Source organism: Acidobacteriota bacterium (genome assembly GCA_016196035.1).
Lineage (GTDB): Bacteria > Acidobacteriota > Blastocatellia > RBC074 > RBC074 > JACPYM01.
Map to the genome: position 1 here is coordinate 1 of JACPYM010000135.1, position 57,671 is coordinate 57,671.

The 57,671-nt window shown below is 56.8% G+C and carries 43 protein-coding genes (1 of these 43 running past the window's edge); 18 read left to right on the plus strand and 25 right to left on the minus strand.

The annotated features are described in order from the left end of the window. Nucleotides 1-233 precede the first annotated feature (233 nt). The 16 genes from HY011_36035 to HY011_36110 all read right to left on the minus strand — a co-directional run bounded on the left by HY011_36035 (nt 234) and on the right by HY011_36110 (nt 21,147). Nucleotides 234-1,670, minus strand: a complete 1,437-nt coding sequence (locus HY011_36035) for a pyrrolo-quinoline quinone (GenBank protein ID MBI3428363.1) — start codon at nt 1,668-1,670, stop codon at nt 234-236. A gap of 289 nt (nt 1,671-1,959) precedes the next feature. Then, nucleotides 1,960-5,418: a TonB-dependent receptor gene (locus tag HY011_36040; GenBank protein ID MBI3428364.1), complete on the minus strand. Its 3,459-nt coding sequence runs from the start codon at nt 5,416-5,418 to the stop codon at nt 1,960-1,962. Between the two features lie 470 nt (nt 5,419-5,888). Next, nucleotides 5,889-6,065, minus strand: a complete 177-nt coding sequence (locus tag HY011_36045) for a hypothetical protein (GenBank protein ID MBI3428365.1) — start codon at nt 6,063-6,065, stop codon at nt 5,889-5,891. A 170-nt stretch (nt 6,066-6,235) separates the two neighbouring features. Then, nucleotides 6,236-9,724, minus strand: a complete 3,489-nt coding sequence (locus HY011_36050; GenBank protein MBI3428366.1) for a TonB-dependent receptor — start codon at nt 9,722-9,724, stop codon at nt 6,236-6,238. A gap of 134 nt (nt 9,725-9,858) precedes the next feature. Next, nucleotides 9,859-10,527, minus strand: a complete 669-nt coding sequence (locus HY011_36055) for a GntR family transcriptional regulator (GenBank protein MBI3428367.1) — start codon at nt 10,525-10,527, stop codon at nt 9,859-9,861. A gap of 190 nt (nt 10,528-10,717) precedes the next feature. Then, nucleotides 10,718-11,551 (minus strand): DUF1838 family protein, encoded by an 834-nt coding sequence (locus HY011_36060; GenBank protein MBI3428368.1) that lies wholly within the window; start codon nt 11,549-11,551, stop codon nt 10,718-10,720. Nucleotides 11,552-11,801: 250 nt separating this feature from the next. Next, entirely contained in the window at nt 11,802-13,085 is a 1,284-nt protein-coding gene (locus tag HY011_36065; GenBank protein ID MBI3428369.1) for an MFS transporter, read from the minus strand. Nucleotides 13,086-13,339: 254 nt separating this feature from the next. Beyond that, nucleotides 13,340-13,510 carry a hypothetical protein gene (locus HY011_36070; protein MBI3428370.1) on the minus strand — a complete coding sequence of 57 codons (171 nt, stop codon included), beginning with the start codon at nt 13,508-13,510 and terminating at the stop codon, nt 13,340-13,342. Continuing rightward, nucleotides 13,507-14,046 (minus strand): nucleotidyltransferase family protein, encoded by a 540-nt coding sequence (locus HY011_36075; GenBank protein ID MBI3428371.1) that lies wholly within the window; start codon nt 14,044-14,046, stop codon nt 13,507-13,509. The genes HY011_36070 and HY011_36075 overlap by 4 nt, the downstream gene beginning before the upstream one ends. Further along, nucleotides 13,991-15,466, minus strand: a complete 1,476-nt coding sequence (locus tag HY011_36080) for an amidohydrolase family protein (GenBank protein MBI3428372.1) — start codon at nt 15,464-15,466, stop codon at nt 13,991-13,993. The genes HY011_36075 and HY011_36080 overlap by 56 nt, the downstream gene beginning before the upstream one ends. A 122-nt stretch (nt 15,467-15,588) precedes the next feature. Beyond that, nucleotides 15,589-16,374 (minus strand): GntR family transcriptional regulator, encoded by a 786-nt coding sequence (locus HY011_36085; GenBank protein ID MBI3428373.1) that lies wholly within the window; start codon nt 16,372-16,374, stop codon nt 15,589-15,591. Between the two features lie 92 nt (nt 16,375-16,466). Then, nucleotides 16,467-17,408 (minus strand): DUF4437 domain-containing protein, encoded by a 942-nt coding sequence (locus HY011_36090; protein ID MBI3428374.1) that lies wholly within the window; start codon nt 17,406-17,408, stop codon nt 16,467-16,469. Nucleotides 17,409-17,434: 26 nt separating this feature from the next. Further along, nucleotides 17,435-18,223 (minus strand): Uma2 family endonuclease, encoded by a 789-nt coding sequence (locus tag HY011_36095; protein MBI3428375.1) that lies wholly within the window; start codon nt 18,221-18,223, stop codon nt 17,435-17,437. A gap of 15 nt (nt 18,224-18,238) precedes the next feature. Beyond that, the gene (locus HY011_36100; GenBank protein ID MBI3428376.1) at nt 18,239-18,505 is read right to left on the minus strand and encodes a hypothetical protein; all 267 of its coding nucleotides are present in this window, start codon (nt 18,503-18,505) and stop codon (nt 18,239-18,241) included. Between the two features lie 150 nt (nt 18,506-18,655). Further along, a complete protein-coding gene (locus HY011_36105; GenBank protein MBI3428377.1) occupies nt 18,656-19,504 on the minus strand; it encodes an amidohydrolase in 849 nt (282 codons plus the stop codon). Nucleotides 19,505-19,512: 8 nt separating this feature from the next. Beyond that, nucleotides 19,513-21,147 carry an AMP-binding protein gene (locus HY011_36110; GenBank protein MBI3428378.1) on the minus strand — a complete coding sequence of 545 codons (1,635 nt, stop codon included), beginning with the start codon at nt 21,145-21,147 and terminating at the stop codon, nt 19,513-19,515. Nucleotides 21,148-21,904: 757 nt separating this feature from the next. Between HY011_36110 and HY011_36115 the strand changes: the two genes are divergently transcribed. From HY011_36115 to HY011_36125, 3 genes are all read left to right on the plus strand, one after another. Next, a complete protein-coding gene (locus HY011_36115) occupies nt 21,905-22,321 on the plus strand; it encodes a nuclear transport factor 2 family protein (GenBank protein MBI3428379.1) in 417 nt (138 codons plus the stop codon). Between the two features lie 202 nt (nt 22,322-22,523). Beyond that, a complete protein-coding gene (locus HY011_36120) occupies nt 22,524-23,684 on the plus strand; it encodes a hypothetical protein (protein MBI3428380.1) in 1,161 nt (386 codons plus the stop codon). A gap of 7 nt (nt 23,685-23,691) precedes the next feature. Then, a complete protein-coding gene (locus HY011_36125; protein MBI3428381.1) occupies nt 23,692-24,198 on the plus strand; it encodes a GNAT family N-acetyltransferase in 507 nt (168 codons plus the stop codon). Nucleotides 24,199-24,493: 295 nt separating this feature from the next. Here the strand turns inward: HY011_36125 and HY011_36130 are convergent, their stop codons facing one another. Together HY011_36130 and HY011_36135 are read right to left on the minus strand one after the other, a co-directional pair. Beyond that, nucleotides 24,494-25,270 (minus strand): hypothetical protein, encoded by a 777-nt coding sequence (locus tag HY011_36130; protein ID MBI3428382.1) that lies wholly within the window; start codon nt 25,268-25,270, stop codon nt 24,494-24,496. 51 nt (nt 25,271-25,321) lie between these two features. Beyond that, a complete protein-coding gene (locus HY011_36135; protein MBI3428383.1) occupies nt 25,322-26,188 on the minus strand; it encodes a hypothetical protein in 867 nt (288 codons plus the stop codon). Between the two features lie 536 nt (nt 26,189-26,724). Between HY011_36135 and HY011_36140 the strand changes: the two genes are divergently transcribed. From HY011_36140 to HY011_36175, 8 genes are all read left to right on the plus strand, one after another. Further along, entirely contained in the window at nt 26,725-29,937 is a 3,213-nt protein-coding gene (locus tag HY011_36140; GenBank protein ID MBI3428384.1) for a glycosyl hydrolase, read from the plus strand. A 337-nt stretch (nt 29,938-30,274) separates the two neighbouring features. Further along, entirely contained in the window at nt 30,275-30,868 is a 594-nt protein-coding gene (locus tag HY011_36145; protein ID MBI3428385.1) for an RNA polymerase sigma factor, read from the plus strand. After that, nucleotides 30,861-32,861 carry a zf-HC2 domain-containing protein gene (locus HY011_36150; protein ID MBI3428386.1) on the plus strand — a complete coding sequence of 667 codons (2,001 nt, stop codon included), beginning with the start codon at nt 30,861-30,863 and terminating at the stop codon, nt 32,859-32,861. The genes HY011_36145 and HY011_36150 overlap by 8 nt, the downstream gene beginning before the upstream one ends. 316 nt (nt 32,862-33,177) lie before the next feature. Next, nucleotides 33,178-36,408 (plus strand): TonB-dependent receptor, encoded by a 3,231-nt coding sequence (locus HY011_36155; protein ID MBI3428387.1) that lies wholly within the window; start codon nt 33,178-33,180, stop codon nt 36,406-36,408. A gap of 32 nt (nt 36,409-36,440) precedes the next feature. Beyond that, nucleotides 36,441-37,283 carry a phytanoyl-CoA dioxygenase family protein gene (locus HY011_36160; protein ID MBI3428388.1) on the plus strand — a complete coding sequence of 281 codons (843 nt, stop codon included), beginning with the start codon at nt 36,441-36,443 and terminating at the stop codon, nt 37,281-37,283. Next, nucleotides 37,284-37,469 (plus strand): hypothetical protein, encoded by a 186-nt coding sequence (locus HY011_36165; protein MBI3428389.1) that lies wholly within the window; start codon nt 37,284-37,286, stop codon nt 37,467-37,469. Between the two features lie 830 nt (nt 37,470-38,299). Next, nucleotides 38,300-40,033, plus strand: coding sequence for an arylsulfatase (locus tag HY011_36170; protein ID MBI3428390.1), 1,734 nt, complete (start codon nt 38,300-38,302; stop codon nt 40,031-40,033). A 497-nt stretch (nt 40,034-40,530) separates the two neighbouring features. Continuing rightward, nucleotides 40,531-41,823 carry a metallophosphoesterase gene (locus HY011_36175; GenBank protein MBI3428391.1) on the plus strand — a complete coding sequence of 431 codons (1,293 nt, stop codon included), beginning with the start codon at nt 40,531-40,533 and terminating at the stop codon, nt 41,821-41,823. Between the two features lie 107 nt (nt 41,824-41,930). Here the strand turns inward: HY011_36175 and HY011_36180 are convergent, their stop codons facing one another. From HY011_36180 to HY011_36210, 7 genes are all read right to left on the minus strand, one after another. Further along, nucleotides 41,931-43,514, minus strand: coding sequence for an ADP-ribosylglycohydrolase family protein (locus HY011_36180; protein MBI3428392.1), 1,584 nt, complete (start codon nt 43,512-43,514; stop codon nt 41,931-41,933). 98 nt (nt 43,515-43,612) lie between these two features. Beyond that, complete coding sequence (locus HY011_36185; protein MBI3428393.1) at nt 43,613-43,969, minus strand: MmcQ/YjbR family DNA-binding protein; 357 nt, start codon at nt 43,967-43,969, stop codon at nt 43,613-43,615. 12 nt (nt 43,970-43,981) lie between these two features. Next, nucleotides 43,982-44,341 (minus strand): nuclear transport factor 2 family protein, encoded by a 360-nt coding sequence (locus tag HY011_36190; GenBank protein ID MBI3428394.1) that lies wholly within the window; start codon nt 44,339-44,341, stop codon nt 43,982-43,984. Between the two features lie 36 nt (nt 44,342-44,377). Next, nucleotides 44,378-45,292 (minus strand): ribokinase, encoded by a 915-nt coding sequence (gene rbsK / locus HY011_36195; GenBank protein ID MBI3428395.1) that lies wholly within the window; start codon nt 45,290-45,292, stop codon nt 44,378-44,380. A gap of 13 nt (nt 45,293-45,305) precedes the next feature. Then, complete coding sequence (locus HY011_36200) at nt 45,306-46,310, minus strand: multidrug DMT transporter permease (GenBank protein MBI3428396.1); 1,005 nt, start codon at nt 46,308-46,310, stop codon at nt 45,306-45,308. Nucleotides 46,311-46,324: 14 nt separating this feature from the next. After that, entirely contained in the window at nt 46,325-47,146 is an 822-nt protein-coding gene (locus HY011_36205) for a glycoside hydrolase family 16 protein (protein ID MBI3428397.1), read from the minus strand. A 120-nt stretch (nt 47,147-47,266) separates the two neighbouring features. Then, entirely contained in the window at nt 47,267-50,872 is a 3,606-nt protein-coding gene (locus HY011_36210; GenBank protein MBI3428398.1) for a carboxypeptidase regulatory-like domain-containing protein, read from the minus strand. A 340-nt stretch (nt 50,873-51,212) separates the two neighbouring features. On the opposite strand from HY011_36210, the gene HY011_36215 reads away from it, so the two are divergent. The 7 genes from HY011_36215 to HY011_36245 all read left to right on the plus strand — a co-directional run. Continuing rightward, nucleotides 51,213-53,567, plus strand: a complete 2,355-nt coding sequence (locus HY011_36215) for a PD40 domain-containing protein (protein MBI3428399.1) — start codon at nt 51,213-51,215, stop codon at nt 53,565-53,567. A gap of 79 nt (nt 53,568-53,646) precedes the next feature. Next, nucleotides 53,647-53,961: a hypothetical protein gene (locus HY011_36220; protein ID MBI3428400.1), complete on the plus strand. Its 315-nt coding sequence runs from the start codon at nt 53,647-53,649 to the stop codon at nt 53,959-53,961. Then, nucleotides 53,949-55,253 (plus strand): MBL fold metallo-hydrolase, encoded by a 1,305-nt coding sequence (locus HY011_36225; GenBank protein ID MBI3428401.1) that lies wholly within the window; start codon nt 53,949-53,951, stop codon nt 55,251-55,253. Before HY011_36220 ends, HY011_36225 begins: the two co-directional genes overlap by 13 nt. Before the next feature lie 231 nt (nt 55,254-55,484). Next, the gene (locus tag HY011_36230) at nt 55,485-55,703 is read left to right on the plus strand and encodes a hypothetical protein (GenBank protein MBI3428402.1); all 219 of its coding nucleotides are present in this window, start codon (nt 55,485-55,487) and stop codon (nt 55,701-55,703) included. Nucleotides 55,704-55,845: 142 nt separating this feature from the next. Then, the gene (locus HY011_36235; GenBank protein MBI3428403.1) at nt 55,846-56,664 is read left to right on the plus strand and encodes an EcoRV family type II restriction endonuclease; all 819 of its coding nucleotides are present in this window, start codon (nt 55,846-55,848) and stop codon (nt 56,662-56,664) included. After that, entirely contained in the window at nt 56,661-57,605 is a 945-nt protein-coding gene (locus tag HY011_36240) for a Dam family site-specific DNA-(adenine-N6)-methyltransferase (protein MBI3428404.1), read from the plus strand. The genes HY011_36235 and HY011_36240 overlap by 4 nt, the downstream gene beginning before the upstream one ends. 31 nt (nt 57,606-57,636) lie before the next feature. After that, nucleotides 57,637-57,671 carry the start of an ABC transporter permease gene (locus tag HY011_36245; GenBank protein MBI3428405.1) on the plus strand. The gene runs 2,422 nt beyond the window's last position, so 35 of the gene's 2,457 nt are visible here — the first part of the coding sequence; it begins with the start codon at nt 57,637-57,639; the stop codon falls past the right edge of the window.

The window sequence follows — 57,671 nt, forward strand, 5'->3', positions numbered from 1 at the left end:
CGCAGCAGTTCCGCGTCGCGTCAGCGACGCTTGAATTCAGGCGTCGCTGACGCGACGCGGAACCGTTGCCAAGCTTTCCCGGCGTTGAAACGCCGGGCTAAAATCGGGTCGCCGCTACGCGGCTGCAAAACCACAGCCTTACATTTTTACCACTACCGTTTCCAGGCTAACTTGTCCACAATGTCTCTGAGCCAAATAACACTGTCAATCTTCATGCGGCTTCATCCGGCTTTTCAGTTCTTCTGGGCCGATTGCACCGCGCCGCCGTTGATGCCGAAGCAATACTGATAGCCATCGAACGTGTTGAGATAAACCTTGCCATTCGCCAACGACAGCCCGCCCCAGTGGCTCCACGAAGCGATTTGCTCGCCGCTGTTCCAAAGCTCCTTGCCGGTTTGCGCGTCGAGCGCGTAAAGCACCGCGTGCGTCGAGCCTTTGATGCGGTTGGCCGCGCTGTTGTAAGCCAGCCCGATGTCGTAGGCCGCCTGATCGGTGTCTTCGCCGTTGCCGTAAGCGAAGACCACGCCATTGGCGAGGATCGGCGGTTCGGCGTGATTCATGTCGCGCGAGACCCAGGCCGGCGTGAGCGTGGGCTTGCCCGCTTTCTCTTCCACCTTGAACGCGACGATGGCGCCGTATTTGACCGGGCCGTATTCGAGCGGCGCGGTGAATTTGGAATGCTTCGGCCCCCAGAAGGGCGAGAGCGCCCAGCGCGTGCCTTTGGCGTCTTCCCACGTCGCCAGCGAACCCCAGACGCCCGCCGAGGCGAAGTTGACGTCTTCGTTGCAATAGAGCGCCGTGCGTTGCAGCGGCGTGCGGTGATCGTCGCCGCCGATGGATTCGGTGTCCATCAGGTACATGCGGCATTCCTTGCCCGCGTCCACCATCAACTCTTTGCCTTTGAATTTGAAGATCGCGGGCGTGACCTGCATATCCAGGTCGCGCTTCCACAACCATTCGGCGTTCGTGGGGCCGTAATAATCCACCAGCTTCGCTTGCTTGGTCACGGGGTCTTGTTGTACGCCGATGATGCCGTTGCCATAGATGCCGTGTTCAGGATTCCACGGCCCGTCGCCCGTGCCCGTGTAAAGCGTCCCGTTGCTGCTGATGGCCGGGCCGGTGCGGCCCCACATGCCACCGCCCGCCGGGCCCCAGGTGCCGACCTTATCCGTCGCCAGGTCGTAGATGTAAACCATGTTCGGATTGCCGCCGCAGCCCTGCGCCGTGTGTGTGTAAAGCACATTGTTGCGCAGGCTCAGCGCATACGGCTTGCCGTTGGGCGGCATGAATTTGGCGGGCGGCGCGATTTCTTTGCCGTCGGCCAGATTCAAGCGGCGCAAGGTGCCGTCCCAGGCAGCGGCATAGACTGTATATTTGCCTGGCGTGTCCGTAGGCCCGATGACCGGCGTCGCCGTGATGCCGCCGGGGCACAGCACGCCCCCGCCGCGTCCGCCGCCTGCGGGCGGAACCCAATCGGTGGCGAAGTGATGCTGCCAGAGAATGGCGCCGTTCTCGGCATCCAGCGCATAAAGGTTATCGGTGACGCCCGTCGCCAGCACGATTTGCTTCGGCCCTTTGTCGGTGGTGACGCGCCCGGCGATCAGCACCGGCAGCAGGTTGTGCATCTGGCGCGGCTCGTTATCGAGCTTGGTCTTCCAGAGCAGCTTCATGTTTTTGGCGGTGGCCGTCGAAAGAAGGGTTTCGTTGCGCTGCCAGCCGGTGCGTTCGAGGTCGTAACCGTCGGTCAACCAATCGGCGGGTTTGCCGCTTTGGGTCAGCGCGGGCGGCGTCCAATTTGTCAGGCAGGCAGGCCAAGGTCATCAGCACGCCCGCAATCTTCAAAAATGTTCGGTATCTCATGTGAAACTTCTCCGAAGGAAGTGTTGGACAGGTGCTCAACCTGCCCTGCCAGTGACGGGCCGGACAGGTAGAGCGCCTGTCCGGCCCATCGTAGTTTCGTTAGAAAATCAGCTTCAACCCCAGTTGGACGTTGCGCTGATCATTGGCCTGCGTAAGTGTGACGACGCCAAAAGTTCCCCCAGTCGCCGTCGTATTTGGCCCGCCGAACCACGGCGTGTTGGCGAAGTTGAACGCTTCGGCGCGGAATTGCAACGACGCCTTTTCTTTGAACGAGAAAGTCTTGAACAAAGAGATGTCGAAGGTCGGCGGACGATCCGTGCGAATGTTCGAGAACCGCGTGCTGTGCGAACGCAGCGTGAAGGCGGGTTGAATCTGGAAGACCGGCGTCTCGCTCGCGTCGGCGCAATTTTGCCGTGCGCCCGCTGCCGTCAACGTGCAGGTATTGAACCAGCGCGCCCAGGTTTGCTTGCCATCCGCCAGCTTCGGATCACCGATCAGGAACACACCGCCCGGCGTGCCGACGGGCAGGCCCGATTGGAACGTGCCGATGAGATTGAACTTCCAACCGCCCGCAATGCCGCGCACCATTGCGCTGCTGTTCTTGAACAACGGCAGGTCATAACCGCCGCTGATCGTCGCGCGATGCGGCGCGTGATCCGCCGTGATGACCGACGCCAGTTGCCCAATCGGGTCTTGCGCATTCAGATAACCCACCGCTTCCATGTTCTTCGAGAAGGTATAGCTAAACAGGTAATGCAAGCCGTTGGTCAGCCGTTTCTCCAAACGCAACTGCGCGGAGTTGTACCACGCGCGGCCAATCGTCATGCGGTCTTGCGTCAGGCTGCCGAATTGCGGGAATGGGCGCAGCAATTGCGATTGGACAATCGTTGGGCCATTCAAGGCCGCGTTGCTCGGAATCAAGCCGGCCATGGGATTCGGCACTTGCAAATTCAAAACCGCCGCGCCTTTGGCCAAATCCGCCGCCGAGACTTCGTTGATGCTTTGCGACGTGATGAGGCTGCGCGTGCGGCTGCCGATGTAAGAAACGTCCAGCGACATCCGCCACGGCAGTTCACGTTGCACCCCGAATGAAAACTGATGGTTCAAGGGAATCACGGGAGCCTGATCATAGAACGTAAAGCTCTGTCCGATCAACGTGCGCAAGCCCAACGCGCTGCCGCTCGGGCGAATCAGGCCGTTGGGATAGGGGTTGCTCAACGTATTGGCGGGTTTCAAATTGCCGTCCGTCGAAGCGACGTAATCGGTGCTGACTGAAAAACCCAGGCGCGTGCCGGGATCGAACGCGGGCAGATAGCTCAAGCCATAGCCGCCGCGCAACACCGTTTTCTGATCGAGTTGATAGGCCACGCCGACGCGCGGGCCAAAGTTGTTGCGGTCACGTTGGTAAGGCAGACGATTGTCTGTGTTGACAAACAGCAATCCGCCTTTGAGCGACAGCCCCGGCGCTTGCAACGGACTCGCGCTCGTCTTGTCGAAGCCGGCATTGAGTTGGTTGTAACGTTCGCTGGTCGGCGATTCGTAATCCCACCGCACTCCCAAGTTGAGCGTCAGCTTCTTGCTGATGCGCCAGTCGTCCTGAAAGTACGCGCCGTAATACAAATGCTGGAAAGCATACGTCGCATTGATCGGCACGGAGGCGCTGGCCGCGTAGCCGAGCAATAACGAAGCGAACGAATTGCCCGAAGCCGAGTCCGCCGCCAGCGCGTTGCGCTGCGTAAAGCCCGGCGTGAAATTGAACGTGCCGAACGACGAAGTCGGTTGAATGTAGTTGTCACGCAACACGCGCATTTCGCCGCCGAATTTCAAGCTGTGATTGCCCGCCGTCTTATTCAACGCTTCGGAAAACGACGACGCATCGCTGAACGTATACGTGCTGCCGTTGCCGAAGCCCAGACCGCCCAGGCTGTCGTAACCGCCCGACAGCGTGATGCCGGGGAAGAACTGCCGCCCCAATTGGCTCTTGAGCGCCGCCGGGAAACCCAGTTGCGTGATGTCGAAGTTGTCGCCGTATTGGTCAATGGTGAATTCGTGGCGAATGAAGTTGATCTTGAAGTTGCTCACCAGCGTCGGCGTCAAGCTCGAAGTCAAATCTATGCCGCCGCCGAAATTCTTGCGCGAGTGCAGGAAGAACGGCGAAGCCTCTTTGCGATAGCCCGCCAGGCCGCGCGTTTCGTGCCGATTGTTGCGCAACCAGCGGCCCGACAATTTGTGCTTGTCGCTCAGGTTGTAATCGAGCCGCGAAGCAAATTGATCGTATTCATCGGTGCGCGCATTCGGGCTGTTGAAGAAATTCAAGAATCCCTGCGTATTGCCCGCTTGATTCGGCAAGGGGATATATTCCAACAGCTTTTTCGCCACGGGATCAATGCGATTGATTGGGATGGCGTTGTTGGCGAAGGCCGTGCGCGTGCAAGTATTCCCCACGCAAGCCGTCGTCAGCGGGTCGTAAATCGTGACGGGTTGTCCGTTACCTTGCAGCGTCTTTGAGAAATCGCCGTTACGCTGTTCGAGCGTCGGCACGCTGCGCACGACGGGCGAAGGCAGGCTCGATTTGATCTTCTCCCACGAGAACATAAAGAACGCCTTGTCCTGGCCGTTGTAAACCTTGGGAATCCGGATCGGGCCGTCAACGACCAAACCGGGCTGATTCCAGCGAAAGGCCGTGCGCGGGGCGCCCGCCGCGTTGTTCTGGAACGAATTGGCGTTGAGTACGTCGTTGCGGAAGAAGTGATAAAGCGCACCGTGAAACTTGTTCGTGCCGCCTTTCAAGCTCACGTTGATCGTCCCGCCGCCCGTGCGACCGAACTGCGCGTCATAGGTGTTCGATTGCACCTTGAATTCCTGCACCGCGTCGGGCGAAGGCACGAACGACAACGCGCCGATGCCGCCGTTTTCCGTGCCGGTGTTCGGCGCGCCGTCAATCAGGAATTCATTGGAACGTTGCCGTCCGCCATTGATCGAGATGGCGTCCATGCCGCCGTTGTCAAAGGGGCGAAACGAAATGCTGCCTTGTGACGAAGTAATTTGTACACCCGAAGCCAGCGCGGCCAGCAAAAACGGATTGCGTCCGAGCAGCGGCAGATCATGGACTTTCTGCTCGTCAATCACCTGCCCGCGGCTCGCCGTCGCCGTGTCGAGCAGCGGCGTTTCAGCCGACACGGTCACGGTTTCCGACACTGAACCGACTTCCATGTGAAAGTCGAGTTGGAGGCGAGACCCAACGCGCAACTCGATGCTGTCGTGCACCGCAGTTTTCATGCCCTTCGCGGTCACCGTGATTTGATATTTGCCGATGGGCAAAAACGGCAACGAATAAATGCCCGCCTCATTCGAGGTCGTCGTCGTCGTCGTGTTGGTTTCGGAGTTTAAGGCTTTGACGGTCGCGTTGGGCAGCGCGCCGCCATTTTGATCTGCCACCGTTCCGACAATGGTGGCGCGGTTTTCCTGCGCCGCCACCGGCGTCTTCAACGCCACTGTTATAAGCAACAAGGCTGCTGTAAGAGTTAGCAACCAACGGGAAGTTTTTTTGACTAACATCTTTACCTCCTGACGGAAATCTAGGTGTGAAAGTGAAGCCTCAAGCAAAGATTTTTCCCACGAAGTAACGCGCAGTCTCACGAAGAAAAATCCCTTTTCCTCTTCTTCGTGTCTTTCTTCGTGCGTCTTCGTGGAGAAGATTTTTTCTTGAAGTTGGAGAAAGGCGGAGGGGAGTGTCCGCCGCTTGCTTCATCCTAGTACTCCATCAAGCTGAAAATGAGGGATGTAGGGCGGGATTTAATCCCGCCCTACATCCCGGATGCGCTCTCAGCATCCATCACTTACAGCTTGATGGAGTACTAGCCGCAAGCCCGTTGCACAAGTCGTCATGCCAGCGCGTCTTTGCAATACTGCACACACTTCGCCAATTCCTCCATCACATCCGAACCATCCGGCGTCGAATATTCCAACTCGATGCAGGCCGGGAAGGTGTATTTCTCTTTCTTCATCATCTGCAAAATCGCTTTGAGCTACGTATCGCCCTGCCTCCACGGCACGTTCGGCCCCTGATTCACCTTGCGGTCTTTCAGGTGTAGGTGCGTGCTGCGCGCGTGATGTTTCTTGATAAACTCCGCCGGCGAGAAACCATTGCCGGCGGTGAAATGACCTATGTCAATATTGCAGCCGTTGAAGGGCGAATTCGCCATTGCCGTTTCCCAGCTTTACCGCTTCGCAAGGCAGCACTACTTTCAAGTTGGATTGGTGCGGTAGCGCACCTGTGACTACCAGAGAAATTGAGCGGGAAGTGAGAATGCAAGAGCCGCCGAAACGGCTCTTGCATTCTCTATGTTCAGCAGTCTGTTTCAACAGTGCCGCATTAGAAGTTGAGCTTCAGCCCCATCACGATGCGGCGCACGTTCGCCGCCCCAGTGTAAGAACCGAACAGCGCATTCACCTGCGCGCCCGTCGTCAGGTCATAGCGGCCCGTCGTGTCCACCGAGGTGAATTGCGTGTGGTTGAACGTGTTGTACGTCTCCAGGCGATATTGCAAGCGGAAGGTGCCTTCACGGCCAAACACGAAATTCTTGAACAGCGAAATGTCCCAATTGTTGGTGCCCGGCAAGCGAATCAGGTCTTTCGCGGCGTTGCCAATGCCCAGTTCCGCCTTGGTCGGCGGACGGAAGGCCGCTGTGTTGAAGAAGCGCGCAAAAGTACGCTCGCTCTTCGGCAACACCGGATCGGCGAGCAGCACGAGGCGACTGTCAACGCCGCCGCCGCTTGCGCCTGCCAGATCGGTGCCTTGCACGGTGCTGAAGCCGATGCCCGACGGCGCACCGCTGACAAACGACGTGATGCCCGACAATTCCCAGCCGTCGAAGACTTGCTTGGCAATCGCGTGCCCGCCCAATTGCTTGCTCAGGCCCGGCAGTTTGTAAACGTAGTTGATCGTCAGGTTGTGCGTGCGGTCAAAGCCCGCTCTGCCATAGTTGCGAATGTGCGGGTCAATGAACGGGTTGACGTTGTTGCCATTCCCATCCACCAAATCCATTGCCTTCGACCAGGTGTAGCTCAGGCCGAATGACAAGCTGGACGAGAAGCGGCGATTCGCCTGCACCTGCAAAGCGTGATAGTTCGAGTTCGAAGCGAACTCCAGGTAGTTGATGTCACCGTAGCCCTTGTACGGACGCAGGAAGTTATCGGGCAGCGGTGTCACGCCCCCCGAAACGGTTTGATCAATTGCCGATGCCTGGAAGCGGCCGCCATACGGCACGGCATTGATGCTGCGGCGTTGCATCAGGTGGCGCGCCAGCGAACCAACGTAAGCCACGTCGAGCACGGTATGAAAACCGATGTCGCGCTGGACGCCGAGACTGAAGTTGTAAACCGCTGGTGAATCGTAATCGCGTTGAATGCCAAAGACGCCCGCCGGAGCAACGCTCAGCGGCGTCGCCAGCAGGTCTTTGATCGTCGTGAAGTTGGCCGTCGCCGTGATTACGTTCGGCGGCAGTTCGACCAACTGCAACACCTGATCGTCATTGAAGCGGTCGTAAAAGATGCCGAAACCGCCGCGCACCGACGTCTTGCCGTCGCCAAAAACGTCATACGCGAACCCGACGCGCGGGCCGATGTTGATGCTTGGGGTATTGAGCACGCCCTCTTTGACCACATTCATCCCTTGGAACGCGGTGCCGGTGCCATCCGCAAACGTGCCGATCTTGACCGATGGCAGCGTCTGGCCGGTGAGCGGATTGCGCGCCACGCGGTTGGTGCCTGAACACGGATTGGCCGTAATGCAAAACGGCGTCATCAACGCGGGCTGCTTCGACGCGTCATACAGCTTCGGATCGAAGAAAGCCAGATTGTCGCCCGCACTGATCGTCGGCTGGATGCGATAGAAACGCACCCCGTAATCGAGGGTCAGCCGCTTGGTCGCTTTCCAGTTGTCCTGAATGAACCATTCGATGTTTTTATACCGCGCGTGTCCGTTCAGCTTCTTGTTCGCTTCGGTGTAGGAATTGACCACCCCCAGCAACGCGTTGGAGAAAGCGTAATTCGTATCCAGCGGGTTATTGGTGTTGCGGTCAAAGCTGAAGGTGCCGTTAAAGGCCGACGCGCGCGCGGCGTTGCGCGTGGTGTATTCCAGATAAAAGCCCGTCTTTAGATTGTGGCCACCCCAAATCTTTGAAAGGTTATCCGACCAGTTCCAGATGTTGTTCGTGCCAAAGAAGGGGAAGCGTTGCTCAATATTAAATTGCGGCGCATTGGCGACGCCGCCGAACGTGGCGTTCGGGATCAGGCGCAACGGATTGCTCGCCGGGTAAAACTGCGGCAGCGTCAACCCGATCTTTTGCCGGTCGTTGCGGTCAATGCCCGCCTGATTAAGCGGCTCGACGGTCTGCAAGGCGCGATTGACGCCAAAAGTAGCCTCGTTGGTCAGCGTCGGATCAAACGTGTGAATCAGTGTGCTGACCAAACCTTCGCTCTTGATCTGATACTTGATCGGGAACTGCGGCCAGACGTTCGACGCCAGCACGAAGTTGAAATCGCCCTTGTACTGTTCGTTGTTATGAATGCCGCGCGCATAGAAAGTCGTCTTCGACGAAACGTTCCAGTCCATGCGCAGAATCTCTTCGCGGCGCGGCTGATTGACCGTGCTCTGGAAGACGTTGTTGTAGTTATTGGTCGGGTCTACGTAATTCGGCAACGGGAAGATGCTCAGCAACTTCTGCCCGTTCGCGTCAATGCGGTTGGTCGGAATGACGTTGTTTGGAAACGCCTGTCCGGTCAACGGGTCGCGGATCACAATCAACCGCCCACTGGTATCCAGCGTCTTCGAGAAATCACCCGCGCGCTCCAACGCGGAAGGATAGGTGAGCGTTCCCTGCCGCGTCGGATAGGTGCGCGGCAGATATTCCTGCGACCAGAAGAAGAACAGCTTGTTGCGGTCTTTGTTGAAATTCGTGCCGGGAATCAGCACCGGGCCGCCGATGTTGCCGCCCCAGTAATTGAACCGGTAACGCTGCTTTGGAATGAGGCGCGCGTTGTTGAAATATTCGTTGGCGTTGAATTGTTCGTGGCGTTTGAAATAGAAACCGCCGCCGTGAAAGTCGCGTGTGCCGTTTTTGATGACGACGTTGATTGTGCCGCCGCTGCTGCGGCCATATTCGGCCTGATAGTTGGTCAGCAGCACTTTGACTTCGCCGATGGCGTCGAGGCCGGGCGCGAGGTAAGGCCCTTGTTGCGAACCGGTGTCGAGGCTCGACACGCCATCGAGCGTCAGGTTCAGCGTGCCGGTGCGGCTGCCGTTGATGTTGACGCCGACCAGGTTGTTCCAGCCGGGCGCTTCACGGTTGGCCGTATCCACTACGCCGGGCAGCAAACGCACGAGGCCCATGTAATCGCGCCCTTTGAGGGCGATGCCTTGAATTTGCTGTTCGTCAATTAAACCGGAACGCTCGGCGCTTTCGGTTTTGACGAGCGCCGTTTCCGCCGTCACGGTGACGGTTTGGCTGACATCGCCGACTTCGAGAATGAGCTTGTGCACGTCCACGCGCTCGTTGGCGGTCAGCACAATATTTTTTTGCTCAAACTTCTTAAACCCATTGGCCGTCACGACCAGGCGGTAATTGCCTGGCAGCAACTGCGGGGCGATGAAATTGCCGTCGCTATCAGCGGTGATCGCCACCATCCGCGCGGTTTCCTGGTTAATGATTTCGATTTTGGCATTCGGCACGACCCCGCCATTGGCATCGGTCAGGGTGCCAGAGATTTGCCCGGTCAGGCCTTGGGCGTTCGCGCTCAGGCAACCGCAAACGAAAACAAGGCAGAGCAAAAGGAAATTGATCCTATTTCTACTCGGTGACATAGTTGCTCCTTACTTTGGTTGGAGTTACGGGTAATACACACACCTTGCCGCGTCTAGTAGACGCAACGAGATGTGTCTCACAAGGTTATTGAATTGAGAGCGGTTTATCCCAGCAATGGACTAGCTGGACTTTGCTAGTCTTTATCTTTTGGCAGCACCGCGTTGAAAACCTCGGTCCGCCAGTCGGAAATCGAATCGAGCATCAGCAAACGCAATTTCGTCCCGCTCAGCTTGGGCAGCAATTCAACAATCTTTTCGTGTTGGGCGACGCTCAGCAAGTACGACTCGCGCGGGCGGCGATCCTTCATCAAAAAGAAGGCGAAGAGTGGCACCACGATGCGTTCCAGACATTCGACCAGATACTCGTTGCCCGACACTTCCCAGAGTTTGCGATGAAACGCCAGATCGTATTGATAAAACTGATCGAGATCGTGCGCCTGCGCCCCCGCCTTCATCTTTGCGGTAATGCCGCGCAACTCTTCGATGTCTGCGGCTGTGATGTTCTCCTTGACCCACTCGATAGCCAGCGATTCCAGTTCGGCGCGCAGGCGGAAGATTTTCTCCACGTCGCGGCGCGCCAGCTTGGTGACCGTCGTGCCTTTGTAGGCGACTTTCTGCACATACCCCTGATACTCCAACTCAATCAGCGCCTCACGCACCAGCGGAATGCCCGCGCCAAGCTGCTGCGCAACCTTGCTCTCGACGATGGGCTCGCCGGGTTGAATCAGGCCGTGCATGATCGCCTCTTTGAACGAAGCAACGACTTGATCGCGTTTCGACACCGACTGAATCAGCTTTAACACCTTACGGCTCCTAGCGTGATTTCAAATGATTGTTGTGTGATCCCAGCAAACTTTCTTGAATGGTGCGCGGATAGTACACCTGGAATTCGCAGAAGACAAGATCATAAGATGATCTGTAAATCATCGTTACTGACTAGAGCATTCAGTACACGGCGGCGGAGCCTGTGTGTGAGCGACGGCCACTGGCGGTTCAGTCCTTTGCGCCGCTCACTTCCCCTTTTTGCAATTGCCGAATCTCTTCAATGTCTTTGGGTGGCTGCATCCACAGCGGCGCTTCCTTCTCCAAAAATTCGCGGATGGTGGCGGGCAGTTCCTGATAGCGGTTCACCCGATAGGCGAGCAGTTGGATCATGCTGCGGCCGGGGCCGTAAAACGCCGGTTGGTCGCCGTAGCGGTTCCAACTGAGTTGGTATTGCGGCGCACCGGTCTCTTTGGGTTGGCGCAGAAAATCGTAATTCTCGTAGGCTTCATATTTGCCGCGTGGCGTCTCGATGTTCAAAAAGAGCGGCGCGCTGAAGATGCTCAGTTCGCCAAAGCGGCGCACGGTGATCGGATTGCTGCCTTCGATCTTTTGGATGCGCGGGGCGACGCCTTGTTCGACGGCGGTCGTGACAGTTCCATCTTTGAGCCGGTAGGTGATCATCTGGTACGGATATTCGATGTGTTTGACGCGCTGGCCGTTCACTTCGCGCAAGACGGCGTTGGTCGTGAGGTCGCGGTAGATGAACACCTTGCGGCTGAGTTGCGTGGCGCTGTCCGGCTTGCGTTCGGACTTAAGCAGACGGTCGGTGTCAATGCCTTCGACTTTGGCGAGCAGCTTGCCAGTGGGATAGGCGTAGAGTTCGCCGTAACAGTACCAGTAAACCGGCTCGCCCGTGCCCACGCGCATTTCGATGAACTGATCGAAATGTTGCTGGGTGAAGCCCGCCTGTTGCGCGTTGACCGGGTTAAGGGTTGAACCAGTGAACGCTGCCAGACCGAGCCAGACAGCCATGAGTAAGGTCGCAAAAACTAATGTCTTCATCGTTTTATTCTCCAAATCAGAAACTCAAATTTCCTAGTCCCACCGGATTTTGTGGTTTGGTGTTTTCCAGCGCCAGCGGCGCGAAATGTTTATAGCGACCAGCCAAATCTAGGCTTAGCTCCGTTAGGAGCGACATCTGAGCGCCGGCAGATACCGCCCCGCTGGGGCTCGCGTGCTTTTTCGCACTCCAACTATAAACATTTCGCCCCGCCGGGGCTGTCACCACAAAATCCGATGTGATCAGCAAATTTCAGGACGCCACGGCGCGTTTGGGTACGAGTTTCACCAACAACAGTGCGGCTACAAACGCGATCACCGAAGCGCCAAACACGGCGGTGAAGCCCGCGCTGTAATCACCCGCCGCTTGGGCCAGTTTGCCGGTCAGGAAATTGCCCAGCGCGCCGCCGACCGTTTCGACGACGGTGATGACGCCGAGGATGCGGCCTAGTTCGCGCAGCCCGAAACATTCGGCCACCATCAATTGCACCAACACGAACGCGCCGCCGTAACCAAACCCAAAGGCCAGCGCAAAGGGATACGCCGAAGCCGCCGTCAGGCTCAGCAACAAAGTGCCGGCCAGACAAAGCACGCCGCAACAGATCAGGTTGATCCAGACTTTGGGGAAACGGTCGCTGAGCCAGCCGAAACCCAGCTTGCCCACGATGCTGGCCGCGCCCATCGTGGATTGAATGTTGGCTGTCGCGGTTAACGACAAGCCCACGCGCGGGCTTTGCAAAAAGAGATTCAATTGCTGCACGACGGCCAGAATTGAATAAAAGGCCGTCGCCGCACACAGCGAGAAAACATAAAACATCGGCGTGCGCAGCGCTTCGCCCAAGGTCAGACCGGGCAAGTTGGCGGGTACGTCTGTGGGCGCAACCGTTGCGCTGTCGTTCGTACCTGGCGCAGCGCCATCCGGCTCCAACCCAAGCTCACGCGGATGCACCTGCACGATCAGCCAAATGGCGGGGAGCAAAACAAACCAGATGAGCATGCTCACCGCCAGCATGGCGACGCGCCAGTTGTATTTTTCGATCAGCGGGCGTGCCAGTTGCGGAATCAGGATGCCGCCCAGGCTGGTGCCCATCACCACCAATCCCAGCGCGGAACCGCGTTGCCGTTTGAACCAATTCGAGATGAGCCAGGTGTTGGGGATGAGGGCGCTAAAGCTCAACCCCAGCCCGAGCAAAATGTGCGCCAGGTAAATCTGTGTGGGGTTGTGGGCGCGTGAGTAAATAAACAGACCGATGCCCATCGCCACACAGCCAAAGCTCATCAACCCCCGCAGATTGACGCGGCCCAGCAAGTTGCCCGACAGCGATGACAAACCGCCCGAAATCAGGAAGGTCAGCATCGTGGCCGTCCCGATCACCGAACGATCCGTAATGCCCAAATCGGTCAGCAGCGGTTTGAAAAAGACCGGCAAACCGCCGATCGCCAGGCCGTTGGTGACGAGCATCGCCAGCGTAGAGACAGCGACGATCAGCCAGCCATAGAAAAATTTGGCGCCCTCGCGCGTGGTGGTTTGCGCCATTGCGTCTGTCCTCATTGTCGGTTTAGTTGAATGCGAGAGGCCGCCAAAGGCAGGGCTTTTGCAAAGTCCTCAAAACATCCGCCAAAGACCTTTGACTGACTCCTGATGCCTGACTCCTGATTCCTGGCAAATTGAAAATCAGCCGGTATGCTCAGTTTGTCAGGAATCAGGAACCGGGCATCAGGAGTCAGTCAAACCGTTCGAGCGCTCGCGCTGGCGGCTTTGCAAAAGCCCTGCCGCCAAAGGTGTCTGCTTCAGGTTGGCCTTGACAACACCTGCTTGCCCGTTGCTGCCGCCGCGGCGCGCCGTTCCGCTTGCGCCAGTTTGGCGCGACGCAACGACAGGCAGAGTTGCCGCAGTTGCTCGACGCGGCGCAAGCGTGTATCTACAGCTTTTGGTGTCATCTCAACTTTGGGTTCAGTCATTGCGTTTGTCCTTCCAGCCGGACCAGCCGGGCGATGTCGTCCAGGTCTTGCCCGCTCCCGCGCAAACGTTTCAAGGCGATCAAGCCGGCGCGCGAGACTACCGTAATTTCTGTGTCAGCCCAAGCCAATGTCTCACGCTGTTGCCAGACTTGGCTTAACTGCTCCGTCACCAGCAGCAAATCAAGCACCAGCACGTCGCCGGTGTCCGGGTCCGGTTTGGAGACGCGCTGGATTTTGACCGCGCCTTGCGCAAAGGTCATCGGCTTGGCCGAAAAGATGTAGCCTTGCGTGCGCGCCAACTCCAACACGTCGCCCAACGCTTCAGGCGGAATCAGCAAATCTATGTCCAGCGTGGCGCGCGGTTGATCGTGAATCGCCACGGCCAAGCCGCCGCACACGGCATACGGGATGCCGCGCTCGTACAAAGCGCGCGCGAGGTTTTTTAGTTCGTCGTAAAGACTCAGCATACTTCGCTCCGCACTATTCGCCCGCGTGCAACGCCACCGGGCGTTTGATGAACTCGCCGATTTTATCATCGCTGACCTTGCCGCCGGCGAATTTCACGTGGCCGCGCACGATAGTGTGCGTCGGCCAGCCTTTGGTCATGAAGCCCTCAAACGGTGTGTGATCCTGCGCCGATTGACAAAGCTCCGCCGTGATCGGTTGTTCCTTCTCCATATCCACGATGGCGAAATCGGCGTCGCTGCCGATGGCGAGGGCGCCCTTGCGCGGATAGAGGCCGAAGTTGCGCGCCGGGTTGGCGCTGACCAGTTCGGCCACGCGCGCCAGACTGATGCCGCGTTTGTGGCAGCCTTCGCTGAGCAGCACCGGATACAGGATTGAAGCGCCGCCGAAACCGGGCAGGCTGCCCCATAAATCATCTTTGTGTTTGTGCTCTTCGCCGCAACAAGCGTGGTCGCTGACCACGGTGTCCACCGCGCCGTTCTGGATGCCTTCCCAAAGGAATTCGGAATGCTCGCGCGTGCGGATGGGCGGATTCACTTTGCCCCGAATGTTATTGAAGCCGCCGTGGCCACTGCGGTCGAGTTCTTCGTGATCGAGCGCGAGGTGGTGCAACGTGGTTTCCAGCTTGATGTCGTGCGCGGGATATTGCCGCCGCACGTCAAGGCCGGCTTGCAAGGCGTCGCGCGAAGACAGGTGCAGCAAATTGATCGGACAGCCGGTCGCATCGGCCAGGATGGCGGCTTCGTGCACGGAGAGGCGTTCTGTTAGCGGCGGGCGGCCTTCGCTGTAGGCTTTCAGCCCCGTCAAACCTTGCTGTTTGGCGCGTTCGATAAACACGCGGATGAGTTCGGGATTTTCGCAATGCAGCGAGAGCGAGATGCGCGCTTTGTCTTTGTGCTTGGCGGCCATCTGCGCGACGCGCGTCATCAGTTCGTAAAGATGGCCGAGGTCGTAATTTTCGGCCATCGTGTACGCGCTGCCTTTGGTCGAACTCGCCGCCAGATTCAGCGCCTTGTAAAACATATAAAACTTGAACGAACCGACCCCGGCCTGTTCGACCAGCCAGGCGACTTCGTCGAGTTGCGCCGCCGTCATCACCGCGATGTGGTAGCTGTAATCGGTGTGAAAGTGGCCGGTCGAAAGCGACAGCACTTCGGGCAAGAGGTCTTTGTACAGGCCGGTCTTGTTCAGGTAATGCTGCCCGGTGCGCCAATAACTGATGAGCGTCGAAACGCCGCCGACCAGCGCCGAACGCGATTCGCTTTCGGCGTCTTCGCTATGCGGGCGATAGATGCCGACGTGGAAGTGCGAATCCACCGCGCCGGGAAAAACATATTTGCCGCGCGCGTCAATGACTTCGCTCGCCGCGCTGGCGGCAATGTCGTCGGCGATGGCGGCAATTTTGCCGTTGCGCACGCCGATGTCACATCTGACTGTGCCGTGATAGGGGAAAACTGCGGTGCCGTTTTTGATGAGTAAGTCGTAGCGCATAGGATTCAGACTTCAGACCTCAGACCTCAGACCTCAGACCTCAGACCTCAAACTACTGACCTTCGGTTTGCTTGCTACGCAAAGAATCAAAAGTCTGAAGTCTGAAGTCTGAAGTCTGAAGTCTATTTCTTCCGTGGTTTTTTGCCGTCCTGCCCGTCGCGTGTCAGATAGACCGAGTAGCAGTACAAATCGCTGCGATACAGCACGTGCACATATTCAACCGGCTTGCCTTCGTTGGTGTACACGGTGCGTTCGATGCAGAGCAGCGCGGAGCCTACGCGGACGTCGAGTAGCCCGGCGACATAAGGTTCAGCCAGCGCCGCCGTGATTTGCTGTTTGGCGTCTTTGAGCCGGAGGCCGAATTTCTTTTCGAGCAATTGCATCAACGCGCCCGCACTCAGGTCTTCGCGCGTCAGCCGCGCGCCAACTTCGGCAGGCAAATAATTCACGATAAAGCTGTACGGTTTGCCTTCGAGCGAACGCAACCGCTTGATGCGGTAAATAGGTGCGCCCGGCTGCAACCCCAGCAACTCGGCTTCGTGCCTGTCGGCCTCGATGCGATTCATCTCGATGACTTTGACCGGCGTATCCCGGCCCATCGCGATGACCTCGTCGAGCGAACCGGTCAGGTGTGTTTGGCCCTCGAAGGTGCGGCGCCGGGTGCGGCGTTCGGCGACGAAGGTACCACGGCCCTGGCGGCGATCAATCAAACCTTCATCCGCCAGCGCGGTCAACGCCTGGCGCACCGTGATGCGGCTGACGCCATATTGCTGAATCAATTCGCTCTCGGTCGGCAGCCGGTCACCCGCGACAAACTTGCCCGAAGTGATCGTTTCGCGCAGCAAATTCTCTAACTGGTAGTAGAGCGGGATGCGCTTGCTGACAAAGGCGCTGCTGGGCTTGGTCATAGTGAGTAGTTGGCAGTTGGCAGTTGGCAGTTGGCAGTTGGCAGTTGGCAGTTGGCGGTGAACCAATGCTTGCCGCATCAGCCAACTGCCAACTATTTATGTTTGTGTTTACGCAGTCCGCCTAGCGCGTCTAGGTGCGCGTGGTCGAAGCCCTCACTGTCTTCTGGAAATTCAAAGTCGTTGAAATGAATATGATTGTGATCGGTGGCGATGATCCACTTGTGCAATTCAGGCTTTTGCCGTGTCAGACGCGCGGCAGCGCGGTCGGCGTTTTCTTCCGGCGTAGACCAGGGGTTCCAGTGGAAGTGGTTATGCAATTCGCCATCGGTGCGACCAAAGGCCAGCACGCCATGTTCGCTGGCAAACGCGCCGTGGTTGATATAGGCCGGGCGATAGAAATAGCCGCCCGTCGGCAGTTCGCCAAATTGCATCATCCACGACGTGCCGTAGATGTGATAGGCCTCTTCCGAACAATCGTGGTACGAGATGTTGTCCTGCCAGAAACCGGGCACCATCGAATAGAGGAACGTCATCGCGTGCGTCTTCTCGTCAAAGCGTAGCAGCTTGAGCAAACAACCCGACGCCGTTTGCGGGAAGAGCGTCGGCACCTGCCAGGGCATGTCTTCGTAAGATTGAATCTTGATGAATTGCTCGCGCTCAGCGCCCGCGATGTCCTCGTCCGATTCGACCAGATGCGGCTCGGTTTCGTTGTACATCAACAGGCAGAGCGCGCCTTTCGGGCTGGTGAGCGCGGGCAGCGAGACGCCTTTGGGTACGAAGAAATAATAGCCGGGGCCGCATAGTTGCTCGCCGACTTGCAGGCCGCCTTCCATCACCAGCAACTCGACGTCGGAGTAACACACGGTGGGCGGCTGGTGGTAACCGGCTTCGTATTGCACGGTCATCGAGCATGCGCCGGTGTCGCCGTCAATGCTCAGCATCTTGTAGTGCATGCCCAACGGAAAGCCGGGCAGGGTCATCTTTTTGAATCCGACCTCGCGGTCAACAAAGGGTTCGATATGCGGGCGGGCCATTGGGTGTCGTGCTCCTTCGCTTGAGTTCAGCGCCGTTTGCGGCGGGCGGCGGTTTTCATTGTGCGGGCTTGTTGTTTGACGAATTCGGCATACGCGGGCGCAGCCAAGCCTTGCTGCAATTCGGCCAGCACTTCTTTCATGCGGCCTGCCAGCAGGGCTTTGACTTTCAAACGCAGGCCCGGAAAGACGGCGCTTTCGATCACGCCGCGCCGGTCGGGTTTGATGCGGACGTAAACGCCCTCTTGCAAGCGGAACCAGATGAATTGCTCTTCGGACAACAGCCAGACGAGATACTCTTTCACGCCGTTGCGGCGATAGGTTTCCTGCTTGTCGTGCAGGTCGTAGGAAGCCGTGCTGAACGCGACCTCGACGACCAATTCCGGCGCGCCTTCCAGATAAACCGTCTTGCCGCGCGGCGTTTGCACCGGCGCGCTGAGCCACGACGTGCCGCCTTCGATCAAACGTAACGAAGCATCCGGCTGTGGTTCGTCATCAACACCCATGCGTGTGGTGGCATTATCGCCGCCATCTACGTTAGGCGTGACGAACTGATAAGCACCCAACCAGTTGCTGATTAGTCTAGTTGCGTAGCCGTGCGGCCAACCTAATGGTGAAGGCATATAAACAACCCCTCCGATCAATTCGGCTTTGATATGTGCGGGCGTGGCTTCGTAACGGCGCTCGAATTCGGCGCGCGTCAAACGGTCGCCCGCCATCAGCGGCGGACAATCAGCGCCGTCTGCCTGCGCCGTTTCGGCCAAGCGCCGTTTGATCAGTTGCCCTTTGCTTGTTTGCTGCACTGCCGCGACTGCCATGACTTTTGTACCTCGTTAAAACACGACTTTGGCTTTGCGTTTGAGACGTGGGTAAAGCTCTTCCGATTTGATCCTGCGCCGGATGTCGGCGTGCGTATTGAAACCGCGCGTCTGGATGCGCGCTTCGAATTCGGCGTACCAGATTTCGCGTTGCGGCGCGAGATCAACATTCATCGCTTGTGCGATCTTTTTGTAGCGGGCTTTCTGCTCTTTGAGTTCTTGTTTGATCCAGGCCTCGGCTTTATTGCTCCGAGCCGGTTTGACGAGTTTCGTTTTAGCCATACTCTCCTCTCAAAATGTACCGCAGGCTGTCAGCCTGCGGCGGTCTTCACAAAACAGCCTATTCGCAGTGACCGCAAGTTGCCAGCCAGCGGCGGTCTTCGCCATACGTCCCAGTTGAGACCATCAGCAGGCTGGCAGCCTGCTGTACGGTTAAAGCCAGTCTTCCAGGTTGTAGACGCGCGCGGCATTCTCGACCAGCAGCTTGCGTTTTGCAGCTTCACGTAATTCCAGCTTGTCGAGTTCCTGCATTGCGCGTTTGAAATCCACCACGGGCCAGTCGGTGCCGAACAGCACTTTGTCCTGCCCGCGCGAGTTGATGAATTTGATGAGCGCGGCATCCCAATACTTCGGCAGATGCGCGTCGGTGCCGATGTAAACGTTGGGATGCTTCCAGGCCAGCGAGATCATCTCTTCCGTCCAGGGGTGACCAATGTGGATACCGATGATTTTCAATTCCGGGAAATCAATCGCCACGCGATCCAGCGTGATCGGTTGCGCCACCGTGCGCAAAAACCATTGCGCCGAATGCCCGACCTGAATCTGAATCGGCACGCCCAACTCGGCGCACTTGGCGTAAAACGGATAATACATACGATCATCGGGCGGCGCGTCGAACCAGTGCGGATAGAGGTGCGCACCGACGAAACCGTATTCTTTGACCGCGACTTCCAGCTTGCGCACCCAGGTCATGATCCGCGATGGATTGACGCCGATGAGGCCTTTGAAGCGGTCAGGATGCTGCGCGCAAACGGCGGCGATTTTTTCAAACGGCTTTTCAAAAAAGATGCTCGAACCGACCGGCGCGCCGGTCGTGGCGACGAGCAAGCCTTTATCAATGCCTGCCTCGTCCATCATCCGCAATTCCTCTTCGACCGTGACGCCGCGTTTGGTCATGTCGAGGATGTGGATCAACTCCCAGAATTGATCGAGTTCGGGCGGATAGTGCGCGGTGATCTCCTGCGTCCAAAGGTTGACGACGATGTCTATTGCCCTAGTCATAACTGTTGCTAAATCTTCCGCGTGTGCCCCAACCAATATGGCTCGCGCAATTCCCGCCGCAAAACCTTGCCGGTCAAATTGCGGGGCAAGCGGGCCACGAAGTCTACCGACTTCGGCTTTTTGAAGCCAGCCAATTGCCCGGCGCAATGCGCAATCAATTCAGCCTCGGTTGGCGTTTGACCTGCGCGCACGACAACGACGGCTTTGACGGCTTCGCCCCACTCTGCGCTGGGCACGCCGATGACGGCGCATTCATACACCGCCGGATGCATGTGGAGCACGCGCTCGACTTCGGACGGATAAACATTCAGCGCGCCGCTGACGATCAGGTCGTTCTTGCGATCCACCAGGTAAATGTAGCCGTCTTCATCCACGCGTGCCAGATCGCCGGTAAAGACCCAGCCGTCACGAATCGTTTTCGCTGTCGCTTCGGGATTGTTCCAATAGCCGGTCATGTTCGCTTCGGTGCGCACGCCGATTTCGCCGACTTCACCCGGCGGTAAGACCTGACCGTCAACGCCAAAGACCTGCACATCCACACATACCTGCGGGCGTCCGCACGAGAGCAGGCGATGTGTCAGGGCCGGATTCTCCAACGCCTCGCGGTGTTCGCGCGGTTCGAGCACCGTACCCGAACAGCCCGTCTCGGTGGCGGCGAAAGTCTGGCGAAAGCTGCAATTCGGCAAACGTACCATCGCGTCGCGCAACACCGGTTCAGGCATCGGCGAGCCGCCATACAAAAGCACTTCCAGCGAAGACAGGTCGTAAGTGCCGATGTCTGCGCGCGCCAACAGCATCTGGATCGTCGTGGGAACCAGATTGGTAAAAGTGATGCGTTCGCGCTGGATGGTTTCGAGCGCAAGCCGGGCTTCAAAGTTGAGTAGCGCGATCTGCGAACCGACAAAGACGGCGCAATAGATGCCCGCAATACCCGCCGCTGAATACAACGGCGAAGGCAGCATCACGCGATGGGTGCGGCGGCTGCCAATGGCGTGGACGTGCACGAACATCCCGACCAGCAAGCTGCCGTGCGTATAGATCGCGCCTTTCGGAAAGCCGGTCGTGCCGCTGGTGTAAAGCAACAGCGCTGGCTCATCAAAACGTAACGGCGCTTCTAACTGTGGTTCGTCCTCAGCACCGCTGGCAACCAATGTCTCGTATGCTTCGATACCTGCGCCGGTCGCCCCATTCACGCCGATCAGCCAGCGCACTGAATCCACGCTGTCGGCAACGGTGCGCGCGGTTTCGGCTTCGGTTGCGCCGCAGAGGATGGCGCGCGCGCCGGCATTACTGACAATGTATTCGACTTCGGGCGCGGTCAGCCGGTAGTTGACTGTCACTGACACCGCACCAATTTTCGCCAAGCCGAACAAGGCTTCGACCCATTGGTGTGAGTTGCGGGCAAAGAGCGCCACGCGGTCACCGCGTTGCAAGCCCAGTTTGCGCAAAGCATTCGCCAACCGGCAGACGCGCGCATTCAATTCACGCCAGGATAAACGCACGTCCGCACCAAAACCGCTGAAGCTCAGACCTGTTTGATTGCCCAGCACTTCAGCGTTTTTGCGCAAGAGGTCACCCGCACCGCCGTAGCCGCCGAAAAGGATCGCCGCCGAATTTTGATATGGATGGGCTTGGTTCGACATCGCCAATTGCGTTTATGCCACGAAAGATGGCGGATTGGTATTGCAGCTAGTACTCCATCAAGCTGAAAATGAGGGATGTAGGGCGGGATTTAATCCCGCCCTACATCCCGGATGCGCTCTCAGCATCCATCACTTACAGCTTGATGGAGTACTAGAACAAAAGCAGACAACTTTTCATTGCCGCTTTTTGCTTAACGGTCGCCACTATACATTTGTCCTAAGCTTATGACAATACTGGCTTTCGCCAAACTCTGGCGGAATTGCTCGGCCCAATTCAGCACCAAATTCAAACGCACACCTGGGTGCTCAAGCAGCGAGTTCCCAACTTGGCAACTCCATCTCCAGAACTGTCCCATAAACTTCTTTGAAGAGTGTTTGTAGGGAGCATTGTAGTCCTGTCGGTATCCGGCTGACACCGCGTAAAAATTACTCACAAAATATTGTCACTAGCGATAATTTTCCTATTTACCTATGCATTTTCGTACAGGACATAGTCTATTAGACCGTAACAAAATCGTCAGGAGATTCACTCTAAGTGAACAAAGTGCCTATCTGAAACTGACAGGCCGAGGTTAACGCAAGACCATTTCGGCCTGTCACTCATACGTTGCAAGACAGCAGCGTTACCTGGCTCACCCCAGGCGGCGTTGTTAAAACAAAGGCAAAGACCCAAACAATGCAGAATGGACCTACGAGCCTTACAAGACCCCAAGCAAAGAAAGGATCTATCCCCATGGCTCCAAGAGCAGAAGCGAAAATGGCGGCGCCCGAAGTTGACACACAACTAATCGCACAGACCTTGAGCACGGGTCTGCGCGGATTCGAAGCGTTCAAACAGGGCTTGGCGAAAGGTGAGTGGCAGGAATTCCTCGACATGCTCACAGAGGATTTCGAGTTTTATTTTCCGGTCGGCCAATACAAAGGCCACCATCAGGGCAAAGCCAAAGCGCAGGAATTTTTTGGCTACGTGCGGGAGGTTTACAACCAGGGTTTGCACGTGGTGGAGTTGCTGCGCCTGACGGCCAATGAAAAGACCATCGTCTTTGAATTTCGTGACGAAGGGATGCTGCGGGGCGAGCTGTACCGCAATCGGGTCACCGTTTCGTGGGACATCCAGGACGGCAGAATTGCCAGTTACCGCGAATACTTTGGTAGCGACGGCAAATCGAATTAACGCGGTGCCGGTGACCTGGGCGCGCAGATTCCTAACCGTCGGAGCGCGCGCCTTCTGTTACCAACAGATGCATCCCGCTCAAGATCAGCGCGTGGTGCAACATCGCGTGCGCTGAGTTTTGTTAGATCGTCAGTGGACGAGCAAACCAGCGCATGCGATGCTGCATCGCGCGTTTTTCATTTTTCACCCAGGGAGAGGCTCTATGAGCAAATCTATTTCCCGCCGCAAGCTCTTGCGGCAAACCGCTTCCACAATGGCAGGCGCAGTCGCGGGCAGTGTTTTGGTGAATGACGTTCCGCCGGCTGCCGCGTCAACAGCACTTGCAGTTCAGCAAATCGAACCGGTCCGCTTCAACGGCAACAAATACGCCACCGTGCCGCTGCGCCAGCCCGAAATCCTGGCCGCCGCCATCCAATCGCGAGTACGCGCCGTGGATGGCGATAATCCTGCGCCGGGGTTAAAAGCCAATCTCGATTACATGCTCAAGCTGATTGACAAGGCGCAGTATTACGCCGGACGCAAAGACCTGCTCTGCTTTCACGAGTTCCCTCTCACTGGCTGGGACAAATGGTCGCGCAAACAGGCGCTGAACATCGCCCGCGAGATTCCCGGCCCCGAAACCGAAGCCATTGGTAAGAAGGCCAAGGAATATAACTGCTACATCACGTTCGGCACCTATCTCAAAGACAAGGATTGGCCCAGCCATTTAATCAGCGCCACCATCATCATCAATCCGCAAGGCCAGGTCATCGCCAAGCACTGGAAGCAGCGCAACATCCGTCTCGCGTTTTTGGGTTTCGAGTTATTCACCTCCTCGGTTTATGACGTGCTGGATCGTTACGTGGAGATGTACGGCTGGGACGCGGTGATTCCGATTGCGCGCACGGACATCGGTAACCTCGGCTGTTCGTCGTGTCAATGGGAGCCGGAATTGTTCCGCACAATGGCGGTCAAGGGCGTAGAGATTATCGTGCGCACGGCCAGCGGCGGCGGTTCGCAGGAAGATTTGAAATTTGCCTGCCGCACCAACGGCGTGTATGGCGTGCACATCAACAATGCGGTCTCGCCCGACAATCCGAATTTCTTTGAAGATGCGGGCGGCGGCAGTTCGGCCATCCTCGGCCCGCGCGGCGACATCGTGACGCAAGCCAATAACGAACACGAAGCTGCGGTGATTGGCGCGATTCCGATTGGCGCTTTTCGCGCGCGGCACAAATTGCCGGAGATCAACACCGAGTTGTATGCGCACGATATGGCGCAGTATCAATCCGAGTATCCGCCCAGCGTCTTTTCGCAGGCGCAGCCGGAAAATCTGGAAAGCACGGGCGAATTTCTCAAACAGAAAGTGAGATGGCCGCGCTGAGCAACCAATGAACCAGCAACTTCAAATCAAACCCGCCACCGCCGCCGATGTCCCGCTGATTTTGGCATTCATTCGCGGGCTGGCCGAATACGAAAAACTCGCCCACGAAGTTATCGCCACCGAAGCGTTGTTGCACGAGCAGCTTTTCAGCGAACGGCCTAACGCCGAAGTCGTCATCGCATATCTGGTTGGTGAACCCGTCGGCTTCGCGCTCTTCTTTCACAACTTTTCAACGTTCCTGGGGCGGCGCGGTTTGTATCTGGAAGACCTCTTTGTCAAACCTGAAGTGCGTGGGCAGGGCGTCGGGCGCGCGTTGCTGGGCTATCTGGCGCGGCTGGCAGTGGCGCGCGGCTGTGGCCGGTTCGAATGGGCTGTGCTCGATTGGAATGAACCTGCGATCAAGTTTTACAAAAGTCTCGGCACCCAGCCGCTGAACGAATGGACGGTGTACCGGCTGACTGGCGAAGCACTGAACCAATTAGCGGAGTCACCTAACCAGCAGTCAGTTCTTTAGAAGCTTGCGACCAATCGCCTTTCGTCCCACCCTATAGATGGGCGGCGACGGCCTGAACGGCAACCAACGGCGCGCGAGCGAGATCACCAATTTCTGCCGCGCGGCTGGCGCTCACATCCAAGCCATCGTCATAACGCAAACCTGCTCGCAATACAGTGTTCCGGCCAGCGTCCCGCGCGTCAGCGGGTACGGGAGAATGGCTCTTGTCAACGGAGCTAAACTCGCCGCTTGGCTGTTCGCGTTTGGCTTCGCACAAACCGCGCTGACGCGCGCGACGCTGGCCGGCTGCAACAGCCTATTTGCTCGCTGTGGCGGCGGGCGCGGGCAGAATGCTCAGTTCCGGCATGATGCTGTAAACCGAACGGGTCGAATGCAGGATGACGCCCTTCGTTCTGCCGGACGCAATCAGTTGGCGGTAGCTTTCGTCTTTGTTGAGCGCTTCCGTCACTTTCTCGTATTCGGCAAACGAGTCATACGAATCCACCGTGGAATAGGCGTAGCTGTCGCCGCCCAGCATCAGCCTTGAAACGCGACATCCTCGGAGTCCGGCTTTTTTGAGCAGCGGCAACAGGTCTTTCTGATAGCTTTCGAAATCCGCCCGGTAGCCCGCCGCCACGCTGACTTCGCGGCGCACCAACAGCTTCTCCGTGCCGGTGAGTGGCAGCGAGAGTTCGGGGATGGAGCGGATGACATAAGCGTTCCCGCCGGTAATCATCGTGCGCCGCTTGGCCTGATACGCCTTGTATTTCTCCGGGCCGAGGGCTTTGGCGACGCTGCTGCCTTCGTCAAATTGCGCGAGGCTGTCAACGGGTTGCACGACGCGCAATTCAAAGCTCTGGCCGATGGGGCCGGACGCTTGCAGCACGAGCGAACGTTTGACGCCCGCTTTCTTCAGCGCGGGCAGCGTTTCGTTTTTGTAGAACGCCAGAAACTGCTCCCACATTTCGGGTTTGACCTGTGTCACCGAAACGCGCGAAAGCTGCGGTTTGGGTGCGTCCTGCGCCAAGCAGAGCGCGGCGAGTGCCAGAGTCAGCAGCAAAGCGCTGACCATTCCGATACTTTGTCTTTTCATGATTCGATCTCCTCTTGGGTTAGAGCGCGAAGGGTTTTGGTTTGCGTTGCGTTACTGCAAATGCTCCTGCAAGACCAGCAGTTCAGAGCGGACGGTTTTGCTGATGGCGCCCATCTGTCCAGTGATGTCGGCGGCTTTGACGTTCGGATGAACTTTCTCCCACAGGCCACGCGACGGATTGCCTTCCAATTGCTCGAACTTGTCGAAGAACTGGACGGTGGTAAAGCCGTACTCACGCTCTGTCCCGCTGGGATAACGCGCGCCCCACACAGCCCAGCCGCGCATCGTCCCGGCATCCACGGCGGCCTGCCAGAGCGGCTTGTAGAACTTGCGTTCGTTGGCGACGTAATCCGCGTTCTTGCCCGGCTCAATCCGCTTGTAATCAACCCGGACGTAGCGGGCGGGCGCGGCTGAAGAGCGCGGGTCTTCAGCGCCCGGCCAGGCCGATTCCACCAGCGCGATGACTTCGGTGCGCACGATCTTGCGTGTGAGCGCGGCGCGCGCGCTGAATTCTTCGCGCTTCATGTTCGGATTCGCTTTGGTGAAAACTTCTGGCGGCGCGCTGTTTTCGAGGTCTTTGAAATTGTCGTAAAGCGTCACGGCCACGACGTCATATTCACGCGCCGTGCCGCCGGGGTAGCGCACGCCAAACAACTCCCAGCCGCGAATGAGCTTGGCCTTGATGCGTTCGCGATGCACCGGCATCCAGACTTCCTGCTCCATCTTGCGATACTCCGCCGCCTTGCCTGGCTCGATTTTCATGTATTCGACCAGCGCATAGCGCGGTTGGGCTGACGGCTGGGCTGACGGTTGAGTTTGTGCTTGCGTTGCCTGTCGTAGCGCTCCGGCGAGCAGCGCTACGACCAACAGACGCAGGGCGGTTGACAGACTGTTGCGAAAGAAACGTTGAAATTTCATGGTGATGCTCCTTGTTCGTTAAGGGCTGTCTGCACAGCCAGGTGGTGACGAGCGGTTACAACGGATACTGCCAAAACGGTCATGGATATTTGCCTTCACTTACACATGCGCAGTGGCCAGACGAAACCCGCCACGCCCGCCAAAAATAATTTCGTACAATGAAAATCCAGGATCGGTTCCTGGGAGCGCAGGCACCCCTGCCTGCTGTGAGAAAAGCCGCGTAGCGTTCCGCTTCTCTGAACAAGCCATCGGCGAAAACAGGAATAAGGAGGCTGCGCGGCCTCTTTTCAGCAGGCAGGGGTGCCTGCGCTCCCAGGAGGCCGCCCCGAATTTTTTACAGGAAGAAATTTTTCCTCCGCTAAGAAATTTTCTGCGCCACGGGTTTTTCGATCCGCCGGGAAGACGGCAGCTAGTGGCGGGCACGCGGTTGCCAATGCTTGCCTGTCGCCAGCGTGCCTGCTACCGTGCACGCGCATTGCAACAGCAGTCTCCATTCCAACTCACAACTCATCGGTTCACTTCAGGAGGAACGCGTCATGGCATCCCAACGCAGCGTCACCCGCATTGGCTTGAGCATTTTGCTGGCCGTGGTTTTTGTCTTGGCTTTTATGCTGATGGGGTTGCCCGTCGGCTTCACCCAGAACGGCGGCACGACGACAACCGCGCCGCTCGACAAACTGCACTTCCGTGAAATCGGCCCCGCGACGCCGTCGGGCCGCATTGATGATTTCGCCGTGCTCGAAAGCAATCCGGCGGTGTTTTATGTCGCGTCAGCGACGGGTGGTTTGTGGAAGACCGTCAATCAGGGCACGACGTTTGAGAACGTCTTTGTCAACGAAACGACCTCGTCCATCGGCGACGTAGCCATCGCACCCAACGACGCCAACCTCGTCTGGATCGGCAGCGGCGAGAATAACAACCGGCAAAGCTCTTCGTGGGGTGATGGCGTTTATAAATCCACCGACGGCGGCAAGACCTGGAAGAACATGGGGCTGCGCGAGAGCAAACATATCGCCCGCGTCATCGTTGACCCGGTGGATCACGATGTCGTGTATGTCGCGGCGCTTGGTTCGTTGTGGGGCGCGGGCGGCGAGCGCGGCGTTTACAAAACGACCGATGGCGGCCTGACATGGAATCGTGTACTGACAACGGATGAACACACCGGCGCGACCGAGTTGGTGATGGATCCGTCGAATAACAAGACGCTCTATGCCGCGACCTATCAGCGCCGCCGCGCGCCCTGGGGCATGAATGGCGGGGGCACGGGCAGCGCAATTTGGAAATCATCTGACGCCGGGCGCACGTGGACGAAACTGACTAAAGGCATCCCCGAAGGCCCGCTCGGCCGCATCGGGCTGGATGTTTATCGCAAAAACGCGAACATCGTTTACGCGCGCATCGAACACGCCAAAGAGAGCGGCACCTATCGCAGCGATGACGCGGGCGCTTCGTGGACGAAGATGAGCGCGACCAATCCGCGCCCGATGTATTTCAGCCAGATTCGCATTGACCCGAACAACGACCAGCGCATTTACGTGCTCGGCGTTTCGCTGCACGTTTCCGATGACGGCGGCAAGACATTCCGTGGCGATGGCGCGAACAAGATTCACGTAGACTTTCACGCCGCCTGGATCAATCCCGCCAACTCTGACCACGTGATGATCGGCGGCGATGGCGGCGTCGGCATTTCGTATGACAAGAGCAAGACGTATGTCTGGTTGCGCAACTTGCCCGTCAGCCAGTTCTATCACATCGCCTTTGACAACGCGGTGCCGTTCAATGTGTGCGGCGGTTTGCAGGACAACAACACTTGGTGCGGCCCGTCGGCAGTGCGCAGCGCCAGCGGCATCGGCCTCGATGAATGGTTCGTCATTCAAGGCGGCGACGGCTTTCAAGCGCAGATGGACCCGAACAACCCGCGCATCCTTTACGGCGAATCGCAGGACGGGCGCATGAGCCGCGTTGACCGCGTGACCAACGAACGCACCACCATTCGCCCCGAACCGCCTGATGGCGAGAAGCCCTATCGTTTTAATTGGGACACGCCGATGGTGATCTCGCCGCACAACGCCGCGACGCTCTTTGTGGCGGGCAATCGCTTGTTCAAATCAACCGACCGCGGCCATTCGTGGAAAGCCGTCAGCGAAGACCTGACCAACAACATTGACCGCGAAACTTTTGAACTGCTGGGCGTCAAAGCCAAAGAGATCGCCATCGCCAAGAACGACGGCGTTTCGTCGTATGGCAATCTGGTGACGTTTAACGAATCGCCGAAGAAAGCGGGCCTCTATTACACCGGCTCTGACGACGGCGTGCTGAGCGTGTCAAAAGACGATGGCGCGCATTGGGAAAACGTGACGAAAAAGATTTCGGGCTTGGCGGCGAATACTTATGTCTCACGCGTCGCGCCGTCGCGCTTTGACGAAGCGACGGTTTACGCCACCTTCGACGGCCATCGCGGCAACGATTTCAACGCCTATGTTTATGCGAGCAAGGATTACGGCCAATCGTGGCAGAGCATCGCGGGCGATCTGCCCAAAGGTGAAGTCGCGCGCACGATCACCGAAGACCACAAAAATCCCGACGTGCTTTACCTCGGCACCGAGCGCGGCCTCTATGCCAGCTTTGATCGCGGCAAACAGTGGACACGGCTCAAGGCCAATCTGCCGACCGTGCCGATTTATGAAATCACACTGCACCCGCGCGACAACGCAATGCTGCTCGCCACGCACGGACGCGGCGTCTGGATTCTCGATGACCTCGCGCCGCTGCAACAATTCGCCCAGGCGCGCCAGGCCGAGGCCTTCGTGTTTGCCGTCAGCAACGCGACGATCATGAATCCGGCCGGCGACCGCAGCCGCGAGTTTGAAGGCGATATGACTTTCCTCGGTGAAAACCCCGCGCGTGGCGCGACGATCAACTACCACTTGAAAGCAGCGGCCAAGGCTGTCGCCCTGACGATCAAAGATGTATCAGGCAAAGTCGTGCGCGAACTCACCGGCCCCGCGCTCAAAGACAAAAACGCCGCCGGCTTGAATTCCGTGCTCTGGGATTTGCGCGTAGAGCCATTGCCCGCGCCGCGTCCGCAACCCGGTCAAGGGCCAGGCGGTGGTGGCGGCGGTGGTGGTGGTGGTGGTGGTTTTGGCGGCGGCGGTTTGACCGGGCCGTTTGTGCTGCCCGGCCAATACAGCGTCACGCTGAAAGTGGATGGCAAAGAAAGCGGCCCGCAAAGCTTCAACGTGCAAGGCGACCCCGACATCACGATTGCCGCAGCGCATCGCCAAGCCGCCTTTGACGCCGCTATGGAATTGCACTCGATGCAAAAGCAATTCAACACTGCCGCCGAAAGCGTGACCGCGCTCAACGAACGGCTGCGCGCTATTCAGGCCGCCGTCAAAGACAACAAAGACGCGCCCGCCGCGCTCAAGACCAAAGTCGAAGAGTACGCCAAGAAATTCGCGCCGCTCGCCACGACCTTCGGTTTGAATCAAGGCGATCCGTTGGCGACCGGCGATTTTTCGGCCTTCGCACGGCAATTGCGCGCCCGCATCGGCCAGTTGAAAGGCGGCATCATGGCTGCGACCGCGCGCCCGACTGAAACGCAGACGCGCCAAATTCCCGAAGTCCGCGCCGCGCTGGAAAAAGCCCTCACCGACGCCAACGCGCTGATCGGCGAATTCAACGCGGTCAGCAAAGAGGCGGCGGACAGCGGCGTTTATCCGGCGGCGGTAAAGCCGATTCAACGCTAGGCAGGATGCTGTTGAGTATGTCCTTACCCAAACTTTTTGCGTTTTCTTCGCCCTGAAAGGGCAGTGGATATTAGCCGGTGGTTTCACCACCGGCTAATATCCACTGCCCTCCGGTGCCAAAAAGAGCGGCACTCAATCACCTCACCTTGGCGCACTTTGGCAGGCGGCTTCATTCCACTTGCGTTCACCTCGCCAGAAATAATTTTTTCATCACGCCGAAAAAAGCGCGCGCCAATTGTCTTAGGCTGTGAAGGCGCTTCTGTCTTTACTTTGTGCAAACTAAATCTTCGCAACAGTGCCACAGCAGGCAATAAACCTGACGCTTGACCGATTGCTGATGCCACCGGATTTACCAGTCAGTGAAATCACCTTACAGGCCGAACTGCGGACAGGTGAAGAACTGCGGCAAGCCGGACAGGAAACTGTGAGCCTCGAAAAGAAAGTCACCCGCTATTTTGAACAATGGCGCGACCCGGTCTATCGCTATCTGGTCGCGGTCTTCGGGCAGCCTGAATTGGCTGAGGAATTCGCGCAGGAAGCCTTTCTGCAACTCTACAACACATTGCACAGCGGACAATCCATCACGAATATCCGCGCCTGGGTTTTTCGCGTCGCCCACAATCTGGCCGTCAATCAGATCAAGCAGCGGCAGTTCATTGCGCCGCTCGCTGATGAGGCGTGGGAGGAGCTTTGCCGCACGCTGAAAGACGCCGCGCCCGGACCGGAACAGCGGCTGTTGCAACTGGAAAAGCTGCAACGCTTACACGCCGCGATTGCGCGGCTGACGCAGGCCGAGCGCGAATGCCTGCATCTGAGAAGCAAGGGGTTTCGCTACCGCGAGATGGCCGAGATTCTCGGCCTGAGTACGACCACCGTAGCCGAAACGCTTTATCGAGTAATTGAAAAACTGGCGAGAGACAGTAATGAATGACTTTGCTGGGACAACTTACGGACAGGACACTGAACCGCATCCGCTGCGCGAGCAGTTGCTGCTCTATGTGGACGGCGAATTGACCGAGAAGGAAGCGGGGCTGGTCAGAGCGCATCTGGAAGCCTGTTGGAAATGCCGCGCCCGCAGCGCCGCGCTGGAAGAGACCATCGCGGAGTTCAGCCGCTTCGATGAGGCAACGTTGACGCCGCACCTGCCTGCGCCACCGAATAACTGGCGCGGCTTCAATCCACACTTGCGCCGTTTAGCCGCGGAAAATGGCAGCCCTAAGTTGCTGTCACGCTTGCGCGGACTGTTGACGATGAACTTCACCGCGCTCCCGCTGGCTGCGCCTCTGACAGCGATAGTTGTGACAGCACTGCTCCTGCTGGCAGCAGGCGTCTGGTTGAGCCGCTCGCAAATTTGGCTTCCGCAAGTTTCCGCGCAGGAATTGTTGCAACGCGCCACGCAGTCAGAAACCGCTATGTTGGAGCGCGTCGCGGAGCCGGTGGTTTATCGCAAACTTCAGGTTCGACGTTCCGGCGCAAGTGAAGCAGTGGCAGCGCCGGTAATATGGGAAAGCTGGAAGGATGCGCAGCGCAATCAATTCCGGCAGCGTGTCGCCGATCAACAGGGGCTGCGGTTCATGCGCGACAATGAAACGCCACCGCCGCTCATCGCTGAGTTGACCACCGTCTTGCAGGCCAATCATTTCGATCGGCAACGCCCGCTGTCAGCAGCGGCCTTTGCCGAATGGCGCAAAACCATCAAGACCAAAGCCGAATCCGTTGTTGCGAGCCGAGATGAATTGAAGCTGACCACCATTGCGCGGGAGCCGCATGCCGAGAACGCGATCATCGAAGCCGCGTTGGTGGTTCACAAATCTGACTGGCATGCGGTTGCCTTGAAACTAAAAGTGCAGGGCGTGGGCGAAATCCGTGAATATGAATTGAGTGAGACGGCGTATGAAGTCTTGCCCTTGCAAGCGTTGAATGTGTTTGCCGAATTCGCGCCACTGCCTGTGCCTTCCGCCTTGCCGGCAACTGCGCCGACCGCTTTGCCAACACGCGCTGCCGCGATTGCTGTGCCGTCGCCTGCGATCCCCTTGCCTACGGAAGCTGAATTACCAAGCGAAGCCGCACTAAAAGATGCCGAAGTCGCGGCGTTGTATGCGCTGCATCAATTGCAGGCCGACCTCGGTGAACAGCTTGAAGTAGTGCGCGCGGCGGACAGGCAAATCATCGTGCGTGGTTTGGTTGAGCAGGCCGCGCGCAAAGAGCAACTGACGCAAGCGCTCAAGCACCTGCCGCTGGTCACGGCGCGAATTCAGACCGTTGAAGAAGCCGTCCGGCAGACACAGCAAAACAGCCCGCCTGCCGCAGCTACGATTTCAACCAATGAAATCAGTGTGAATGCCGGGTCGGCGGCGGCGAGCGTCAACCCTTTCCAGCAAAAAATGGCGGAGCATTTCGGCGGGCGCGCCGGATTGAGTGAAGCGGAGCGCCAGGAAATCAATCGCCAGGTCGCCCAGCTAGCCAACGCCATTGAAACGGACGCTTCGGCGGCAATGGCTGAAGCGTGGGCGCTGCGCCGTTTGGCGGAACGCTTCGGCCAGCCGACGGACGCCAATGCCAGCGCGGCCAGCCCGGCAGCGCGGCAACGCATTGACGAGATGATCGGGAACCACGCGGCGCGGCTGAAGCTGCGGACGCGCAATTTACGCGCCCGGCTGGAACCGCTGCTGGTCACGTTGGCGGGCGCAGCGCCTGCGGTCTCATTCAACCCCGCAGCCTCTAGCCAGGCGCAAATTGGCTGGCAGGCGCAAATTGGCACGATCTTCAAAACCGTCGAGCAGGTCAGCCGTCTGACCGATCAATTGCTGGACGGCAACGAGCAGTCGGCAGCCGCGACGCGCCAAGCAGCGCGTCAGTTGCTGACGGAACTAGCGCGGCTTGAGCAGGCGTTGCCGCTAGCAGAGCAACAACGCGCCAGATAAATTTTCAGATCTAAATCAGAACAACAAAGATGGGGACAGGATTCACAGGATTCACAGGATTGGCCGAAGGTCAATTCTGCCCGTCCTGCTGGCTGAATCCTGTGAATCCTGAAAATCCTGTGAATCCTGGCAAAAAACTTCTGCCCCAATGTTGGTTGCTCTGATTTAGCATTCAAGCAAATGTTTTGCGGTTTGGCGCCGGAGGCGCTACGGATATTAGCCGGTGGTTCCGTTCGGCTCCACTGTCCCTTCGGGACGCATTTCGGAAATTCTTTTTCTTGAAACCTATGGCATCACCCATGAACGGAGAAATCAGATGAACCACCAACAACTAATTCGTTTGGGCTGCCTCAGCATTTTGCTGCTGGCCGCCGCCATTACAGCTTCCGCGCAAACCGCGCAGGTCACGGGGCGCGTGAGCGATCCGACGGGCGCGGTCGTTCCCGGCGCGCAACTGACGGTCACGAACATCAATACCGGGGTGAACCGTGAATCGGTCTCCAATGGCGAAGGCTATTTCACGATTCCTTTATTGCCGCCGGGCGAGTATCGGATTGCGGTGAAAAAAGATGGCTTCAAACCGGTCATTCAATCCGGCATCACGTTGCAGGTCGAACAGGTGCTGCGGCTAGATTACACGCTCGAAACCGGCGCGGTCACGGAAACGGTGAGTATCACCACTGATGCGCCGCTGCTCGAACGCGAATCGGGCGCGAAAGGACAGGTCATTGACAACAAAGAGATCGTTGACCTGCCGCTCAACGGACGCAATTTTGCCGACCTCGCGTTGCTGACGCCGGGAGTCGTGGATCTGCCGGAAGGCCTCGCCAACAGTGGCAGCACTTCGATCAACGGCGGACGCGCGGACGGCGTGAATTATCAGGTGGACGGCATGAACAATCGCAACGTTCGCACAGGCAGCCCGGTTTCACAGCCTTCGGTGGACGCGGTGCAGGAATTCAAAGTGCAGACCAGCGCCTACGCCGCCGATTTCGGCACGGTCGGTTCCGGCCTCATCAACGTGGTGCTCAAAGGCGGCACCAATCAGTTGCGCGGCTCGCTTTATGATTTCGTGCGCAATGATATGTTCGATGCGCGCAACTTTTTCGACACCGACAAACACAAGCTGCGCCGTAACCAGTTCGGCGGCACCATCGGCGGCCCCGTCACCTTGCCCGCGCGGCTCTTTGGCCCGCTGGCGTATCGCGGTCAGGATCGCACCTTCTTTTTCTTTTCTTTTGAAGGCTTGGCCGAACGGCGCGGCGATACGCGCCTGGCCAGCGTGCCGACGCTCGCGCAGCGCGCCGGAGATTTCTCTTCCTTGTTGCAAGGCACCACGAAAATTTACCTGCGCGATCCGGCCCTCACGGGGACGTGTAGCGCCACCAGTCAAGCCGCCTGTTTTCCGGGCAATATCATTCCGGCGGCGCGCTTTCATCCGCTGGCGCTGAAGGTGCTGAATTTGGTGCCGCTGCCCAATCGCGCGGGCGCCAACAACTTCGTGAGTTCGCCGGTCATTCCAGCAGATGATCGGAACTACATCATCAAGCTGGATCAAAAGATCGGCCAGAACGGCAATCTGGCGCTCAATTATGTCAGCGGCAGCAGCCCCGGCGGCGATCCGTTCGGAGCGAGCAACCTGCCGGGCTTCGGTCTCAAAAGCAACAGACGCGATAAACTGGCGGGCATCCGTTTTACACAAGCCTTCAGTCCGACTTTCACCAATGAGTTGCGCTTCGCCTTTTCGCGCGCGAAAGATTACACCGACTGGCGGCGGCGCGATGACCCGGCGTTGCTAGACGCGGTCAATGCGCTGTCCCTCTCGAAAGACCCAATCTTCGCCGGGCTGCCGCGCTTCAACATCACGGGTTACGATGTCATTGGTCATCACCAATCGTACCCGGCCATCATCGCGGTCAACGGCTTTCAGTTTTTCGATTCACTCACACTCGTCAAAGACAAACATTCTCTGCGCACGGGTGCTGAGGTCATTCGGACGCAATACTTCCAATACTTCCCCAACAACGCGCGCGGCAACCTCGCCTTTCTGGGCCGCGTCACGGGCAGCACAGCGACACCAGTGCCCTTCGCCGATTTTCTGCTCGGCTTGCCCGACAATACGAGCCGCTTGCTTGATCCCCGCATGAATTATCTGTTCAACACGACCTACGGATTTTTCATCCAGGACGATTACAAGGTCGCGCCACGACTGACGCTCAATCTAGGCTTGCGTTATGACCTGCTCCTGCCTCAGACCGAGAAGTACAACATCCTGTCCAACTTCATTCCCGAGCAAAATCGCATCGTCCAGTCCGGGGACAAGGCTTTCCCCAAAGCGCTGATCAAGACGGACAAGACCAACTTTGCGCCGCGCTTCGGCTTTGCGTGGCAGCCGCTGAACAGCAGCAAATTGGTCGTGCGCGGCGGCTACGGAATTTTCTATACGAACTCGGCGCAAAACGGCATTCGCATTCTGCTGGCCAACAATTTTCCTTTCTCGAACAGTCAGAATTTCCAGCGCAGCACGACCAACCCGCTGGCCTTCACCCTCTCCGATCCGTTTCCGGCTTCGAGCAGTGGCGTGATTGCGACGACGATTCCCACCGGCATCGCGTTCGATACGCCGACCGCCTACATGCAAAATTACAACCTGGCTATCGAACGCGAAGTCTGGCAGCAGACGGCGGTGGAGTTGGCGTATGTCGGTTCGCGCGGCTTGCATCTGTCGCGCAAGTACGACATCAACCAGCAGATTCGCCGCAGTCCCACCGACATCGTGCGCCCGTTCCCGCAATACAGCGGCGCGATTCAGTATGTCAGCTACGGCGGGAGCTCGAATTACCACAGCCTGCAAGCGACGCTGCGCCGCAATTTTCGCAGCGGGGTGGGCTTTCGCGCCAATTTCGTCTGGTCGAAATCCATTGACGATACCTCGGGTTTGACCGGCACCGGCAGCGAAGGCGGCGCGCAGGACTCGCGCAATCTGGGGCTGGAACGTGGTCTGTCCAGCTTCAATCGCCCGCGCGCCTTCACGCTCGACTTCTCCTACCTGCTGCCCTTCGGTAAAGGCAAAAAACATTTCACCGAAGGCCTGGTCAACACGCTCATTGGCGGCTGGCAATTCAACGGCATCGTGCGCATGTACGACGGGCAGCCGTTCACGCCGGGCGTTGCGAGCTTCAACTTTGCCACCGGTGGAGCCAGCCGCCCGGATCAGCTTGGCAGCGGCAAGCTCGATAATCCGACGGTGGAGAAATGGTTCAAGGTCGAAGATTTCGTGCCCGTCCCGACTGGCTCATTCCGCTTTGGCACGGCGGGACGCAACGTTTTGTCCGGCCCGGCGCGCAAACAGGTTGACCTGTCGCTGATGAAAAACTTCGCCCTCAGCGAACGGCAGAAAGTGCAATTCCGCTTTGAGGTTTTCAATGCGCCGAACATTGCCAACTTCTTCCTGCCGGTCGCGAACGTTGACGTGGCGAACGCCGCCACCATCAGCCGTGCGCGCGCCGGACGCGAGATTCAGTTGGCGCTGAAATACATCTTCTGAGAAAACCCGTGTGAACTGTGGCAAAAATACTTATGGAAAACTCTGCGACTTTTGTCCCTGTTCCTACGCCTGACCCACAAGACATTCATTCGCAAGAACGCGATTTGCGTTTTCATCCGAGCACAACTGTGCATCCGCGAAAGCTCACGTCTGCGCAAATCACCAAATTCAATACGGATGGATTTCTGACTGGTATTACGATTTTTGGCGCGCAGGAAATTAACGAAATTCGCTTATCCTTTGATAATTTGCTGGCGCAATATTTTGCGGCAGGAAAAGACAGCTATGCGATTTCGACGGCGCATATGCGGCACGGCAAGGTTTACGATTTGCTCACGCACCCGCGCATCGTGGCGTATGTCAAAGACATTTTGGGCGAAAATGTAAGCGCGTGGGGATCGCATTTTTTCTGCAAAATGCCACGCGACGGCAAAAAAGTTTCGTGGCATCAGGACGCTACCTATTGGCCTTTATCGCCGTCCAAAGCCATCACGGTTTGGCTGGCGATTGATGATGCCAATGTCGAAAACGCCTGCGTGCGTTTCATTCCCGGTTCGCATCATCACGGCGAATTGACGGCAAACATGCATGAAAACGACGAATCCGAAGTTCTCTATCAATCCGTAGCCGCCGCCGAAAATTTTGGTGAGCCCTTCGACAACATTCTGCAAGCGGGACAAATTTCGCTTCACTCAGATTTGCTTTTGCACGGCTCCAAAGCCAATGAATCTGATCGTCGCCGTTGCGGGTTGACGTTGCGTTATTGCACAGCGGATGTGACGGCATATTTAGATTGGCATGCGAAGGGAATTCTCGTCAGCGGCGTAGACCCGCGTGGGCATTGGGCAAATCCGCCGCGCCCGGTTGAGGATTAGATGAAAACGAAAGCTGAAATTGTAAGGGCTGAAATACATCTTCTGAGGGCAGTGATAAAAGGCGGGGAGGCGCTTGATGTTTTTACTGACGTTGAGGGCGTAGCCCAAAATCAAATATCCCCCCTGCCGGAAAGGCACAGCCTTTCCGCACATCGGGCGGCAGAGCCGCGAAAAAAATATGCGTAGATACCAATGGATATTCCGCCTTGGCGGCTGTGCTGCTGTGTTCGTACTTACGGCGGCCATCGCGGTGCTGTGCGTCCGCGCCGCTATAGGTACGAATGTGATCGTACTCCCGGCTGGCGCAACGAATACTAAATATCAGGCGACGGTCGCGGACAATACGCTGATTGACGCCACGCAGTGGACCAGCACGGCGGTCGGAGCACACGTCTCCCAGCGGTACGACCTTCACTGCGGCAGATATTTCAGGGACAGGCACAGGGGGCGGAGGGAACAACATCGTCTGGCGGGGCGGCGTCATCAATGGATCAATCCCCACGACGTGGGATTGGCGGACAACGCATGACTCTCCGCATGGAGGAACTGGCATAAGAATTCAGAACAACGGTCTGGCGGAATGGCAATATCTCCGTGTCCACAACGTGGAAGACGCCATGAAATCGCGTGAAGCTCCGGAGTACTCCAACACCGCGAGCTGGGTCGTGCGCGACTGCTATTTTACTGCGATCCGCGATGACGCAGTCGAGGACGACCGTTTCGAGCCGGGCACGGTGCAGGACTGCCTCTTCGATGGCGTCCACACTTTCATCAGCGAGCAGAATGAGAACGTCGGGACAAACAACCCCATCGGCCCCGCCGAAGACACCACGATCTATGTCAAGCGCGTCGCCGTGCGGCTTTACCCGACTAACGATACTAGCAACGAGACAAACAAGGGCGGCGGGAAATGGTTCAAGTGGCAGGGACGCGGAGTAGCCAACCACCGGCTCGCTGTGAGTGATTCGGTCTTCGCCGTCGGGACAATCCCGCGCGGCGGGTGGAAGAGCCTCGACATGCCATCGCAACTAACTTGGGTCGGCACGAACAACTTCATCCTCTGGCTGGGCGCTCCGGGCGGTTACGGCGGCCCGAAGCCCGCTACAGTAACGTTTCTCGAAGGCACAGCCGCCAGCAACAAGTGGATCAAGGTTCGCAACCAATGGCTGACCAGTCACGGGCTACCGGCGCAATCCTTCGCCGCTGACTATAACCCGCACACAGCACCCCTTCAGCAGATTCCGGTCTCAGCATCGCCCAACGGCAGTAGTAGCGCCACCGGCAACACTGCTAACAAAGGGCCGAACGTCGTGCTGATCTATGCTGACGACCTGGGGTACGGCGATCTTTCAGCGTATGGCGCAACCGCTGTGCAGACGCCGCACATGGATCGGCTCGCCCAGGAAGGCTTGCGTTTTACGGACGCGCACGCGGCGGCAGCAACTTGCACACCGTCGCGTTACGCCTTGCTCACGGGCGAATATGCGTTTCGCAAAAAAGGGACGGACATTTTGCCGGGCGATGCGGCGCTCATCATCGAACCGGGACGCACCACGCTGGCTTCGCTGATGCAGAAAGCAGGCTACACGACAGGCGTGGTCGGCAAATGGCATCTCGGTTTGGGGCCGCAGGGCGGGCCGGATTGGAATGGCGAAATTGCGCCGAGTCCGAATTATATCGGCTTCAACTACTCGTTCATTATGGCGGCAACTGGTGACCGCGTGCCGACCGTGCATGTCGAAAACAACCGCGTCGTGGGCCTTGATCCGGCTGACCCGATCAAAGTGGATTACCGCAAACTGATTGGCGATTGGCCGACGGGCAAAGCGAATCCTGAGTTGCTGAAGATGCGTCCGAGTCACGGTCACGATATGACCATCGTCAACGGCATTAGCCGCATCGGCTATATGACCGGCGGCAAAGCCGCGTTGTGGAAGGACGAAGACATGGCCGATGTCTTCACGAGCAAAGCGGTGGCGTTCATCGAGCAGAACAAAGCCAAACCATTCTTCCTTTATTTTGCGCTCCACGACCCGCACGTACCGCGTGTGCCGCATCCGCGCTTTGTCGGCAAGACGACGATGGGGCCGCGTGGCGATGCGATTGTGCAAGCGGATTGGTGCATCGGTGAAATTCTCGCGGCGCTGGATCGCTTGCATCTGGCGAACAACACCATCGTCATCTTCACCAGCGACAACGGCCCGGTCGTGGACGATGGGTATCAAGACGACGCCGTGACGAAGCTCGGCAATCACAAGCCAGCGGGGCCGTGGCGCGGCGGCAAGTACAGCAACTTTGAAGCGGGCACGCGCGTGCCGCTGCTCGTTCGTTGGCCCGGACAGGTAAAGCGCGGCGTATCGAATGCGCTCGTGTCACAGATTGATTTTCTGGCCTCGTTCGCGTCACTCACCAAACAATCGCTCGCGGCACAAGATGCGCCGGACAGTTTCGATGTGCTGAAGGCGTTGTTGGGCCAGGCCAAAACCGCCAACACTGGACGCCAAGCACTGATCGAACAAGCCAGTGCGCTCGCGTTGCGGCAAGGCCAGTGGAAATACATCGAACCCGGCAGCGGCCCCAAAATGAATAAAGACACCAACACCGAGTTAGGTAACGATCCCGCGCCGCAGCTTTACGATCTGGCTGCCGATCCCGGCGAAACCAGGAATGTCGCGGCGCAGCACCCCGCCCGCGTGCAAGCGATGGCGGCGGAGTTGCAGCGCATTCGACAATCAGGACGCAGCAGGTGAGTAACTGTTGGCGCGCCTGACTTACATTTTTTATTTACCTTTTACTGGCTGAGGCCAGGACTCTTTTGAAAAACCGGCTTTGTTTTCGCCGCGCTAGCGGCGGCTGATTTTAGCCCCGGCGTTTCAACGCCGGGAAGCAGCGCCCGAATTGACGCGCGTCGCGTAGCGACGGTTGAAATTAGAGCTATTGTCGTGCGGGTTTCAAGCGTCGCTACGCGACGCTCCTTTGCTCGTCTCACCCAGCCCTAAAGGACTGGGCTAAAGTCAGCCGCCGCTAGCGCGGCGAAGAGCAGAGTTTTCCGATAAAAACAAAATGCCCTGACTTCAGCTTATACCAGAGGAATAATGAACCTATGAAATTTGCTTCACGCACAATCACCCAATCAATTCTGCTGATCTGTCTTTGTCTGCTCCTACTGCTGTCAGTCAATGCTCAGCAGGCAAAGCCAGCTACCGACCGACAGGCATCCGCTATAGCTGGAAAACCCGATGTCAATTTGCTGCCAGAGGCGCTGCGCGAACGCGGGCAGAAACTGCTCAACCAGAAAGACGAACTGAAGCGCACCAAGCTGACCGGAGAGTTGCTTGCCGCTGACCCCAGAGCCACGCTCGATTTCATACTGGCACTGTTTGCCACCGACCCGGCGGTGGCGGTGCGGCGCGTCATCCTTTACGAACTGGGCAGGCGGCCCGCTGTCAGTTCCAACCCGCGTTTTGTGCAGACGCTGGAACGCTGTGTGACGACTGAACCTGATGCTGAAGTCGCCGTCTCTGCACTCGATAAATTGCGCGCGCACCGGATGAGGGAGATGCGCAAGCTGCTCACGCAGCGTCTCGAAGCCGCACGGCAAAAGAATGATGACGCGGCATTCAAGGTGTTGGCGCAGGATGATGAGCGTTGGATTTCGCTGGTCAACGGCACGATGCTGCCTGCTTTCATGCGCACGCCGCCGCCGCTCTTTGCGTTGAAAGAGGGCAGCCAGACGGTGCGCGTGTTCAGCTTCGGCGATTTCGGCAACGGCGCGCCGGAGAACCACAAGCTCGCGGGCGCAGAGCAGAAACAGGTCGCGGCGGCGATGCTGCAAGCGCATCGGCAAACGCCTTTCGATTTCGGTCTCACCGTGGGCGACAATTTTTACCCCGATGGCATGGAGAGTCCTGCAGACGAGCGCTGGCAGACGCAATGGCGTGAACTCTACGATCCGCTCGGTGTGAAGATTTATGCCACGCTGGGCAATCACGACTGGCATGCGGCGGACAGCCCCGCCGCCGAGTTGCTCTACACGCAGCAGAGCGCAAGCTGGCGCATGCCCGCGCCCTACTTCACCTTCACGGCTGGCCCGGTGCAGTTCTTCGCGCTCGACACGAACGAAGTTTCAGAAGCGCAGTTGCTCTGGTTGCAGGCTGCGCTCAAGCAGAGCCGCGCGCGCTGGCGTGTGGTCTACGGCCATCATCCGATTTATTCGGGCGGCCAGCACGGAGTGAGTCAGATATTGCTCAAGCGCCTGCTGCCGTTGCTTGAGGGCCGCGCGGACATATACCTGGCCGGTCACGAACACGACATGCAGCACCTCAAACCCGCCGACAGCCAAGTGCATTTCTTCGTCAACGGCGCGGGCGGCGCGACCATTCGCACCACCGGAGAAAAGCCGAACTCGCTGTTTGCGCTGGGCGGGACGCACGGTTTCGCCACGCTCGAAGCCAACGCGAATACGCTGACGGTGAAATTCATCGGAACAGATTTGAAGACCTTGTACGAATACACGCTGAGCAAGAACGGTGCGCCATAGATTCCGTAGAGGCCGCTATAACAGCGGAAGTGGCGGCGCACCACCTGCACTCCTGCGGCTGGAGCACGCGCCGACATTTACCACCGCAGTGGGGGCTTTACCGGGTTTTATCCGGATGCCAATCTATAGGTGATGGCGCGCTGAAGCGCGATCTTCTTTCCCTTCGAGCGCGCATCGGCGTCAGCGCGCAGCACGATTCTGAGGGTGTGCGCGCCGTGTTTGAGGCCGTAAACGTGCCACAGCGCGTTGTCGTGTGTGCGTTCGATGATGAAGGCATCGAGTTGCCCGGCCTTTTTGCCATCAAGGTAAATATCGGCCCGTCCACCGTCCTGCGAGAACTCGCCGACGAGCGCCAAGGCCACGCCATTGAAGTTGAGCGAGACTTCCGCGCCCGCGCCGTGCGCCGCTTTGCCGATGATCTTTTTGTCTTTGCCAACCGTGTCGTCCACCCACGCGCCTTTCCATTGCCACGCCGCGTCATCGAATTTGATGAGCTTGTCGGGTACGCCCGGATTCCACTGTTCCAGTTTCCAGGGCTTGGGCTGTTGCGGCGGGATGCTCACTTCAGCGTCAGTGACCTTACCGCCCGCCATCTCGATGACCTTCAGCGCCCGCTTGACCGTTGATTCCGTGATCGTATTGAACGAATAGTTGGTGTAGTCGAATTTCTTGTCAGCGATGGCGGCGATGCCGGATTTCCATCCATCAGGAATTTTGCCGTAGCCCAGCATCACACCCAGCACGCCCGCCGCGCTTGAAGGATTGCAATCGGAATCCTGCCCGGCGCGCGTCGAAACATCCAGTGTCCGGGCGAAATCGCCTTTGCCATACAACAACCCAAGCGCGACATAAGCGCCGTTCAGACGCGCGTCAATATTGAACGGAGCATTCGCGCCATCCGGGCAGACATCATTTTTATCCCACTTGTCTTCAAGCAACTGCCAGGTCTTTTTCCAGTCGTCAGGATGCTGCGCCGACCAATCCAGCACGTCACGAATCACCTTCGCATAACCGCTCTGCGCCGGAATACTCTTCAACCCCAGTTCGACTACTTGGCGCGGATCGTTTTCAAAGAAAGCCGCCGCGTACATCCCGCCGAAAAACATTCCGCCATACACGCCGTCGCCGTAATTCATGACGTGGCCGACGCGGTCTGCGTATTTGTTCGCTTCCTGCGGCAAGCCCGGCGTCATCATGCCGATGAAGTCGGATTCGATCTGGAAATCAATGTCGTTCGCGTGAATGTTGTACTTCGGATGCCCTGACCACGGAGCCTTGATACCCTGATTGAGCAAGCGCCGGCCGCCCGCGTTCGCATGCCAGAGGTGATACTTTGAATCCTTGAAAGCCTCGCCGTACTGTTCGCTGGTCGCGTCGAGGCCGACGCGATCCATCACTTCCGTAAAGGTCATCTCGACGTACAGGTCATCCTGCACAATTGAGTTCGAGACCATCTCCGGTTTCCATTTGATCTCGCCTTCGTTGATTTTGCCGTTGGATTTGAATTCAGTCGGCGCGCCGAATGAAACGCCGATCATCTGTCCGGCCCAGCCGCCGCGAATTTTATCTTCCAGAGTTTGCCGCGTCAGGCTACGCGCCTTAACACCGCTGCTGTTGTTTGCTCCAACAATCTGTAAGGCAATGCCGGTGATACTGACCAGCAATAACGCAATGATGATTCGTGTCCGCATATTTTTTTCCTAGATAGCTTGTCTGACGTTAGGGCGCTTTTGAAAAAACGGCTTTGGTTTTCGCCGCGCTAGCGGCGCGAATAGAAACTCTTTGCGGATCAAAGACTGAGTTCCGCTCGTATTTTCCTTGTTAATTTTTTGACGGCTAAGTTATACGAATTATCAATCCATTCCAGTAATAACTTATCAGGAATCGTCTGATCCATAATAATTGTCGTCCAATGTCTGTCGCTAAAATATGGCGGCTTTTGCAGCGCCGCATACTCTGTCCGCAATTCATCAATAGTTAGCGGATCACAGCGTATGCCGATGCTTTCAAAGGAATCTACCTCAGTTACGGCAAACATTTTTCCTGCAACCTTGAATACCAACAAGCTAGGCAAGTTTGGAAAAGGAAACCCTTCCGTAACACATTTTTTACCCAGACAATAATTTCGATATGATTCAATATCCATCGTAAATCGGTCTTAGGCATCCCAAAAGAAGCCTGTCATTTTCGTCAAACGTCTATCAGTTGCGTACTCCCCAAAACTTGCCCCTTTACTAAGTATTTCACCTTCGACGTTCACCATATTCCAATGTGCCAAACTTTGGTTATGATGTTCCCTAAAAGCTGTCGTAACAAATTTGGCGCCGGGAAAGCCTTGTTGAAATTGCGCCATGTAATTTGAAAGGCTTTGATAACCGACCGTTTGAATGTTTGGATCTGTGTAGGTGCAATCCGAATTCAGGTTCTGTTCCAATGTAGTTTTTCTTGTTTCAGCATCGGTGTCAGACCACGATGACGTATAAGCTTCCCAAGTATCTTGATGTGTTTTATTTCCCATGTTTATGTCTATCTCCCTCGATTTACAATTTTCTTCCTATCTGGTTGATAAAAACGCTTCGATCTCCTGGCGATATGGCGCGGATGGTTGAGCGCCCAATTTGGTTACCGAGAGAGCCGCTGCCGCATTGGCAAAGCGCACCGCCTCTCGCAGAGGCTTCTTCTCAGCCAGCGCCACCGCCAAAGCGCCGTTGAAGACATCGCCAGCCGCCGTCGTATCTACCGGCGTGACGTTGAAGCCAGGAACGATGCCGCAAAAATCATCGCTGGCGACAAACACTCCTTGTGCGCCCAGTGTGATCAGTACCGTTTCCACTCCCCGGGCACGCAGCGCCGTGGCTGCCGTCGCGGCGCCTGCTTCATTTTCAATGGTCACGCCCGTCAGTAATTCCGCTTCTGATTCGTTGGGCGTGAGGATTGAAACGTAGCGGAGAATCTCATCATCAAGCGGTTGCGCTGGCGCGGGGTTGAGTATCACCGTCGCCCCGTGAGCAGCGAGCCGCACCGCTGCCTTTACAGTCTCAATCGGCGTTTCTAACTGGATGAGCAGAACTCCCGCCGAAGAAATGACTGCTCGTGTTCTCTCAATATCCTCTACTGACAACTTCGCATTCGCCCCGGAAGCCACGCCGATGCTGTTCTCGCCATCACTGCCGACAAAGATCAGCGCGACCCCCGAAGGTGCGTCTGCATCTTTGATGATGTAGTCCACATTGATGCCGTCGTCGGCAAACCCCTTGGTTGCCTGCTCGCCGAATAAATCATTGCCAACGCGCGCAATGAAAGCCACCTGTCCGCCGGAGCGCGCTGCGGCCACTGCCTGGTTCGCGCCTTTCCCACCCGCCGCCATCAAGAAGTCTCCGCCGATGATGGTCTCGCCCGGTTTGGGGATTCTCTGCATTTTGATGATCATGTCGGTATTGGAACTGCCGACTACGACGATTCTTTCCACAGCCAAACCTCACTTATGCAAATCTTGAAAAGATGATCAATCCCAGGCCAACGATGAAGGACGCAAACATCACGGCGAGCAAACGGTTGGTGCCAGCGGGCGCTTGCTTGAATTCCTTCCACACGAAAACACCCCAGCAGGCGGCGACCAGCGTTGCCCCTTGTCCCAAACCATAAGAGATGGCAAACCCCGCGGCTCCCGATGCGATGATGCTGAAAGACATTCCGAGTCCCCAGATCATCCCGCCAAGGGTGCCGATCCCATGCAAGCGCGCGTTGCCTTTACTGAAATAGTCGCGATAAGAAACCGGCTCGCCAACAAAAGGCTTCATCATCACGATGCTGTTCCACAGAAAATTCGACAGGAACAAACCCAGCGAGAAAATCACCACAGCCGTGTACGGGCTTAGTTTTCCCGCTTCAAGGTGAGAAAAATCGGCGGACATCGAAGCCGCGACGAAGCGATAGAAAAAGCCCATCAGCACACCGGCCAGGATTGATAGAACACCGCCCAGGCCAGAGACTTTCTTGCCTTGCGATGGCAGTTTTTTGTAAGCCATCGCGTCAACGATGATTGCCACCACCACTGCCGCCACACCGGTGAACAGCAAGTAAGGATTGCCAACCGGAGCCGCAACGTAATTAGTGACGACTCCCAGCGCGAGTGCCAGTCCCACGCCGATGGGGAATGCCACGGCCATGCCGGCAATATCAATGGCCGCGACCAAAAGTATGTTCGAGACGTTGAAAATCACTCCGCCCAAAAAGGCCGACCACAATGCCTGATTGCTGGCCTGATTGAGATCGGGCAGGAAACTGCGCCCGGCAGACCCCAAACTTCCCATCGTCAGCGCCAGAATCAACGCGAACAACAAAACGCCGATGGCATAGTCCCAGTAAAAAAGCTGAAAGCGCCATTCTTTGCTGGCAAGTTTCTGTGTATTCGCCCACGAACCCCAGCAGAGCATGGTGATAAGACACATCACGACTGCCAGGGCATAAGATTCGATGATGATCATTTTCGGGCTCCTCGCTACTTTCCCTGTTGATAAACACGGACGTAGTCAATCTCCATGCGCTGCGGGAAGATCGTGTCGTCAACACCTTCGGCGCCACCCCAAAACCCGCCAATCGCCAGGTTCAAAACCAGATGGAAGTTCTGATCGAACGGCCAGGCTTCCCAGCCGCTGCCTTCGTTCTTGTCGCTGAAGATTTTGGTGTCATCAATGTACACATCCAGCTTCTCCGCGCTCCATTCCAGCGCGTAGGTATGAAAGGCGGTTTGCGCATCCGGCACTTTCAGCGTGGCGGTTTTTTGATTTTTGCGCGGCCAGTTATAAGCCTTGGTATGCGTCGAAGCGTGAATAACACCCGGGTCGTGGCCGACGTGTTCCATGATGTCAATCTCGCCATTATCCGGCCAGTAACGGTCGCTGTAGCTTGTCTTTGAGGGTAACATCCAAATAGCAGGCCAGGTGCCGCGCCCGGCAGGAAGCCTGGCCCGGATTTCAAAACGCCCGTATGTCCAGTCGCCTTTTCCCGCTGTTACCAAGCGAGCCGAGGTGTAGTTATTCGAATTAATCTTTTCCTTGCGGGCTTCGATAACAAGGTTACCGCCCTCAACACGCGCGTTAGCTAGCTTGCCGGAGGTGTAATACTGAAGCTCGTTATTCCCCCAGCCATCGCCACCGACTTTGTATTCCCACCTCTTTGGGTCTGGCAAGCCTTTGTAATTGAACTCATCCGCCCAAACCAGTTTCCAGTCCGCCCGACGCGCAATCTGCACAGGACGATTTTGTCCGCTTCCGACTAACAGCAAGTTAAACGTCAAAAGCAAAGTCAGTGCTATTTTCATAACTTGATATAACTACCAGGATGAAACTTCGCGCGGGGAGCGCAGGTGGGAACGGACAACGCTGTAAGCTAACAGTCAAACGCCGAAGGAGCATCTACTCCTTCGGCGTTCGGTACTAACTCAAAACTCGAACCGTACATGCCATTGCACGGTGCGATTCGGTCTATAACCGCCATTGGCAATGGCGCCGGAACCGGTACGATTTGTTAGCGGATCAGCCGCATTACCATTGACTAAGGTACTGCTGCCGGGGGCGGTGTAACTCTGAGAGAAGAAGTTAGTAAATCCGCCTTGAGTATGATTCAGGGCATTGAACGCATCAAAGCGCGCTTCAACCCTCATCTTTTCCCGGAAGTAAAGCTTCTTGGAAAGCGACATATCCCAGTTGTTGATCGGCGGCGCTTTGATCAGCAGTTTATCGCGGACTGTTTCCGTCCCCGTGCTGCCGACGCTCGGAGCCTGAAAAGCGGCAATGTTGTACCAATGAAAGTCATCTTTATTGGGTACTTTATTGGGGTCACCAATGAGCACGCAACGCGCGCTATTGCCGCTCGATGAACCGGTCAGATTGACTGTGCCGTAGCCTGTGACGCCGCACGAAACCAGCTCCGGCTCACCTGATTGAAAACGGTAAATCCCTGAGAGTTGCCAGCCCTTGGTAACATATCCGAGGTAACGATTCTCCGTTAAACTTGGCAATTCATACACCCAGTTAAAGACAAAGTTATGAGTGCGGTCAAAGCTTAACCGCCCGTAGTTAATTTTGTCATTCTGGTCAATCCTGGCGCCATCTTGGTCGCCGGATGAAATGCCCCGCGCTAGGCTCCGGGTGTAATTTGCACTCAAGAGCAATCCTTTGGCAAAACGGCGATTCCCGGAAATTTGCAGCGAATGATAATTCGAGTTTTCCCTGAACTCTGTTAATGAGATGTCAGCAAATCCCTTGTATGGGCGGTACAAATTGGCAGGCAGTGCGTTAGAACCTGGTACTGTTGGATTCAAGGCCTTGGTGGGGTCTTGATTCACCGCCAAAAATGCCGAGCCAAATGGCGTCGAATTGATTGAACGAACGTGCGGTAAATGGTGTCCTTGCGAACCGACATAAGCAACATCGAGCACAGTATCAAAGGGTAGCTTGTACTGAATGCCGGCGTTATAGGAGTTGGTTGAAGGTATTTTGGCATTGAGTTCAATCGCCCTGACACTCGGCGGGTTAAACGTAGAAGTTGCGATGCTGCTGGTCAGTGTTTGCAGCAGGCCAAAGTCCAGGATGTTAGTAACCGTGGTGGGCGGGTTTTCGTTGTAGTCATAGACCAGGTTACCTTGCGGCCGGTCATAAAAAACGCCGAAACCGCCGCGCACAATCAGGTCGTGTTTACCTGTGACATCAAACGCGAAACCGAATCTTGGGGCGAACAGTGCCCCTTGATCCTTAGCCAGTCTTTTTGGAATTCCATTTTGCCCGGTAAGAAAAAGCCCGTTTGAAAGACCACCTGAGCCCGGCACGATTCTGCCCACAAAAACGGTATCAAGCAAAGTATTGGCTAAAGTGAGCGGAACGCCGGAAGCAAGCACAGCCGGATCAACCGCGCGCCGGGCAGAGGTTTGGCTGCCACCGGAGCAAGTCGCCGCGCCATTGATACAGACCGGCACATACAGTCTGGGAGCGGCAGAAAGTTTGTATTGACTCGGATCAAAATTCGAAGCTGCCCCGCTGGCATCAAAGGCGGGCGGAAACCACGAGACGCGCATGCCATAATCGAGCGTAAAGCGCTTGCTGAATTTCCAGTTATCTTGCACAAACCCGTCAACATCGGTGTACTTGTAATTACCGAAGGTACTGGCCGAAGCTTGGGTGTAATTTGCATAAACACCCGTTAGCGCGTTTGAGAATCCCTGTTGTGTGTCAAAGGGATTATTGGCAGAATCCGAAAAACTAATACCGCCATTGAATTGCACGCGGTTTGTTTGCTTCTTCTTCGCCCGTTCATAAACGCCGCCAAACTTAGTCACATGATCGCCCCAAACTTTAGACAGGTTTCCGCCAATATCGTCAGTCCTGCTTGAGTTGAGAAACGGACCATTGCCCACGCGGTAACTCGGGGTATTGGCAAGTCTGCCGCCATAACCAAGTTGACTCAGCAGGTCTTCTTGAACGGCATTCGGATAAATTATCGGGAGCGCGGAAAGCCCGGTTGCGGTTCTGGTGTAAGTGCCGCTCTCGGTTCTGGCCTCAATCAGGTTTTTACTGAAGCCGTAGGTGAATTCAACTGCCATTGTCGGGCTAAGCGTTCCATTGACCGTGCCGGCATAACTAATTCTGGGGGTGTTATTCTTAAACCCATATTGCACGATGTTACCGCCCAGGATAAATCCAAGCCCGGCATAAGGCGCTAGCGAGCTATTCACGTTATTGAGCACCCGGCCGTTGATGCGCCAGTTATCATTGAAGTTGTAATCAACGCGAACCGTGTCGTTGCGCTCTTTGGTCGTATTCGAAACCTGATCCTTGAAATTGAAGTTCTCGCTGCCTACCGGGGTGTAATTCGGCAAGGGATACAAATTTAGAATCTTTTGCCCAAGCGCATAAAACCGGCTGGCCGGAATTTTCCCAACCACGCCGCCATCCGCGAAACAACCCGATGTATTGGCCGCAGTGCAAGGCTGATTCAAAGTGTAGTCTCTGATGTACGGGAAAATATTTCCGTTGCTGTCGCGCGACTGAGAGAAATCGCCGGCGCGTTCTAGCGCGGTCGGCACGCGAACGCGATTTTCGTTATTCGGAGTGATGCGGGGCGCCCATTCCTGATTCAGGAAAAAGAATAACTTCTTCTTCTCAGTATTGAAGAGCTTGGGAATATAAACCGGCCCGCCGATTGAGTAACCTTTTTCCTCTTGGTCTGTAATTGGCCGCGGGTTGTTGGTGGCGGGATTGTTTCTGTTATTTTGAAACGTGTTGGCATTCAGCCCAGTGTGGCGGCGGTAATAATAAACCGAACCGTGAAAAGCTTGTGACCCGCTGCGAGTAGTAGCAATAAATTGAGCACCCGAAGAGCGTCCATATTCAGGTTGATAGGTCGAAGTCAGCAGCTTGAATTCGCCAACCGCATCCAGCGGAATGCGCGAAAGCTCCGAATTGTTACCCACGTCAACGCTGGTGATGCCGTCAATCTGGACATTGTTTGAATTTAGCCGGGCGCCATTCACACTAAGGCCGCTGCTGGTACTGCTGTTACCATCTCCGGCACCATTAGCTACAACACCTGGGGCTAAAGTAGCTAGATTAATGTAACTTCGGGTTTTAACACCCACGTTGCGAATCTGTTCGCCTTGGATGGCAAATGACCGCTCGCCGCTATCGGCCTGGATATGCGTGGCTTCGCTGGTGACACTGACCGTTTCGGTGACCGCCCCAACTTCCAAACCTAAGTTGCCAAGTGAGAGCCTGTCGTTTGGAGTGAGTGTTACCCCTTTCCGCTGTTGTTTCTTGAAGCTCGCGGCTTCAATGCTCAGGGTGTAGGTTCCCGGTGGAACAATCGGAAAAACAAACCGGCCTTCACCATCAGTGGTGGCAGTCAGAGAATAGCTCTTGCCCTCTTCGGTAATGGTCACGGTGGCTTTTGCAACAGCGGCTTGTTGTGGGTCAACGACCGTCCCGGTAATCGAACCGCTGGTGGTTTGAGCCAAACCCACTCCCGTGCAGAGCACGACGAGCGAGATCAACATTGATAGCATTCTTAGACGCATAAACGACCTCCAGTTAAACGGATTATGATTCTGGGTGACCGGGCGTCCCAAAGCAGAAGACGATTCCTACGGCCCGGTCAGGCAAATTGAATTTGAGCTAGCGATTGAACTTTGAAACGCGAGTCATCTTTGGCGCAGGCAAGCATCCCGCCCGTTTGTTTGTTTGTTTCACCCCAGCTTGTGCTCGCTTGTTTAGTAGTGGCGGTCTATACTTTTGACCTTGACAGAAAGTACTCGTGTGGAACTGGCAAAGTCTTTGCAGGTTGGCGGTAAAATTTCTGAAAAATTTATCGCGCGCCTGAAAAAATCCTGAAACGCGATGGATGTTCGGCATTTAGAGTCGCTTAAACCGAAAAGATCAGACGTACTTTACGAATTTGGCCCGTATGTCGTAGACGTGGCGAAGTCTGTCTTGTTACGCAATGACGAGGTTGTGCCGCTTGGGTTGAAGGCTTTTGAGGTTCTGTTAGTGCTGATCCAGCACCACGGCCAGGTGGTCATGAAGGACGAACTGCTCAGCCAGGTCTGGCCTGACACTGTCGTTGAAGAGAACAATCTGGCCCGCACCATTTCGGCCCTCAGAAAGGCGCTGGGGGAAAGCCTCGGCGCGCCGCAGTTCATTGCCACAATACCGGGGCGCGGCTATCGCTTCGTGGCCGATGTGCAGGAGGTCGAACATGTCAGCGAGCCCGTCCATCTGCCTTGGCAACCACGGTCAAACGGCCATTCAACTGCCCGTGATTTGAATTCGCCCAACGTCCCGGCCATTGCCGCTTTTGCTGATGAACGGCTGACCAAACAACTGCGCTATTACAAACTGGCGCTGGGAGCCGTGCTGTTTTTGCTGATTGCCGGAATCATGGCCGCGCTGGTGGTTCCACAACTTCGCCAACCGGCGCAGGTCTCGTTGCCACGCAAACTCTGGCAGTTGAGCTTCGACCCCGGTTTGGAAAGCGAGCCGACCTGGTCGCCTGACGGACGACTGATCGCTTACAGTTCGGATCGTTCCGGCAATTTTGACATCTGGGTGCAGCCCGTTGGCGAAGGCCAGCCTGTCCGCGTCACGACTTCAACAGCACACGACTGGCAGGCGGATTGGGCGCCCGAAGGCAATCGCCTCGTCTTCCGCTCTGAACGTGACGGCGGCGGGCTATACGTCGTGCCGGTGCTGGGCGGCAACGAACATAAGATTGCGTCTTTCGGTTACCGCCCGCGTTGGTCGCCCGACGGCACGCAAATTCTGTTTTACAGCTCTATTCTGCGCACTAACACGGCGGAGATTCCCAAACTCTATCTCGTCGGGCTGGACGGCAAACCGCCGCGCGAAGTGTTGACGGATTTTCTCACCGGATTCAAATCGTTCTGTGCGGCCTGGCATCCTGACGGTCAACGGCTCTCGCTGTGGGGAAATCACCTTAAACAAGGCAACGGATTCTGGACGATCCCGCTGGCAGGTGGCGCGCCAATCAAATCGGAGTTCACGGTGGCGGCGGCCCAACAGTTAAAAGAATCGGGCGTATATTTCAGTGGCTTTCAGTGGGCGTCTGACGCGGCGGCGCTCTATTTCGAAGGTGTTTCCGCGAGCGTGAAAAGCATTTGGAAAGTTGCCGTGGAAACAACCAGCCTGCGCTGGATCGCCGGCCCCGAACGCTTGACTGCGGGCGCGGGGTTAGACACAGATGTGGCGCTTTCGCGCAATGGCCGGAATGTGGCCTTTACTTCCCGCATTGAGCAAACCCGCCTCTGGTCATTTCCCTTTAACGCCGCCACCGGGAAGCTCGGCAACGCTGGCCAACCCATCACTACGGCAGGCACGGATGCGTATTTCCCCGACCTGTCCGCCGATGGCCGCAAGCTGGTGTTTGTGACCAATCGCGCTGGCAAGCGTGAACTGCGCGTCAAGTCGCTCGCTGACGGCAGCGAAACGATTTTGATCACCGATGATTTATCGCGTTCGTCGCCGCGCTGGTCGCGTGATGGCAAACGGCTGGCGTACAGCCGTGAAAATACGGCCAAATCGGTGAGCGCACAAAACCGTTGGGACATCGCCACCCTGCCGGTCGCGGGCGGCGACGAGCAAGTGCTGACCACGGCAGGCCCCTTGGTCGAACCGACCTGGGATTGGTCAACCGATGGCACACGTATATTAGTAGGCTTCATGCGCAGCACTCCGGTGCGCCGGTTGATCGGCACGATTCCGGTGTCGGCGGCCCCACACGCCGAAGCGCAAATGCATGTCGTCACGTCGCATCCGGACGAGAATCTCTATCAGGCGCGTTTTTCTCCCGATGATCGTTGGATCAGCTTTTGCACGGCCAAGATGAATCAAGCCGGCATCTCGACAATCTATGTCGTGCCGGCGGCGGGCGGTGAATGGACGCGCCTCACCGAGGGCCACAGCTTTGACGACAAACCGCGCTGGTCACCGGACGGGCGTATGCTCTATTTCATTTCCAATCGCACCGGTTTCTTCAACGTCTGGGGCATCCGTTTCGATCCGGTCACGGGCCAGCCTGTCGGCGCGCCCTTCCGCGTGACTCCCTTTGACAGCCCAAGCCAGATGATTCTTGAGGACGTGCGAATCATGGAACTGGCGCTGGCGGCTGACCGGCTAGTTCTGCCGTTGATGGAAGTCACCGGCAACCTCTGGATTCTGGAGAATGTCGGGCAATAAGCGCGTCGCGCTCAAGCGAGCGCCTCAACCAACAACCGTGAAAACACCGTTGCCAGCATTCCTTTTTCTGACCCTTGGATTGTGCTGTCTAACGCCGTCAACACCAGCACAGCGACAGCCCGACCTAACCGCGCTCACCGACGGTCACTTGCACGTCATCCTGGTCGGCACCGGCTCGCCACTGGCTGATGCCACGCGCGCCGCGCCAAACGCGCGCGCGTCAGCACGACCTAACACGCCGCGCCGCTCGAAGTCACCACATTCGCCGCAAATCGAAGCAGCGTTCACGCGCGGCGGCGCTGATGTATTCAAAGGCCAGGTTGTCATCAGCAAAGACGGGCCGCGCTTTGACCTGTCCGTGAAAACACAAGGAGCACCACAATGGAATTTCTGACCTGTCGTTTAGCGTTTCTGTCACTAACCTTGCTGCTGTCTGACGCACACGCGCAACAAGATCAAGTGCCCACCAATCCCATCACGCTGACCGCCGTCGGGCGCGACCAAACCAAAGCGACCAAAATCACCGACAACATTTATCAGGCCATCGGCTTCGGCAACACGTTTATGGTCACGACCCCGGCGGGCAACGTCATCATTGACACTTCGATTGCGTTCAACGCCGCGCTGCACACCAAACTGTTGCGCGCCGAAAGCAACGGCCCCGTCAAATACATCATCCTCACCCACGGCCACGGCGATCACACTGGTGGCGTGACAGCCTGGAAAGAACCCGGCACGCAGATCATCGCGCAAAAGAATCACGCCGAATTCATGCATTACCAGGCGCGGCTCAACGGCTTTTACGGCCTGCGCAACGCCGCCCAATTCGCCCGCGCCCTGCCGCCCGGCAACAGCGAATGGCCGGGCAATTACGGCGGCAAGATCGAACCGACGATCCTCTTTGACGACAAATACGAGTTCGAATTGGGCGGGCTGAAATTCAGCGTGCTGAGCACGCCGGGCGAGACGTATGACCACGCCACGGTGTGGATTCCGCAACTCAAGGCTGCGTTCATCGGCGACAACTACTACGATTCGTTCCCGAACATTTACACGCTGCGCGGCACGCAACCGCGCTGGGCGCTCGATTACGTTAATTCACTGAACAAGGTGCTGGCGCTCAAACCGGAAATCGTGATCCCTTCGCACGGCATGGCCATTCACGGCAACGCCGAGATCGTCAAACGGCTGACGCGCTATCGCGACGCCATTCAGTACGTGCACGATGAAACGGTCAAAGGCATGAACGCGGGCAAAGACGTCTGGACGTTGATGAACGAGATCAAGCTGCCGCCCGCGCTCGACATCGGCGAAAGCTACGGCAAACTCTCGTGGTCGGTGCGCGGCATTTACGAAGGCTACGTCGGCTATTTCGATCTGCAACCGGCGACGATGTACGAAACGCCGGTCACGGCGGTCTATCCCGAAGTCATAAAACTCGCAGGCGGGCCGGATGCCATTGCCAAACTGGCGCAGGCGCGCGCGGACGCCGGACAAGCGGTCGAGGCGCTGCATTTGAGCGAAATGGCGTTGACGGTGGATGGCAAACACCAAGCGGCGTTGCAGGCGAAGCTGAAGGCGCTGGAGACGTTGCGGGCACGGTGTAAGAACAGTAATGAGCGGGGGTGGCTGGATTTCAGCATCAATGGGGTGAAGAGTAAACTCGGCACTGGCGGCGTAAAGTAAACCTATCTGTTCAGTCCCAACGGGGCGCGATATGATAGCCCGGTGCAACGCACCGGGTGAGCGCGTAGAGATTTGCCAAGCCCCAACGGGGCGCAATAGTTATGTCGCCCCGTTGGGGCTTGCTTGATTTGACGGCCTGTTCCCAGGGCGATGCCCTGGGCTTCATTATGACGCCCCGTTGGGGCTGAGCAATTACGCATAAAAACAAGCGCTGCTGATTACGATTGGGCTATGTGCAATTTCATGACCTTCGACGAATGGATGCTGAAGAATCTGGCGGAAGATGCTGAGGAAGCGGCAGCGCTGCTCCGGCTGACGCTGGCTGAAGACCAGGATGACCCGCAAATCCTCCTGACATTGGTGCAGCGCATCGTGCGGGCGCGCGGCGGCATTGACGATTTGGATTTGAGTTTGGAAGAGAAGGCAGAATTGGCGAGCGCACTGAGCTGAAGTTTGGCGGCCCGCTCCACTACCGCAAGCTGCCTGAATCCAACTCGTTGAGGTAGCGGGATCAGTACCTGTGAAGTTGTGCGGGAATGGAAACGAAGCAAACTTTGTCCAACAGTCCGCGACATCTATAATCCGACGCCATATGGAAAATAAGAACGCAGCCGCGCAATTCCTCGAACTGCTCCAACAAGAAGCTGAGAGATTCAACTCCAGCGAGATGATGTCTACGCCGGATGGTGGTTGGACAGTCAAAGGGTTCATAGATGTTTTCAGGAACGTCTATACCATTTCCGGCGACACCAAAGTTGTCTCAAAGCTGATTGAGTTGATGCTGTTTCCGCATTTCCTGGCTTTCGCTGACAAACACAACCTCAAAGTTATCCCTGCACCTGAGCAAAACTACTATCCAGATTTGACCTTCGTAGATAATGCTGGCCGCAAGTTCGCGCTTGATCTCAAGAGTGCCTACCGGATTGATGAGAACACCGTCAGCGGGATGACGCTCGGTGCCTTCACTGGTTACTTTCGTGAGCGGCGCTCGGCCAAAAACATCACCTTCCCTTATGGCGAGTATGCTGGGCATTTTGTTTTAGGTGTCATTTACACGCGCGTCGCCATCAGACCCGATGAATTTAGGAGCCATACCCTTGATGAACTGGAAGAAATTCCTTCAGTCGTCAAAGACCTGCGCTTCTTCGTTCAGCCAAAATACCGCATCGCGCTTGATCGGCCTGGGAGCGGAAACACTAAAAACATTGGCGCGGTTGGCAAAACCGCTGCTTTGGTGAATGGCAATGGCCCATTTACGGATTTGGGTGAAGAGATTTTTGATGACTATTGGATGTTCTATCTGACCTCAGATATGGCGCGCAAAGCCGAGTTACCCAAGCCACCCTACAACAATCTGCCATCCTATTTTGCGTTTAAGCAACCCCCAGCCAAATCTGGAGGTGACGAATGATGCAGCTTCCACTAAAGATCACCCATGCCAAGGCTCCGCCAATCAAGTGCCAAGGGATCAAAACCAAACTCACGCCGTTTATCCTTAACAGCATTCTATGGAAACCGACCGATGACGCTCGTTGGGTCGAACCGTTTCTTGGCTCTGGTGTTGTGGCGCTCAATCTTGCTCCGCCCCGCGCGTTATTGACTGACACCAACCAGCACATCATTGCGTTTTATCAGGCCATCCAACGCGGCGAGTTTACCAGCAGCGCCGTGCGTGAGTTCTTGGTTACGGAAGGTGAAAAGCTGGCAGCCAAAGGTGCTGATTACTATTACGAAGTGCGCGAGCGTTTCAATACGCACGGCTCATCCTTCGATTTCTTGTTCCTGAATCGGTCTTGTTTCAATGGCGTCATGCGGTTCAATCGGCACGGCAAATTCAACGTGCCGTTTGGACATAAACCCCAACGCTTCGCGCCTGCTTACATCACGAAAATTGCCAATCAGGTAAATTGGGCAGCCAAACAAATGCGCGACAAAGACTGGAAATTTCGTGTGGCAAAGTGGGATGAAACGCTTGGTGCCGTGAAACCGGATGATTTTGTTTATCTCGACCCGCCTTACATTGGCAGACACACCGACTACTACAACACCTGGGATGAAGAAGAGGCTGCGCGCCTCGCAAAGGTTGCGCAAACTTTATCCTGCGGCTTCGCGCTTTCGATGTGGCTAGAGAACCGTTACCGCAAAAACGGCCATCTGGATGAATGTTGGGCGGGCTTGGAAGTGAGGGTTTGCTCGCACTTTTATCACGTTGGCTCGGTTGAGACATTGCGCAATGAAATTGACGAGGCCTTGGTGATCAAACCAAATTTTGCTACGCCGGACCTAGGCAAACAGAAAACGAAACGCAAAACAATCGTCAATCAACTTTCGCTGGGGTTCTCAGCGACATGAGTCACTGCTCAAATTTTGAGGTCAGATAACTATGGAAACTCTCTTTCACGATCTCTCCCACGCCCT

Coding starts and splice junctions, on each gene's coding strand:
- HY011_36035 (MBI3428363.1), bottom strand. CDS start 1,670: ATGAAGCTGCTCTGGAAGACCAAGCTCGATAACGAGCCGCGCCAGATG.
- HY011_36040 (MBI3428364.1), bottom strand. CDS start 5,418: ATGTTAGTCAAAAAAACTTCCCGTTGGTTGCTAACTCTTACAGCAGCC.
- HY011_36045 (MBI3428365.1), bottom strand. CDS start 6,065: ATGGCGAATTCGCCCTTCAACGGCTGCAATATTGACATAGGTCATTTC.
- HY011_36050 (MBI3428366.1), bottom strand. CDS start 9,724: ATGTCACCGAGTAGAAATAGGATCAATTTCCTTTTGCTCTGCCTTGTT.
- HY011_36060 (MBI3428368.1), bottom strand. CDS start 11,551: ATGAAGACATTAGTTTTTGCGACCTTACTCATGGCTGTCTGGCTCGGT.
- HY011_36065 (MBI3428369.1), bottom strand. CDS start 13,085: ATGGCGCAAACCACCACGCGCGAGGGCGCCAAATTTTTCTATGGCTGG.
- HY011_36070 (MBI3428370.1), bottom strand. CDS start 13,510: ATGACTGAACCCAAAGTTGAGATGACACCAAAAGCTGTAGATACACGC.
- HY011_36075 (MBI3428371.1), bottom strand. CDS start 14,046: ATGATAAAATCGGCGAGTTCATCAAACGCCCGGTGGCGTTGCACGCGG.
- HY011_36080 (MBI3428372.1), bottom strand. CDS start 15,466: ATGCGCTACGACTTACTCATCAAAAACGGCACCGCAGTTTTCCCCTAT.
- HY011_36085 (MBI3428373.1), bottom strand. CDS start 16,374: ATGACCAAGCCCAGCAGCGCCTTTGTCAGCAAGCGCATCCCGCTCTAC.
- HY011_36090 (MBI3428374.1), bottom strand. CDS start 17,408: ATGGCCCGCCCGCATATCGAACCCTTTGTTGACCGCGAGGTCGGATTC.
- HY011_36095 (MBI3428375.1), bottom strand. CDS start 18,223: ATGGCAGTCGCGGCAGTGCAGCAAACAAGCAAAGGGCAACTGATCAAA.
- HY011_36100 (MBI3428376.1), bottom strand. CDS start 18,505: ATGGCTAAAACGAAACTCGTCAAACCGGCTCGGAGCAATAAAGCCGAG.
- HY011_36105 (MBI3428377.1), bottom strand. CDS start 19,504: ATGACTAGGGCAATAGACATCGTCGTCAACCTTTGGACGCAGGAGATC.
- HY011_36110 (MBI3428378.1), bottom strand. CDS start 21,147: ATGTCGAACCAAGCCCATCCATATCAAAATTCGGCGGCGATCCTTTTC.
- HY011_36115 (MBI3428379.1), top strand. CDS start 21,905: ATGGCGGCGCCCGAAGTTGACACACAACTAATCGCACAGACCTTGAGC.
- HY011_36120 (MBI3428380.1), top strand. CDS start 22,524: ATGAGCAAATCTATTTCCCGCCGCAAGCTCTTGCGGCAAACCGCTTCC.
- HY011_36125 (MBI3428381.1), top strand. CDS start 23,692: ATGAACCAGCAACTTCAAATCAAACCCGCCACCGCCGCCGATGTCCCG.
- HY011_36130 (MBI3428382.1), bottom strand. CDS start 25,270: ATGAAAAGACAAAGTATCGGAATGGTCAGCGCTTTGCTGCTGACTCTG.
- HY011_36135 (MBI3428383.1), bottom strand. CDS start 26,188: ATGAAATTTCAACGTTTCTTTCGCAACAGTCTGTCAACCGCCCTGCGT.
- HY011_36140 (MBI3428384.1), top strand. CDS start 26,725: ATGGCATCCCAACGCAGCGTCACCCGCATTGGCTTGAGCATTTTGCTG.
- HY011_36145 (MBI3428385.1), top strand. CDS start 30,275: ATGCCACCGGATTTACCAGTCAGTGAAATCACCTTACAGGCCGAACTG.
- HY011_36150 (MBI3428386.1), top strand. CDS start 30,861: ATGAATGACTTTGCTGGGACAACTTACGGACAGGACACTGAACCGCAT.
- HY011_36155 (MBI3428387.1), top strand. CDS start 33,178: ATGAACCACCAACAACTAATTCGTTTGGGCTGCCTCAGCATTTTGCTG.
- HY011_36160 (MBI3428388.1), top strand. CDS start 36,441: ATGGAAAACTCTGCGACTTTTGTCCCTGTTCCTACGCCTGACCCACAA.
- HY011_36165 (MBI3428389.1), top strand. CDS start 37,284: ATGAAAACGAAAGCTGAAATTGTAAGGGCTGAAATACATCTTCTGAGG.
- HY011_36170 (MBI3428390.1), top strand. CDS start 38,300: ATGCCATCGCAACTAACTTGGGTCGGCACGAACAACTTCATCCTCTGG.
- HY011_36180 (MBI3428392.1), bottom strand. CDS start 43,514: ATGCGGACACGAATCATCATTGCGTTATTGCTGGTCAGTATCACCGGC.
- HY011_36185 (MBI3428393.1), bottom strand. CDS start 43,969: ATGGATATTGAATCATATCGAAATTATTGTCTGGGTAAAAAATGTGTT.
- HY011_36190 (MBI3428394.1), bottom strand. CDS start 44,341: ATGGGAAATAAAACACATCAAGATACTTGGGAAGCTTATACGTCATCG.
- HY011_36200 (MBI3428396.1), bottom strand. CDS start 46,310: ATGATCATCATCGAATCTTATGCCCTGGCAGTCGTGATGTGTCTTATC.
- HY011_36205 (MBI3428397.1), bottom strand. CDS start 47,146: ATGAAAATAGCACTGACTTTGCTTTTGACGTTTAACTTGCTGTTAGTC.
- HY011_36210 (MBI3428398.1), bottom strand. CDS start 50,872: ATGTTGATCTCGCTCGTCGTGCTCTGCACGGGAGTGGGTTTGGCTCAA.
- HY011_36215 (MBI3428399.1), top strand. CDS start 51,213: ATGGATGTTCGGCATTTAGAGTCGCTTAAACCGAAAAGATCAGACGTA.
- HY011_36225 (MBI3428401.1), top strand. CDS start 53,949: ATGGAATTTCTGACCTGTCGTTTAGCGTTTCTGTCACTAACCTTGCTG.
- HY011_36230 (MBI3428402.1), top strand. CDS start 55,485: ATGTGCAATTTCATGACCTTCGACGAATGGATGCTGAAGAATCTGGCG.
- HY011_36235 (MBI3428403.1), top strand. CDS start 55,846: ATGGAAAATAAGAACGCAGCCGCGCAATTCCTCGAACTGCTCCAACAA.
- HY011_36240 (MBI3428404.1), top strand. CDS start 56,661: ATGATGCAGCTTCCACTAAAGATCACCCATGCCAAGGCTCCGCCAATC.